The sequence below is a fragment of the Priestia sp. JV24 genome, from assembly GCF_025910025.1.
Taxonomy (GTDB): Bacteria; Bacillota; Bacilli; order Bacillales; family Bacillaceae_H; genus Priestia; species Priestia megaterium.
In genome coordinates this window covers 57,672-115,342 of sequence record NZ_JAPCIN010000011.1, presented here as the reverse complement: position 1 = coordinate 115,342, position 57,671 = coordinate 57,672, and the positions used below count along the sequence as shown (strand labels likewise).

The window sequence follows — 57,671 nt, the reverse complement described above, 5'->3', positions numbered from 1 at the left end:
ACGGTCATGTTTTAGCCGAAACGATTGACGAATGTATTGATCTGCTAAGGTCATTCGATGTTGAACATTTGTCACTCGATCACGATTTACTCAGCAAGACACGGAATGGATTAATGCTCGTGCATTTTATGGTAAAGCATCATTTATATGCCGATCGAATTACGATTCACTCCGCTAATCATTTAGGCAGCAAAGCAATGTACAACTGCTTTAAGGATGCTCAAAAAGAGCATAAAATGCCAAACAACATTAAAATTCTAAGATGCCCTCTGCCTCTTCGATGATATCTGCACCCTCACACATTCATTTCAACAGAATCTGTCCGGATTCAATTCTCACAGACTTCCTGTTTCTATAAAATGAAGAACGATACTGCTTGTTCGATACGTATAGATGTGAATACGCTTTAAGCAGTTTATATTATATAGAAGAAAACCGCTCTAAAATACCGTTATGTTAGCTTTAAAAGCAGACTATATGGTACAAAGAGCGGTTTTTTGCTATTTAGACAGTTTAGCAGAATCCAAGTCAGCTGAGAGAGCAGCCGGCTGTTTTTTAACTTCTTTTAGCTGTCTAGCGTTCACGAACCAGTAAATGCTTCCTACAAACAATCCTCCCCCTACGATGTTTCCGAGCGTAACAGGAATTAAATTATGAAATAGTCCAGCAGCCGAAATCGCATCAGGATGCGGAAGCAATAAAGCTAGGCCAAGAAACGTCATATTTGCCACGCTGTGCTCGTATCCTGATGCAACAAATGCAAACAGCATCCCAAAAATGAGCATGATCTTTGCCGCATCGCTTTTAGTGCGCGCAGCCGTCCAAATTGCCAGGCAAACAAGCCAGTTGCAAAGAATGCCGCGAAAAAATAATTCACTGACCGGCAAATTCATTTTTTTAGCTGCCAGCGTCATAAGTAAATGGTTCGGTTCAATTCCTTTAAACAAACCGGTTCCGGTAATTAACAAACAAAGCCCAAACGCACCTATCGCATTTCCGATAAAACACCACGTCCAGTTTTTGAACGTATCTTTCCATGTGGTGACTCCCGATAGCGTACTGACTGTATAAACCATATGATTTCCCGTAAACAATTCAGCTCCTGCAAATACGACAAGCAGGAGAGCAACAGCAAAAGATAATCCCATCACAAGAGAAACGACTGGTAAAGAAGCAGAAGCTAAAGGCGCTCCTACCGATAGAGCTAATATAACGCCAAGTCCTACGTAAGCACCCGCTAGCACAGCTAACAGCAAATAACTCGGCAAATGATCATTCACAAGCTTCGTTTTTTCACGGGCTAACTCATTCATTGACTGCAGTGAATTCTTAAGCAAAAGCGTTTCCTCCTTTTATTCGTCTTAGACGCATACTTTTTCTTCTGTTTTTTCCAAAAACCAAGAAAGAGCAGAAGCTTGCTTCACCACTTCACCAATCACAATCATCGCGGGGTTGCTGACTTGCTGCTCCGCAGCCGTGTCTACGATTGTGCCAAGCATGCCTGTAACCGTGCGCTGATAAACCGTCGTGCCTTGTTCAATAAGAGCGACCGGCGTATCCGCGCTTTTTCCCGCGTCTAAAAGCTGACGGCAAATATACGGCAAGTTTTTAACGCCCATATAAATCGCAAGCGTATCAACTCCTTTTGCTAAATGCTCCCAGCAAATACTTTCCGGCTTGCCGCTTAAACAGTGTCCCGTCACAACGGCAAACGAACGGCTCAGCTCACGATGCGTCACAGGAATTCCAGCATAAGCAGGTGCCGCGATGCCCGCTGTAATACCCGGAACGATTTCAAATGGTATTCTATGCTGAGCGAGCACTTCTGCTTCTTCCCCGCCTCTTCCGAAAATAAACGGATCTCCGCCTTTTAACCGCACGACGGTGTTTCCTTTTCTTGCGTAGCATACAAGCAAATCATGAATATCATCTTGAGAAACGCAGTGATCACCAGGCTTTTTCCCGCAGTAGACGAGTTCGGCTCCTTCTTTTGCATACTGAAGAAGAACAGGGTTCACTAGTCGGTCATATAAAATAACGTCTGCTTTTTCTAAACATTTTGCTGCTTTTATCGTTAGCAAATCTGGATCTCCTGGTCCGGCTCCTACAATGTACACTTTTCCTTGTCTCATCTTCTGCTTCGCTCCTTTGAGTATGTCCCCTTGAATTTTTGTGGCGCGTTGAAAATCAACGCGCCTCGTTACTTATTCTTCAATTAAAAGATACAGCAAATCTCCTTCAACAGACGCTTCGTACGTGTCTACACAGCCGCTGTCTGGCTCTTGTACGTTACCGTCATGCAGGCAAATTTTCCAGTCGTGCATCGGACAGAACACCGAGTCGCCGCTCACGATTCCTTCACTTAGCACCCCGCCTTTATGCGGACAGCGATTTTCAATTGCTCGTATTTTTCCGCTTGATAGCTTAAACACCGCAATTTCTTTTCCGTTTACTTTTACTGTTTTACCCAGGCTTACCGGAAAATCATGAATAGACCCCACGCATACTTTTGTAATGTTTTTATTCACCATCTTTATTTCCCCCCAGCATTATGATGTGACAACTGTTTCGAACAGCTCTTTTTTCGTCTTTTTGCTTTCGACGATTTCTTTCCAAGGATCACGGTACGTAGATAACGCTTCGTCCATACGCATATTCAGCTCTCTTCTCGTCTGGGCGTCATCAAGCACTGATTGAATGTGCGAAAGTCCCATGCGCTCAATCCATGCAGAGGTACGTTCTAAATAATTAGCCGTTTCTCGGTAATACTGCAAATACGCTCCTGTGATGTCCATCAATTCTTCGTCTGTTTTTACTTTATACAACAAATCTCCGCCGCGAAGATGCGTACCTCCATTTCCGCCCACGTAAATTTCCCAGCCGCCGTCAATTCCAATAAAGCCAATATCTTTAATACCTGACTCAGCACAGCTTCTCGGACAAGCAGATACAGCCATTTTCACTTTATGAGGCGTCCATAGTCCTTCAAATTTTTTCTCAAGCGCAATTCCAACGCCCATTGAATCCTGCGTTCCAAAACGGCAAAACTGTTCGCCGACGCATGTTTTCACCGTTCGCAGCGACTTACCGTACGCGTAGCCAGAAGGCATATCTAACTCTTCCCATACGCTAGGCAAATCTTCTTTTTTAACACCAAACAAGTCAAGACGCTGACCACCCGTCACTTTTACGAGGGGAATTTCATATTTATCAACAACATCTGCAATTTTTCGTAAATCTTCTGCATTTGTGACGCCTCCGTACATACGAGGAACAACAGAATACGTGCCGTCTTTTTGAATATTCGCGTGCATGCGTTCATTCACAAATCGTGATTCGCGTTCATCAACGTATCCGGTTGGATTCACCATACCTAAATAATAATTCAGCGCCGGACGGCATTTCGAACAGCCTTCTTCATTATTCCACCCAAGTACATTCATAACTTCACGCGTATGCGAAAGACCTTTTGCTTTAATTTCTTCGACAACTTCATCTCGTGACAAAGTCGTACAGCCGCAAATCGCTTCTTTTTGAGCTGCCGCGTCAAAGTCAGCGCCAAGAGTATGCTGAAGCACTTCCGCTACAAGCGGTTTACATCCTCCGCAAGAGCGAGAGGCACTTGTACAAGCTTTGATTTCATCAACCGATGAGCATCCTTGTTTTTGGATAGCTTCCACAATCGTACCTTTTGTTACGCCGTTACAGCCGCAAATAATATCATCGGCGCTCATGCTTGCTACTAAGCTTTCACCCGCGTTACCGCCAGATGGCTGTAAAATTGACACTTTTGCGACATCCGATACGTCTTCTTGCTTTTGTATCATTGAAAACAGTCGATTTCCGTCGCTGCTGTCTCCAAAAAGAACGGCTCCTACGATTTGATTGCTTCGCAAAACAAGCTTTTTATAAATGCCGTCTTGTTCATCGAACACTTTGATCGCTTTTTTCTCTTCATCTTCCGTGAAGTCGCCTGCCGAAAACACTTCAACACCTGATACTTTTAACTGCGTGGATAAAACCGACCCTTCATAAGGCACTTTTTCTGCCCCGCAAATCGCTTTTGCTAATGCTTTTCCTTGTTCATACAAAGGTGCTACTAATCCGTATACCATTCCTCTATGCTCTGCACATTCTCCAACAGCGTAGATATTTGGGATGTCCGTTTGCATATAGTCATTTACAACAATTCCTCGATTTACGTTAAGTCCCGCTTCTTTTGCAAGCTGAACATTTGGCTTAATTCCAACGGCCATCACGACTAAATCAGCTTCTAAAAACGTACCGTCTTTAAAAGATAATCCTTCAACTCGCTCATCGCCGACGATTTCCGCCGTTTGTTTTTCAAGCAAAAACTTCATGCCTTGTTTTTCTAATTCGTTTTGAAGCAATTTGCCCGCTGTTGGATCAAGCTGACGTTCCATTAAATACGGAGCTAAATGAATGACGGATACGTCCATTCCTAGATTTAACAGTCCGCGCGCCGCTTCTAATCCAAGCAGTCCGCCTCCAATAACCGCTGCTTTTTTATACTGCTGAGATGCCTGCAGCATTTCATCCGTGTCTTTTATATCTCGAAAAGCCGTAACTCCTTTTTTATCAGAGCCTGGAATTGGAAGAATAAAAGGAAGAGACCCCGTTGCTAAAATCAACTCATCATACGATTCTACTCTGCCGCTGTTTGTCGCTACTTCTTTTTTCACTGAATCGATACTAGTAACCGTTTCGCCCGTATATAATGTAATATTGTTTTCTTGATACCAGTTCCAATCGTTTAGCGTAATGTCTTCAACATTCGTATCTCCTTGCAGCACTTTTGATAGTAAAATACGATTATAGTTCGGATGCGGCTCGCTTCCGAAAATCGTAATTTCAAACGCTTTGTTTGAAACCTTCAATACTTCTTCAATTGCTCGAACTCCAGCCATTCCATTTCCAATCAATACGAGTTTCTTTTTTTGCATCTTCCATTCCTCCCCTGGCGTCTATACCTGCTTGTTTCAAAGATATATTTTCTATGCATCTTTAAAGATACATTTAAGATATATGAATTTTCTGAATCGTTCAACTTATGTGTTAGATTATCTAACACAGTTACGGTATGTATGCGATTCCATTGCTTTAGCGGCAAGCAAAAAAAAATAAGTGCTCTAATTATGTTTTAATTTGAATCATCCTTTATATTTTATTTTGTGATGTTTTTCACAACATTAATTTAGCAAGAATAAATAACCTGAGCTATGATAAAAATCACTCCTATTAAAAATGAGCGATAGTTTGATCGTCTTGTTCTAAAGACTTTGGTTAGTATCTATCATCTATCTTTTCATCAATATGTAAATTGATTATTGCCTGTATCGCAGACCAAGCAATTCTAAATGTTTATACGTCAAAAATAACAATCCCAAAAAATTCTTTATAAAGAATTTTTTAGATAAACTGTTCTTTATAGTATTTACTATCACTCCTATATTCTTTATAATGAAAATACATAACCTTTATAAAGAACAGAACGGAGAATTAAAATGCCACTCGTAAACATTAAAAAACTTTGGACTCCTTTAGAAATCTTTGGCTTTAAGCTTTATAAGTGTAGAGATACAAAAAGCTACTACTATAAAACGAGGAAAAGTCATAATCTAATAAAATTATAAAAGACAAGCCCTATTCCTTTTTAAATAGGGCTTGTCTTTTTATTCTCCTGTAAACCAATTCACAACGTACTCTCCCCACACTTCATTTCCTTTTTTCGTTAAATTACCGCTGTCTTTATTTATATATTCTCCTAAATGAAAGGGCCAAATGAGCGAGTGATTCATATAATATACCCAGTTTGCTTCAGATACTCCCCTGATCGCTTCTACCCCTTCTTCATAGGACTCCGTTTGTGAAATGTAAGGCTGTGAAGGCTGAATCATAAGGGTTTTTTTCAAGTCTTTAAGCTGATGAATCAGCTTGTCTGTATTTTCAAGCGTCTCATCTAGCGTAAGATGCTGATAATCATTTTTAAGAGGTGCTTCAAACAGAATAATGTTTGGCTGAAGTTGATCAATTTGATCGGCAATATGTGAGGATAAAAGCTCATCAGTTGTCCCGTTACCATATGAAAGTGTTTTAACCGTAAATACATCGCTTCCATATGTAGCTGCTAGCTCTTTTTTTAACTGCTGTGGCCACCCTGCTTCCTTCGCGGATGTGGCAATTACAAGAGTCAGAGGTTTTTTATTTGCAATAGATGACTCTATTTGCTTTGTGATAAAGTCCGGAAGATTTTTTGTATGAGCAGATACATCGGAAAACTGTTTTTCTTTATGTACAACAGCAGTTTTTACTTCACTTGCCTGCGCTTCCGTTTGCTCCTGCCAGTGCTGCGTCCCCGCATACATCACTGCACCGCACAAAATAGCCGCCGCCACATTTACCCCAACCATCGCCTTCATTCAATCTCCCCTTTACAAGTTCTTCTTACAATCTCAGCAGCTTGCTTTCATAAAGAAGAACTCAAAATTAGTAGCTCCTGCGAATATACCCTCAAAGGCTCATCTGTATAGGTCTAGCAACTCTACCATCACTGCTCTTCCGTGATGGTAGAGTTGCTACATCGATAATAGATATATAAATAGTATAGATTAGTAGAATTTGGAATGGGGGACCTTTCGTACGTAAAATCTCTACAAATACGTATATACTTCGCATATTTCCTAGCGAAACGTGAAGTTTCCGGGGAAATTACGTCACGTTTCTTAAAAAGAAAACATAATGTACGCTCATTCGCACATATAATCTTCCCCTTGTACAGTAGAGATACCGGCGGAATACAGCAAAAACGCGTTTTTGAAAAAGGAAGGCTACATGCAAAAAAGCTCGTTTGATCAAATCGCTTCATCTTTTCATCCATTAATTGTGTCGATGATTAAAAAATTTCATATTTACAAAGACTACGACGAATATTATCAAATTGCGTTGATTGGTTTATGGAGAGCGTATCAAAAATTTGATGAAAACAAAGGCTCTTTTTCCGCTTATGCCTACACAACCGTGCGCGGTACGATCCTATCTCATTTAAAAGGCACCATTTTATACGAAGAACGTGAAACACCTGCTGAGCAGAACCTGCTTTCATTGAACGAAGATCCCGCTCTTCCCGTTCCGCTAGAAAGTGAAATCATCAAACAGCATATCGAACATTTAACAGGAAGAGAAAAAATCTATGTACTCGAACATCTGCTAGAAGGCTACTCGTATAAAGATATTGCCTACAAATACGGAGTCTCCACGGGAGCCGTTAAAAACTGGGGAAAAGCAGCTCGCAAAAAGCTAAAAGCCTCGCTTCTTCAAGAGTAAGAAAAGGAGGAAGCTTATGATAAGCTTCCTCCTTCCGTTCATATGTGTAGTCCAAACGATTGTTCATATGTAGGACAAGTTTATTCGATAAATCGAACGATTATGCCAAGACAACCGGACTTTCTAAACAGTAATTGCGAATAACAGCCGCTCTGGCCAGTTTTTTTTCTAAACTGTAATAAGAAAGCTTAACTGGAATGAACGTTCCATCTTTGAAGTGAATTAGCATGGAGGTTGGATCAACTGTAGCAAGCGTGTGTGAAGTATGAACATGAGAGGCAAAAATCCAAGCGCAGCTATAGTCATTTGGCGAAGATGTGGGAAACGCAATGATGGCTTGTGAACGATTAATAACAAGCGGCGTAAGCTGTTTGTACGGAAACATTTTTCGAACGGCGGCAATCGATCCCTTAAACGTACTTAATTCTCGAATGCACGCTTCTTCTAATAATTGCTTACACGTCTTGCTTAGCATGTATTCTCCTGCTTCATCCAGCACCTTTGTGCAGTGAATAGGATCGTTCACTGGAATCAATGCTTTTGTCGTCAAACCAATTTGATATTTTTCATCATTTGTCATACATCTACCCCCTTTGCTACTTTATAACTATTCTATACTATCGAAAAGAGGAAAATCTAGTCTTTTTTTCTCATTATTTTAAATATTTTGAATATATTTTATATCCAAAGAAAAAAGCGCTGAAGCCAGCGCTTTTCTTTTAAATAAAAATGTCTAAAATAAGAACCATTGCAAACGCCGCAAATGATAGAATCGTTTCCATCACTGTCCATGTTTTTAACGTTTGAGCCACTGACATGTTGAAGAATTCTTTGATTAACCAGAAGCCAGAATCATTTACGTGCGATAGCATCACCGAACCTGCGCCTGTTGCTAGTACCAATAGCTCTGGACTTACGTTTGGCATCGTTGCTGCAATGGGTGCGACAATACCTGCTGCTGTTGTCATTGCTACTGTTGCTGAACCAACTGCTGCACGAATTAACCCGGCAATCACAAACGCTAGTACGATAGGAGAAAGATGTGCATCTTGAGCAAATCCTGCAATCGCGTCACCCACACCGCTTGCTGTTAAAATTTTATTAAAACCGCCGCCTGCACCGATGATTAAAATGATCGAAGCAACGGGTCCAAGACATTCGTTTGTGAATTTTAATAAATCATCTTTGTTGTACCCTCTTGCAAAACCGAACGAATAAAAAGCAAACACTAGCGAAATTAACAGCGCTACGATTGGACTTCCAATAAAGTTTGTTACGTAGCGAATCGTACTTGTTTCTGGATAAACAAACCCAGTGATCGTTGCTAAAAGCATTAATAGTACCGGAAGTAGGATCGTGAATAACGTAATCCCGAAGCCAGGAAGATCTTTATGCTTCGACTCTGTGAACTGCTCCATAATTTCACCAGTTGGCTCTACGTGAACACGGCGTGAAATGAACGATCCGTAAATCGGGCCCGCCACAGCTGCAGCTGGAAATGCCACAACTAATGAATACAAAATCGTTTTACCTAAATCTGCTTTAAAGATATCCACCGCTAGCATCGCTGCCGGATGCGGAGGCACTAAACTGTGAACAACTGCTAAGCCGGCAATTAATGATAAACCAATTTTAATAAGTGACGTACCCGTATGCTTGGCAATTACAAACACAAGTGGAATTAATAGTACAACACCAACTTGGAAAAAGACCGGGATACCGCAAATAACGGCTACCACCATCATTGCCCAGTGTACGTTCTTTTCACCGAATACGTTAATTAACGTGCGGGCAATACGCTCGGCTCCGCCTGACTCTGCCATCATTTTACCTAACATCGTTCCAAGACCAAGAACAATCGCGATAAATCCTAAGACGCTCGCTACTCCTTCTTGGAACGCCGTTACGATATCAGGCAGCTTCATACCTGAAATAAGACCCATAAACAAAGCCGCGACAATCAGCGCTACGAACGGATTTGTTTTAAATTTAGCAATTAAAAAGATAAGTCCAACAATCGATACAATCGCATACAGCAAAAGACTTGCTTCATGACTTAATCCGAATACTGAATTCATATGTTCATCCCCTTAGTGTGACCATTTTTCATGTACGTACATCCAAATAATGTATACGCTTTCAAATATTTTCTAAAGTGAACGCACCTCGTACGTTCACTTCTTTCTATTTACTTAGTAATTCAACCGTTTCTCGAAGCGTTGTTTTTGCTCCAACATTCCCAGGGAAAATGATGTACGCAATGCCCGGAAACTTGCTTTCCTCTCCCGTTACCCATACCGGAATGCCCGGCTTGATTTGTCCAGCAACCGTCGCACGCTTTACTGATAAGCCGTTTACGCCAATGTCACTTGACGTAATGCCGCCTTTTGCAACGATAAAGTTTGGACGAACGTTCAAGCGGCGAACAATGCTTGTAACCGCATCTGAAATTTCCACCGATAATTTAAGCTCTTCTTCTTTTTTGCCTTCGCCAAGATCTAAGCGCTCGCGTCTTGTATACACAGCTACCGTTTGACCTTTAGAAATAAGCTTCTCTGCTTCATTGATAATACGGTTCACTTCTGCTTCAAACTTTTTAGGTTCTAAGACAAGATGACAATCAAATTCAATAAATTCAATGAAGCTGCATTTCTTCAATTCTTCTAACTGCTCTGTTGTTTTTTTAACATGCGAACCAACCATAATTAATCCGCCGTTTGACGACTTTTCTTTAATGAGCTCTTCTTTTGTTAAAAGGTCTTTGTCGCTCACGCCGCCCATCACTTTTGTCAGAGCCGCAGCGCTTCGATACATAAAGTGCTTTCCAAGCTTCATCGCGCGAAGAAGTGCAATCGTCACAACTTTCACGTCCACATAATCTACTGCGTTCACGATCACTTTGTTAAAGTCTTTCACTTCCATTAACTGATTTGTGATCGTCACTAAATCAAGTGCACGAATGCTTCCGAGCGAAATATACGTCGTATGACTTGCTTTGAATTTCCCTTCTGACTTTTCTTCTACCCACTCGCCTAAATGAGATTTACTGTAGCCAAACGTACGGTCTTTTGCAAACTCGGTTTCTCCTGCCGGCACCAAGTAGTCTTCATCCTGCACGTAGTGAATGTTATCAATGGTGAATCGTCCGCCTTCTTTAAAGAAAGGAAAAATCACTTCGCCGTCAAGCACTTGATTGGAATGCTGTTCAACCGTTTTCTTTAACACTTCTGTTTCTAACGGATAATGACCGCGAAGAGTTGAATCACCTCTGCTGATAACTAAAAACTCTTTATTTACTTCAGCCGCTACCTCTGTAATAACAGCGGCAATGTCCGCGTGGGCTTTTTCCGTTTCAGAAGCGGTGAATCCGCGTGAATTTGTTAGAATAAAAAACATGGAGTTTTCTTCTAAAAATCCTTGCTTAATGCTGTCTTTGCTCCAATCTGTGTAGACGGAAATACCGTTAACCGTTTGAACGCCCGTTGGATCATCATCTAGCACAATGATTTTTTGATTAAACGTCAGCAGCTCTTCGTCGAGCATTTTTTGTACAAGTGCCTCATCGACCGCTGGAATGTCTTTAAACACGTCGCTTACAAGACGTTTTTCATCTTGTTTAATCATGCTTCCACCTTCTTTTTCACTTCAACGTTTGCTAATTTTTCATAGTACTGCACAATTCCGCCGTGATCATCGCTTGCTTTTCCGTCTACTTTTAACGCATGGAAAATTTCCACAAGCTGACTTGAAAGCGGAAGCGGTACGCCAATGTCATGAGCCGTTTCCATCACGTTTGTCATATCTTTTAAGTTAATATCAATGCGTCCGCCTGCTACAAAGTTACGGTCTAAAATCAGCGGTACTTTTGCATCTAATACAGCGCTTCCTGCTAATCCGCCGCGAATCGCTTGATACATTTTTTCAACGTCAATGCCTGCTTTGGCTGCTAGTACAAGCGCTTCAGACATCGCTGCAATATTTAAATTTACAATCACTTGGTTCGCAAGCTTCGCCGTTACGCCGCTTCCGTTTTCTCCAACAAGCGTTATTTCTGCTCCCATCGCATGAAGAATAGGTGAAACGCTTTCAAAGATATGTTCATTTCCTCCGACCATAATCGCAAGCGTACCATCAATTGCTTTTGGCTCTCCGCCGCTAACCGGAGCGTCTAGCATGTGAATTCCTTTTTGTGCGAGCTCAGCGGCAATTTCTTTTGATGCTACCGGTGAAATGGAGCTCATATCAATGATAACGCTTCCTTTTTTTGCGCTATGAATTAACCCTTCTTCTCCAAGCACTACGCTTTTTACATGATGTGAAGCCGGAAGCATCGTGATCATCACGTCGCTGTTCACCGCAACTTCAGCAAGGCTTTCTGCTCCAAATCCTCCTGCTGTCTTCACTTCTTCTACTGCTGCTTTATTAATATCGTAAACCGTTACCTCAAAACCTGCTTTTAATAAATTGAGCGTCATCGGTTTTCCCATAATTCCAAGTCCAATAAATCCAACGCGTTTTGTCATTTTCGTTTCCTCCCCTTGTTGTATACGTTTTCAAATACGTTTTAAAAAATAATGTATACGTTAAAATATTTTTTGTATACATTTCTGATAATTTTGTATACACTCATCATATTCGCATTCTATTTATTTGTCTAGCCTTTTTTTAAATGAAATTTATTTCCAAAAGCGAAACTTTCCGTCCCACCTTTTCACAAGTTATAGTATGATTTGGGTATACGCGTACAAAATGATAAAAACTAAAGAGAGAAAGAGACGGGATTTCCTCGTGTCGAATGCTAGAGGTGAAGTAGAGTATGTTAAGAAATCAAGGTTCTCGTTCGTCTCATCACCCTTCTTATGAGATGATTCGAGATAAAATTTTAAACGGTGAGCTTGAAGGCGGTACAAAAATCGTCGAAGAAAAATTAGCGAGCGAGCTTGGATTCAGCCGAACGCCGATTCGTGATTCCATTAGACGCTTAGAATATGAAGGACTGATTGTTCGAAAAAAAGTCGTGTCGCCGACAGAAAAAGATCTACGCAACTTGTTTGAAGTGCGAATGCTGCTAGAAGGCTCAGCTTCTAAAGCCGCGGCAACTTTTTTATCTGACAACGAATTAGAAGAATTAAAGGAATGCGTAGACATCGGAAGAAACGGCTCGTTTGAAGACATTATGAGCGCAAATGAACGTTTCCACGCCATTATTGTGAACGCAAGCAACAATGACGTCATGATTAATATCATCGACCGCATGCAGTCGATCATTTACTTATTCCGTCACACTGTGGTGTTTTACAACCGCCCGTTTTTAATCGACGAACACGAAGACATTTATAACGCTATTAAAGAACGTAATGCTGAAAAAGCAGAAGCGTTAATGCAAGAGCACCTTCAAAAAGACTTAGAGTTTTGCCTGCACTTGCTTCAGCGAAGACAATAAAAAAGCTGCCAATCGGCAGCTTTTTATACGTACATCTTTTCTTTTACAGAAATATCAGCTAACTGTCCGCTGCTGTTGTTGAACACCACGTGTTTCTTTGAAAACTTCGTTGGCGAATCAATACCGGCTGCTGCGGCTAAATTAAACAATCCTTCACGAAGTGACAGCACGTAGTTGCACACCCGGTATGATTTTTCTTCAATAATAAGCGCTTTTTGCCGCTTAGGATCTGTTGTGGCTACACCGACTGGGCACTGATTGTTGTGACAAACCTCCGCTTGAATACAGCCAACAGAAAACATAAAGCCTCTGGCAATATTTACGCAGTCGGCACCCAGTGATAAAGCCGTCGCAATTTTATCAGCCGTTAACAGCTTGCCCGATGCAAAAAGCTTCACTTCATCACGAACACCATACTTTTTAAGCAGTTCATCCACAAAAGGAAGGCCTGAAAACAGCGGTACGCCCGCTCCGTCCGCTAATTCTTGAAACGATGCGCCCGTTCCGCCTTCTGCTCCGTCGATTGTAATAAAATCAGGTCCGCTTCCCGTCTCTTTCATATAGGCCGCCATTTCTTCAAGGTCATTTGTGTTTCCAACAACCATTTTAATACCTACTGGCTTGCCTCCCACATCTCGAAGTTTTTCAATAAACTGAAACATTTCAGGATACGATGCAAACTCTTTAAAACGGTTTGGACTGTCTACCGATTCTCCTGGCTTCAAGTTGCGGATTTCAGCGATTTCTTCCGTTACTTTTGAACCGTCCACATGACCGCCTCGCGTTTTAGCTCCTTGGGCGAGCTTGATTTCAAACGCTTTGATTTGCTTCATTTCGCTTTTCTTTTTAAATTCTTCCCATGAAAATTCGCCTTCTTTTGTCCGAACGCCATAGAGTCCTGGACCAATTTGAAAAATAATATCGACGTTTCCTTTTAAATGATAAGGTGACAGTCCGCCTTCTCCCGTGTTCATCCACGTGCCGCCTGCTCGTCCTAATCCTAGTGATAAAGCGGTAATCGCGTGGTCACCAAGCGCTCCAAAGCTCATGGCTGATTGACCGATTAATCCTTTTACAACAAACGGATTTTTGCATGAAGGCCCTATAACGACCGCATCTTCATCTCGCAAATAAAACGGATCCGCTTCTTTTTCTTCTCGGTGCTCTCTTCGGCTGAATAAGTTATCGGCGTCCATTTTATATACTTTTGTTTTAATTTTTTGCGTATTATCCGCTTTCATTTCATCGCGCTGCTTTGGAAACACCGCGTTTCGAATATAATAGCCCGGTTCGCTAAAATCACGCTCTGAGCCAAACCCCATCATTCGGTTGAGGTATTTACCTGACTTAACGGTTTGCTCGTATTGATTTCTAGAAAACGGCTTGCCTTCGTTATTATTTAAAAATAAATACTGACGCAGTTCAGGCCCCATTTTCTCAAAAATATAGCGCATTTTCCCAAGCAGCGGATAGTTTCTCAAAACCGAATGCTCTTGTTGTTTTTCATCTTTCATCCAAAGAATAATAGCCATAATAACCGGAACTACAATCACAAGCATCATGACCGCACCAAAAATAAGTAAAATGATTTCAAACACTCCCATGATATCCCTCCTAAAAAGACTCTCCTGTAAGGAGAGTCACTGATTAAAGCATTCTGCTTAGCCCTTTACGAAGCGGCGGCATTTCAAGCTCATGTTCTTTAAAGAACTTTTTCATGATGTGCTTCGAATAACTGGCAGCTTGTCCGAATGAAATTTTGCCTGGAAGCGGCGGTTCATCCGCAATAACAACATCAATCACAACAGGAACATTCGCAAGCGCTGCTTTTTCAAACGCTGTTTCGAGCTCCTCGTATTTTTCAACGCGGTAGCCAATTCCTCCGCATGATTCAGCAAACTTCGCAAAGTTCATTTCACCAAGCTGGGTTTGATAATCCAAGTGACCTTGAAGCGCTTGTTCATATTTAATCATCCCGATTTCACTGTTATTAAGGACGACTACAACGATTGGCAGCTTGTACTTCACAGCCGTCACAAAGTCTTGCATAACCATCGTAAAGCCTCCGTCACCGCATACGGCTACTGATTGTTTTTCAGGATGAGCAAGCTTTCCAGCAATGGCTGCCGGAAGTCCGCAGCCCATCGTTGCCAGCCAGCTGGAAACCACAAATTTTTGATTCGTTATGCGGAAATGTCTTGCCATCCATACCGTCACGTTCCCAACATCAACAGATACAATCGCATCATCCTCAACGATTTTTTGCAGCTTAGGAATGACTTGCTGCGGCTTGATTGGCGTACTCACTTCATTTTCTTCTTTTTCTACGTGCTTCCACCAGTTTTCCATATTAACTTGACACTCTTCTAAGAAACGGCGGTTTTCTTGATAATCTAAATTATGCGTAAGCTGTGACAGCGTCGTTTTAGAGTCACCGACTAATCCGATTGATACAGGATAGCGTCTACCAATTTGTGTGGCATCCGAGTCCAGCTGGATTGCTTCGGCTCCATCTGGTAAAAACTCACGGTATGGATACGAAGTTCCAATCATAATCAGCAAATCGGTTTCTTCCATCGCTTCATACGCAGGCTTCGTCCCGAGCTGCCCGAGCTGCCCTAGATTATAAGGATGACGGTCAGGCAGTATTCCTTTAGCGGGAAGCGTAAAAATAACCGGAGCCGCAATTTTTTCCGCAAACTGTGCCAATTCAAGCTTTGCGTGCTTTGCACCTGTTCCTGCTAAAATAACCGGTTTTTTTGCATATTTAATAGCTAGAAGCGCTTTAGCTACATCTTCTGGATCACTGTGAGAAATGGATTTTGATACATTCGCAACTGGCGTTTTTTCATCAATTTTAATCGTTGAAGACGGAATATCATCTGGAATGACTAACACCGCGACGCCTTTTTTCGCATAAGCCGTTCGAATGGCTTGCTGAAGCAAATGCGGAAATGATTCAGGTGAATCTACGCGGTGATTAAACACCGACACATCGTCAAAAACACGTTCTAAATTCACTTCTTGAAACGATTCATTACCAAGCTTCGCACGAGGCACTTGTCCAGCTAGCACTAACACCGGTGCACCGTCTGCTTTCGCATCATATAAGCCGTTTAACAAATGAATCGCACCCGGTCCCCCAATTGACAGACACACACCGATTTCCCCTGTAATTTTAGCGTAAGAAGATGCCGCAAGTGCGCCTACTTCCTCGTGACGGACTTGAATAAATTCAATTTCATCTTTTTCACTGCGCAGATTGTCCATAAAATGATTGATGGAATCTCCTGGCATACCGAAAATGTGATCAATCTTCCATTCTTTTAATACCGACATAGCTGCTTTGCCAGCTGTAGTTTTTATCATATTCAGCCTTCCTTTCTTTAACGTTGTTTCTATTCCATACCACAATGAAAGAAAGACAAAACAAGGGACTTTCCCGTTTTTATGGAAAAGTCCCTTGTTTTCAGCTAAATAATTTAAATAAACTAAATTTTTTCATCGGCTCAGGGTCTAATTGATGCACCGGACGACCGTCGATAATGGCTTCCGCATTTTCAATAAAAAAATAAAGTTCTGAAGCACCGTACATATCGGAAATATAATCATACGCTTTTGAAAGTGAATAGTCGTGGTAATTGCGAGCATGAACGCCAGAGGCAATCACGTGGGCTAAGCGGTATTTAATAAGGGTAAATGCCGCTTTTCTTTCTTTTTTTCCGTTTAAACCAAGAATACTAGCTGCGCTTAGCTGAACAAGTACGCCTTTTTTAACAAGCTCATACAAACGCTCAGGTTGATCTCGGAAAATCGGATGACATTCTGGTGAACGTAGAATAGGCACGACGCCTTTTGTTAGAAGATCAGACAGTATCTTTTCAAAATAAGGTGAGATATCATAGTCAGGCAGTGAAAGAAACAAATATTTATCGGTGTGATTAAGTGTAAGAAGCTGATTTCGCTCATAGTTTCGCAGAAGCTGAGGCGATAAAGGGACAAGCTGACCTGGTAATACTTGAAGAGGAATATATGAATTTGTAAGCCATTCATTAGCTGCATTCACATAGAGAAATAAATGGTGTTTCATAAACTCTTGATCACTATCATAAAGAGGCGTCGCCACAACCGATTGAACGCCTTGATCCGCTAAGGAGCGTGCCATCTTCAAAAAGCCGTCTACTTCCTCAGGTCCGCTATCGATATTAGGCAATATGTACGTATGAATATCAATCACTTTATTTCCCTCCCTGCGTTTTGTATAGCTCTATTCTACGACGATTTCTCGTGTGAAACTATGTATTCTTCTCGACATTTACCACCACGAACCCCGGAAAACCGCGTACTTTCCTGTCGTCTACTCAACTAACAATATTTTACTATTAATCTTTGTGAAAACGCAAACAAAATTTGTAAAATAACGCCAAATAATGATGATAAAAGAAGGGATGGAAATAGGTCTTTATATGCAAATACCCTGATTAAACAGAAGTTAATCAGGGTACAAAGGGAAAAGTTAAAAGATTCCTAGAAATTTTGTTTTTTTGATGCGCTCAGGCTCTTGTTTATAGACAGCCTTCCCGCTCGCAATAGCCTCAGCATTTTCCATGAAATGATAAAGCTTGCTGTTGCCGTATTTTTTAGAAACGGCTGAATAGGCTTTTTGCAGGCCGTACTGCTGGTAATTTTCACGATTCACGCCAGATGCAATAACGTGTGCTAATCCGTGATCAATGAACTGATAAGCTGCTTTTTTAGCTTTACTGCCGTTGCCTCCCAGCACACTTTGTGCAGACAGCTGAACGACTGCTCCATTTTTTACGAGCTTGTACAAATGCGCGGGATTCTCTACAAATAATGAATGACGTTCAGGCTCATTTAAAACAGGCACGATTCCTTTTAACTGAAGCTCGTATGCAATATTTTCTAACACTTCAATTTCCACATCTTGCGGAATTTCTAAAAACATATATTTTTCATTTTCATTTATTGTCATCATATAATACTCTTCGTTTGATAAAATCATCTGGGTAGAGGCAACTATTTTCTGACCTGGTAAAACTCTTAACGAAATAGAAGATTTTCTTAACCATTCATTTGCAAGATCAACACTTTCTCTATAGCTGGAATCTTTTCCATCATAAAGCGGTGCTGCTACGACTTCCGTTACTCCTTGTTTCACTAATACATTTGCCATTTCTAAAAACTCTTCTACACTCTTGGGACCACTGTTCACATTGGGCAAGATATTGGTATATATATCTATCATTTTTTTCTCCTCTTTCTATGCCTCAGATCATGGATAGTATTCCATGAGTTATATTATATCATAGACCCCTACCGACTTTTCTATATAAAGGAAAATTGCTTCTTATGTTAAATTTTATGTCCTACAAGCTCCCATTTTGTCTTGAAATGCATTTTATAAGTATTTTTCTTTTAAAAGAACAAGCCTAACCGAATGGTTAGGCTTGTTCTTACTGGCTAGACTTAGAATTTGTAAAATAGTGTTCTAAATACTGTGCCCACAGCTGTTCTCCCTTGTCATTAGGCTGACCAGGCGCTTGAGTTAAATACGCTGAAATCTTTTCTGACTGATAGTCTGGCCATGCTTTCCAGTGATTGATATATTCATAGCCATTTTCTTTTGCAAAATCTTCTAGCGCCTTGGCATCAGATGGGTAATTATTTGCTTTATAAACAGGAGCTGACGGCTGAAGAATCGTAATCAGCTGTTCATTTTGGCGTTTTAAGTAAGTTAGGATAATATCCACATTGTCTAGCGTATTCTCAATACCTACTACGCCGTTATCATTTAAAAGAAACGGTTCAAACAGCAAAACATCCGGACTTGCCTTGGCAATTTCTTTATATGTATCGCTTTTGATGAATTGTAAGGTTGTCATATTCTTATATTCACGGACTTCAACCTGGATTAAGGAAGAACCATATGTATCTTCAATTTTTTTCTTCAACAGCTCGGCCCAAGTAGCTTTTACTTCTTCTTGCGGTGCTGATCCAACAATAACTAGCTTCAACGGCGTTTTGGTTTGCTTAGCTTTTTGAATTTTATTTTGAATAGATTCTGGAAGGTTCTGAGCGTTCTCTTTCCAATTAGTTTCTGCATTACTTGCATCACTGGAAGCTTCAACTTTGGTTGGTCTGGAAACCGATTGTTCTGACACTTTGTTGTTCCAATACAATTTCCCTGTTGAAATTGCGGCAATAAAAACGATGACTGCTAGAATATTAACCCAAATTTTCATATATTGTCTCCCTTACTATATCTTTCTTTTTTGTTCTTATTATAATATAATTTGTAAGTAAGTGCAGGAAAATGATTAAATTTGTCATTTTTTCAGTAATTTTGATGCAGAAATTTTTTTCAAGATAAGAATAATGACTTACATAGGTACTTCATTTATTTTATCAATATATTAAGCAAAGGAAGAGACAATGAATATGGAAGAATCTCAAACTCGCAAGCGTAAAAGGAAAAAGCCGAAGAAAAAAAGAGCATTTAAAATTATTATGGGTATTATTGTATTATTAATCCTTGGTGTAGGTGCTTACGCCTACAGTGTTTGGCATTCTGTCGAAAAAACGTTCACGCAAACTCATGAGCCTTTAAAACGTGATGTATCGGAGAAAAGATCTGAGAAAGTTTCATTCAGTGACAAAGATCCTATTTCAATATTACTTTTAGGAGTGGATCAGCGTGCAGGAGACCGCGGGCGTTCTGACTCATTAATTTTAATGACGGTGAACCCAAAAGATCAATCGATGAAGATGGTCAGCATTCCTCGTGATACGCGCACAGAGATTGTTGGAAAAGGAACGACTGACAAAATCAATCACGCCTATGCATTCGGCGGTGTCGATATGGCTGTCAATACAGTTGAAAAGTTCTTAGATGTACCGGTTGACTACTATGTACAAGTTAATATGGAAAGCTTTAAAGACATTGTTGACGCAGTTGGAGGCGTGACGGTGAATAATGACTTGGATTTTAATTATGATGGATACAGCTTTAAAAAAGGAAAGCTTACGCTAGACGGAAAAGAAGCTCTTGCTTACTCTCGTATGCGTAAAGAAGATCCTCGCGGAGATTTTGGACGTCAACTGCGCCAGCGTCAAATTATTGAAGGTGTTATTGAAGAAGGAGCAAGCGTTCAATCACTAGCAAACTACGGCAATATCTTAGACGCCATTGGAACAAATGTTAGAACAAACCTTACATTCGACGATATGAAGCAAATTCAATCAAACTATAAAAATGCTCGTCATAACGTAGAGCAGCTACAAGTAGACGGTCAAGGTGAAAAAATTAACGGCATTTACTACTATGCAGTTTCAGATGCAACGCGTCAAGAATTGTCAACTAAGTTAAAAGATCATTTAAATGTAAAATAAAAATAAAGCCGTCTTTCTGAGGAAAGACGGCTTTATTTTATTTATCTTCTGCTTTATCTCGTTCTACAAAAGATATAATCTTAATTTTGTTCGTTTTTAAATTTGTATATACCTTAATGTAATAATTCTTGGATTGATAGAAATACAGACCTTCTTTGTCATTAATAAACAACGGTTTCTTCTTTAGTAATGATAAGATATCTTCTGTATCTTCATCTACATTTCTTAACGATACTTCGGTGATCATATTATTTAGTGCTACATATTGAACAGATCCGTAATTTAGTAAAGTTCCATCATTTGATTCATACTGATTTGTTAAAGATAAAGCTTGATTTCCCATTAAGTTTTGCTGAGTTTCACTTAATGGACTTAGCAGCTTACTTATACTGATATTATATTTTGATCGTACAAGCGAGTCCAGCGAATCAATATTTTTATTTGTTAACCCTGATTGCTGTTCAGTATACGGTGTTAAAAGAGCTGAACTAACCCAGCCTTCCTTGCCTTGTCCTGCATTCAATTTTACCCATTTTATATCTTCAGCAGGATCTTTTTTCTCTTGGAGAACTTGATATATTTCTCCAAACGACAGAACCGCTTTTTGGTTACTCTCTAAATCTGGATCTTCCCTGACAAAAGCAGTTTTTGTATTAATGACTACTTTCCCAGCTTGTTGTTTCTTTTGAGCCGTGCCGCTGGCAGAAGACTGTGTTTTACTCTCTGTCTGTTTCGCTGCGTGGCTGGCACTTTGTGCTGCATAAACAGCGTATCCCGCACTTCCTAATAGAATAACGGCTGCTGCTGGCAACAATACTTTTTTAGCAAAGTTTTTTTTGCCAGAGACACTCTTCCGCTTAGTTCCTATTCTTTTTGAACGCGATAGACTAAGTGATTCAGCAGCTTTTTCTTTCGAATGTTCACCTGTGTCTTCTGAAACTGAGGTGCCGTTGTTTAATAATCCGTGTGAAAATTCATTTAGCTGTTTTTCACGGAACTGTTCCCGCTCTTCTTTAGACATCTTATTATATTCTTTTAAAAACTGACCGTATTGATCCGCTACTTCGTTAATGTCCCCATACTCTTTTACATGTCCGTAATGGATCCAAAGAGCCTTTGTACAAAAACTTTTCACCTGAGATAATGAGTGACTGATAAAGAAAATGGTTTTGCCGTTTTCCTTAAATTCATTCATTTTTTCTAAGCATTTATTTGTAAACGTTTGGTCTCCAACAGACAGCGCTTCGTCAATAACAAGGATATCCGGATCAATATTAACCGATATAGCAAAACCTAAGCGGGATTTCATACCGCTTGAATAGGTTTTGACAGGCTGATTAATAAATTTTCCAATATCAGCAAACTCTATAACTTTTGGCGTAATCTCTTGAATTTGCTTTTTGGTTAGCCCCATCATTAATCCTTTAAGTTCAATGTTTTCTAGGCCTGTTAACTTGTTGTTTAACCCTGCACCGATAGCAATTAGCGATGCACTGCCTTTAATATCAACCGTTCCTTCATTTGGCATTGTAACGCCTGCAATTAAATTAGATAAGGTACTTTTTCCCGATCCGTTTAATCCTATAACGCCTACGATTTCCCCTTCATCTACGGTAAAGGAGATATTATTTAGCGCATAGTGATACTCTCCTTTGCCGCGATTCCAGAACAAATCTTTTACTTTCTCTATTTGCTTATTATACATTTTGTACTTTTTTGTTACTTGCTGAAACTTTACTTTATAACTCATATACCTGATTCACCTTTTATAAATAGTCAACAAACTGCTTTCTGAATTTTACATGAATCGCCGAACCTAATATAAGCAACAAGAGAATGACACTCCAAAATATAATCGTATACGGAGAGTGAATAAAATTCCAGCTGCCTTTTAGCAGAGATTCACGATAACCATCTACAATATAATAAAAAGGGTTCATCGCAAAAATCTCTTTTAGCAACTGCGGCGTGTTGTCACTCGGCAGCCATAAAATAGGAGTTACATAAAACAACATACGTGTAGCTGTCTGAATAAGCAAGTGAATATCTCTTACCATTGTAGATAAAGTAGATGTTACGAACGATAAAGAAAGCAAAAAGCAAAATGACGACAGCATAAAATACAATAGACTAATAATATTTATGTGGTGGATACCTTGAGACGTAATCACAATAATCGTTAGCATAGCTACAAGTATTAAGTGCGTGTAAAGCTGTGCAACCACTACATATGTAGGTATGACACTCAGAGGAAAATTCATTTTCGAAACTGAATTTAACCTCGCATAGACTGAGTTAGAGCCTTGAAGAATGGCAGCACTAATAAAAAACCAAGGGATTAAGCCACAAATTAACCAAACAAAGAAAGGGATTCCGTCAACATCTTGACCTCCGCGTACTCCTAGACCGAACACAACCCAGTAAACCCCGATTTGAAATAAAGGATTTAAAATAATCCAAAGTCCACCTAATAGGTTGTCCGCATACGATTTTTTCAACTCGTAAGCTGATAGTCTACCAATCATGTAGAGATTTTGAATTTGTTCTTGTATTACGATTTTAATTGATTTCATATCATAATTCCTTTTGTACAATTTATTGAGAAATACACTTTACTTCTCAATGATTAAGCCTGCTCTAAATCTTGATAAATTGTTGCAAAGACATTTTCTGCTTCAAGATAGTTCTTTACAACAATACGATGTAATTTCTTTAAAAACTGCTGATAATAGTTCATTTCAAAATGAACGTGGAAGACTCCCCAAGGGTGACCTTCATAAGACATATACTTCTCTTGTGTTAAATCGATTGCATCTACTTGATAATTTTCTTGAATATAACAATCCAGAAGTTCCCAATATTGATTTAATGCCTGAACATTGACAGAAGAAGCTATGGTTTTAACCTGGCCTTCATTGTCATAATAAGAATCTGTAAAGCGCGCTTTATGAAGAACTACTTTGCAAGTAGGCAATTCTGCTTGAAGAAAAGCAAATAGGTCGTTAACCGCTTTTTTCCAAATTTCCATATATTCATCCTGGTTGTTTTGCAGGGTAATCGCATCATGATTTTTTAATTCCTTGAAATAACTAGTTTTAGCTAACTTCCAGTAATTATTAGTTAAAAAACTATCCGTCACACGAAGGCATCCAAAGAAGATGTCTCCAAACAAATCAATGATTAAATAATCAGGCTGCTGCTTTTTTAAATCCTCTAAAAACTGCTTCTGAAAATCAGTTTTAACATTCCATGTGTCCCAATCATTTAAGTTATCAATTTTGTCCTTTGGAAACGCTAAAGGAGGAGCCATTAAACTGATAATAGAAGATTGATTTTGCAAAGAAACACACTCGTAATTTTTTTTGTAGTCAGGATTAAATTTGCTGTTAAAATTATCACGTGTAACACATGAACCCAATACTGCTACTTTTACTGTGTCATTCTTTTTTCTTTCAATCCACATGGCTACATAAGGTTCGCTGCTGTTTAGCTGAATAGTATATAATTCATTATTTAACTGCGCAGGGTTGTCCACATGTACATTCGTTGCCACTACCGTATCGTTCATGATGTACTGCATAGAGACGTCTTCTTTAGATATAGTCTTATACAAGTGTACACTATTTTGAAGAGGTATACGAAATACAATTGTATTTAAATTCGGCCTGCTCTCAATGGCATATCTTTTTCCGCTTATAGTCGCATAGCAATCCTGTGGAAGAACCGTTGCCTTCATTTCAACAGTAAGAATCAAATCTGATTTTTCTAAAGAGCATTCAATGACTTTTGCCGCAAAGTCTGTTTTAGTGTAAATAGCCACTGTTTTTTTATTTGTGCTATACGGTTTGATCCAATGAGTGCCCCATACTTTTTCGTTCATATATTTGATTTTAGTTACATCAAAGTCGGCTAGACTCAACTCGTATAATTGCTCTTCTGCTTTAACAGCAACATCTATAATCTCTTCTACAGATACTGAATTTCCTTTTAAGTGCTTTAAATCATTCAAGTTAATAATGACTGAATCATCCAGCGAAATTTGCTGCGAATGGGTTATGCTTTTGTTTTTATGTTTAGCACGTCTCGTTAGCAAGAGTTCAGCTGATTTTGACTTGAGTTCTTTCGGAATGTTCAAGGCTATTTCTATGATAGCACTATCTCTATATTTAATGTTTTCTACTAGTAACTTCATGACCCACCTATAATTAAGTATGACTTCTCTTCATATAAAAAGAACTTCTTATATGAAGAAAATGCAACATAACTATTGCATTTTCTTCATCATGATTAGGACTTTTTCTTTTATAAATCATTAAGATGTTTTTTGCTTAATAACGTTATAAATACGCTGACAATTATTTTGGTCTTTGTATTTAAAAATCCGCTGTGAATTTTTAAGATATTGCTTGTTTGCTTTAAAATCGTTGTTTACCACTGATCCGATAGCTGACATTAATTGATTTTCATTTGAAACAATCATTCCCAGATGGTTGTATTGGATTTCTTTCACTTGTGTATGGTGGTTATTGTGCGGATCAAACTGATACATAATAACCGGTTTATCCATATACAAGAAATCGCTTGATACCGAAGAATAATCCGTAATTAACAGCGAACTTTCTTTTAAGAGCTCTGAAACAGTAGCCGTACTTTTTACTAAAAACTCGATGTTCGGATGATCAATGACAAACTGATCCATAAATTTTTGCATTTGACTGTGAATGTAAAACTTCACAGGAATGTTATGACGTTCAATCATTTCTAAAAATTCTTGATTGGTAATGAGATTTTTGTAAGCTTTATAATAATCCGATTTTAAGAAGCTATTTTTATTAATTTTGAACAAATGTCTTCTCCATGTTGGCATGATTAAAATTTGTTTTTTGACATCCAGTTCGTGAAGATTATCAAAACGAGCTAAACCTGTTACAGCAACTTCATTCTCGCTGTAGCCCAGCGTGTTTTGAATAATTTTCTTTTCATATTCAGAGCTCGAAATAATAAGGTTTTGATTGTATCTCTCTTTATGTAAATAAGGAGAGATATTATGAATAATAACACCATGCTGTAAGCAGATATTGTATTTTTTAGCCAGCTGCTTTTTGAATAACTTTTTAAATGTTTCTTTCGGCCTTGGATATGAACACTCCTCAAACGTCCATGCGCTAATGTAAGTGCTAGCAACCAACATATATAGCTGATGCTTAAAAGAAGAGTGATGAATGACATTTCCATGTTTCTTTACTTTTTCAAGGTGAGGTGAATCCTCATTAATAATATAATAGACTTTTTGATTTGGGTAATGTTCTCGGCAGTACTTAAAGAAAAAATAACCATTGTCTTCTGCTTGATCTTCACGTTCTCCTACAAGCCATACTTTACGGTTAAATAACGATGCCTTAACCAGACTAGCGGCAGCTAGTAAAACCCCTTTGTATAGAGATTGTTTTAAACTGCGAAGCATGCTGCTGGCTTTTCTAAAAGGCTTTGTTACTTTCCATGAAAGAGACTCTTCTAAGCTGTACGGGTTCTTTTTAAAATACTGCTTATATTTATTTGTTTGCTCATACCAATGACGCTTACTTCTTAGTAATTTAATATATTCAGTAGCTTCTTCGTCTAAGTTCTTATCGAGCATCTTAAAAATCGGAATATAGCCGTCTATACCGCAGCTTTTGATTTCTTGAGGGCTAAATAAAGCTAACAGACTTCTTAACTCATTATAAGCAATCGTTTGCTTTTCTTCTGTTAAGTTATTCGTAAACGTATTTTTATCAATTAAATAAAGCATATGCGTTAAAAGTTGAAATTTAATGGCTTCGTTTAATTCCTTAGGTGCCTGCATTTGCAACGCCCGGTTAACCTCGCCAATGTGTCCAATCGATGAGCTGATATAATCTTCGTCAAAAGTAAACCCATTTTTATATTTTAATTTACTGATGTAGTTAAAAGAAAGCTCTTTTGTATAGACAAGAAAATGAAAAGCTTCAACCGCTGTACTTGTGACAGATTTAGATACCAACTGCGGATGTTGAAGCAGCGTATCTTTTTTTATTAATTTTAAAGACGTTAACGCATTAAATCCTCTTTTTATAACATCAGCTGATGCATCCATAGTTGTTTTCACCGTTGAATCTGCATTAGCTGATACAAAATCCAGTCCTTTTTTTTCTGCTGTATTGTATAGCTCACTATACAAATGAGGTGAAATACTATAATTAAAATCAAAGAAGCTGATATACTTTCCTTTTAAAGAAGCAAAGTTTACCTCGCTTTCTTTTTGTACATGTATGTTGGCCTCCTGAGACAATTTAGAAAGCTCAATTACTTCCTGAGACGTTTTTTCAACGGCTTGATCAAGAATCATCAATTCAATGTTTTCAAACCCAATCGTTTGTTCTCTTAATCTATTAAGAGTATCAATAAAATTAGTAAGATTACTTTCCTGCAAGAGTGCTACTATGCTGACTTTCATTTACATATCTCCTCTTAATTAGTTGTTTCAATTTAAAGTTACGGCTGCGTAAGATTTTTGTCATTTTCCATGAATAGCTTTTTCTGATTTTAGCGTGTTTTTTGTATTCTGCCTGTAGCTCAATACCTTGCTTGTACCACCAGCGTCTCGAAACAAGCATTTTATTATACTCTAGCGCTTCATCTATATATCCTTTATCAATTAAGCTGATAAAAGGACCTTCAAGCTTTAAATATTTTTCAATTAACTTTTTATCATACCCTTTAATAACGTCTTTAACTAAGTTAATCAAATAAAGTTTTGTATCCATTTGCAGACGGTTAAAGTCTGGGTCACACAGCTTCCATAATAGAGATCTCAGCGCGTTAATTTGAAAATAGGTGTATTCTTCACTGCCAAGCATCGGTTTTACGAGCTTTGCTGCTTTCACATCATTTTCAACTGTACTCACGATATCTCGCTGCGTTAATGATAAGTTTTTTGCATCATTTCTTGCTCGGTACATATAAATAACCTTCGGGATATAGCTGAATTTAGCTGCTTTAGTGAAAAGCTGCATGTCATAGTATTTGTCTTCGCCGTTTTTCATGCCTTCTACAAATGAAATGTTATGCTTTTTAATAAATGCTGTTTTAACAAGCTTTAAATAAACGGCTGTTTTCACTTGCAAAAAGAAAGGCACGCTTTTTATATCTACATTCAAGTACTGCTTATGTAACAAATAGTTTTTAAATGTAATATGCTCATACTCTCTGCCATCTTCATCATCAAAGCTCACCATTTTCCCCATTACAAAGTCTGATTTATTTTCATTAGCGACTTGATAAAGAGCTTCGTACGCATCATGTGGAATATAATCATCGGGATCTAAAAAGATTAAGTATTCACCAGTTGCTTTTTCAATACCAATATTTCTTGGCTTCCCAGGAGCGCCCGTATTTTCCTCTAAATGAATCGATTTAAAATGAGGGTATTTCTGAGAATATTGATTCATGATCTCAGCTGTGTTATCCGTAGAACAATCATTAACCATAAGGACTTCCAATTTTTCATGGCCAATTGTTTGATTCAACAAGGAGTTTAAGCACTCTTCGATATAACTTTCTACATTGTAGATAGGTAGAATAACTGTAATTAATGGTTTATTCATTCATAATTCCCTCCACTCAATTGTTTGAATAGTAAATTGCTATGAGAATGTTCTTTTACAACATAATTTTGAATTTTATTAGCTTTATGAATAGAATAGTGAGGAAATTGCTTTAATAGCTGAATCACTTCTTTTTCCGTTTCTACTCTTTCTCCAAATAAATCTTTTTTATGATTAATAGGACCTTCATTATAATGCTTTGAATAAAAGTCATCATAATCGAACTGATAGAATAAAACAGGTTTATTCATATAAGCAAAATCGAACGATACAGTCGAATAATCAGTAAGCAGCATACTGTGACTTCTTAATAAATTTTGAACAGTTTCTTCTCCTTGCTTCACGACCGTGATTCTAGGATGGAAAGCAGGAAATTTTCCAATTAACTTCTGCATTTGATAATGCGGAAAGAACGTAACTGTTAAATCTTTTTGTTCAAGAAAACGGTGAAATCCTTCGTTTTCAAGCAGAGACAAATAGCGTCTCCAGTAATCAGATGCAAACAGCTGCTGCTCTGTTTTAATCCAGCTTCTCCATGTTGGCATGATGAGAATTTCTTTACCTGTGCTTGTATCTTCAAGTGCGTCCCAGCGTGCAAGCCCCGTCTCAATTACCTCGTTTTCGCTATAACCAAATTCTTTCATTACGTGTTTTTTTTCGAACGGTGAAGAAACAACAAACTGACTATAATTCATTCTATTTTTATGAAGAACATGATTAACCCGGCTAACACCGATTACACCATGCTGAATAAAAATCTTTTCATTTTGCTGCCACTCTGGATAATACTTCATAATTTTTTTATACGATTCCGTATGCATGTTAGGTGTTTCAACGTAGCTGTTAATGGTTTTATGGGATATGAGTAAATAAAACGTGTGCTTCAGACTATTAAAATGAATAATATTTCCTAAATGCTTGATAAATTGATAATCTGGAGATTTCTTATCAATTACATAATAAATATTAACGTTTGGATGATGCTTGCGAATATATTGATACAAATGATAAGAATTATCTTGAGCCGTATCTTTTCGCTCACCAATCAGCCAAATTTGTTTTTTCACATAAAATAAACGAAACATTCTATATAATAGAATTGCTAAAAACGTATGGTAATCCTTAGCCTTCAAAAAGCTTCCATCATATCGAATATCTCTTTTTACTTGAACAGCAAAAGACTTTAATTTCCCTAGCATATTTACTTTTTTTAAGCTAATTTTCATTTGTGAGCGTGTGTTAAATGCTGTTTTGATTTGAATATTGTTCACCACATGGGTTTTCGTACGATTTCGCAGCTGAGCTAGCATCACTTTTATTGGTTCTTCCACTGTTACATCATTTACAGTCAAACGAATATATACCTGCCACTCACCTTGCTCAAGAAAATCCAATACGTTGAGAGAAATCGTTTTAAAGCCAGCGTCTTGGTAATCAATTTGATTATGTGAAAATAAATAACTCACGTCTGTTCGTAAATCCTGCTGCAAAGGAACTGCTTTCTCTTTACCTCGGTATTTAAATAACAAGTCCTTTTGCATTCCTTTAGCAGATAAGCCTTTAATAAACACGTAGCCGCCAAGTGTTAGCTGTCCGTCTTTTAATTCGATCACTTCAATTCGCTGTTCAACTTCTACGTGCTTCACTTCTAAGTACTGCTTATATCTTGGAAATGTTTTAGCTAAAGAGCTGTAAAACAGACCTTCTTCCAAAAAAATCTCGTTTATAAATTCATCTTTACAAAAAGAAAACATTAAGTTCATAAACTCTTCATAATCTCTTTGTACAATCATTTGTGTGAGCAGCTGACTTTTGCTGTCTAAGCTGAATGTTACTTCACGATGAACAAGCGTATCTAAAAAGCTGCTGCTTATATCTAACAGCTCATTCAAATGATCATTCGGCAGCTTAGGACCCTTTGTAAAAAGAGAGTTAAAGAAAAATTCTGCCTGTCTCTTTTCAATTTCGTGAAGCAGAGACCGTTCATTGAGAGTACCGTATAAACTCTTTAATTTTTGCTGTACCATTACTAGCTGTTTGAAAAATGAAAGAGTACTATTTTTTGATAGTGTCATTTCATTGTCATTAACTCGGTAATACAAAACGTCACTATTTTCTACTACCGTTTTACGCGAGCAGTAGAGACTTTTTTGAGCGAATAACAGATCTTCACCAACATGTAAATCTTCATCAAAAGAAATATTATGCTGAATAAGAAGATCTTTTTTAAATAATTTATTGCTTGCTGAAGGCGTGAGATGCAGTTCTTTGTGGGTAGAAATATGCCGTACGGCAGGAAGGCCTTTCGCAAAGACTTTCTTCATATAAGCCAAATGCCAAGTGCGATACTCGTTAAAACATTCAAAGTTTCCTATAGCGGTATCTGCATCTGATTGTACTGCGGCTTTATACAGCCTTTCATAGGCATCAGCGGGTACATAATCATCTGCATCTAAAAAGGCAACATACTCGCCTTGTGCGTAAGATAAGCCTTTGTTTCTGGCCGAACTTACTCCATTATTTTCTTGAGTGAGATAACGAACATGAGGATGTGCTGCAGCATATCGGCTCGAAATGATGCCGCTGTTATCTGTTGACCCATCGTCTACAATGATGATTTCCATTGGCTGCAGAGACTGATTGATAACAGACTCAATACATTGAGAAATATAGGGTTCTTTATTATAGTTTACAATCACGACGGTGACTTTATATTTACTCAAGTTGCTCATTCCTATTCTTGTAAAAATTAGTGATGATGCTGCACACATTTAGAAGGTTAAAATTCTAGCTGACACGTTATGCCAGCTTTTTGTAGATATCAATAAAAATTTCTTTTTCATTATTCCAGTTGTATTTCTCGCGAGCCTGGTAGCAATTAAGGCTCATTCGTTCACGTTCTTCAGGATGATCAAGCAAGTAGTTAACGCCATTGGCAATCGACACTGGATCGTGCGAGTCAACGCATACCCCTACTTCCTCTGTTTCTACTACTTTTTGAATTTCAGGGAAACTGCAGGCGATAACGGGAACCGCACTCATCATATACTCAAATAATTTGTTTGAAGACGCAGAATAATGGTTAAAACAAATGTTATTTAATACTTGGAAACCAAGATACGCATTTTTCGTATAATGCATAAGATCTTCCACCGGCACTTTTGCTAGGAACTTAACACGATCTTCAAGTCCTTGCTCTTTCACCATTTTTTGAAGCTGGGGTTTAATACGACCGTCACCGATGAAGACAAGCACGCCTCGTTTGAACAGCGGTGCTGCTTCTACTAGCTTATCAAGTCCTCTACCAACTTGAACACCGCCTTGATATAAAAGGATTGGTTCAGTAGAAGGAATATTCAGCTTCTCATGAAGATTAACAGATTGACTCAGCTCTGGCTTCACAACAAACGGATAATTATGAACAACCTGCGGATACAGCTTGTACAAGTCTTCTGTATATTTAGCACGCGTATGATTTTCAGCAATCATCACATCCGTAAACTTAATATAAAGTTTTTCCATTATTCCGTAAATAGGACTGTTGTACCCAGTACGGCTTGTTTGCACTTCGTGAGAATCATAGACTAGCTTTTTCCGACGCAAAATTTTTGCACATGTAATGCCTTGAGGAAGCGTATTTAAATCATTCGAATGATAAATATCATATTTCTTTTTTAATCCGTATTTCACCATTTGACTTGCAATGTAGCCCCTAACCATAAACGTTCGAGCTTTTGGCGTCACAAACAGTCCAAGTAGAACTGCTACTAGTAATGTAACTACTGTCAGCTTCCATAATCCTAAGCCAAGTATAACTAAAGCAAGCAGTTGCAAAGGAATACTTTTTTTCAAACGTCGAGCAGCTCCAAGAAGCATTTGTAATAATGGAAACTGGTTGTTGACACGAATAACAGTAAAACCTTCCTTGCGCTCTTCTTTCTTTTTAAGCTGTGGGTTTTTCCGGTCATGGATCGCAATGAGATCCACATTATAGCCGGCTTCTACTAATGAAGAACATTCTCTTAAGACACGGGCATCATTGGTAAAATGATTCCACACAAACATACATACGTTCTTAGACATCTTTATCCTCCGTCGTTACTTTTAAGATATTCATAGTGAAGATTCTATGTAATTATAAAACTTCGGCTTTTTCTCTCGTTTCTACAGGACTCATCTCTTCATATGCAGGTACTCTGTTTTCAATCAGATTGATTAACACATTGATATTTCGTTCCCACAGGAAATGTTTTTGAACGTACTTTCGGCTGTTTACCGCCATTTCACTTCGAAGAGAAGGACGCTGATACAGGTATAAAATATGTGTTAACATTTCTTCTGCATCATGAGAGTTGGCTACAATTCCTGCTTCTGTTGTTTCAATGATGGTTTTAGCATAACCTGATACGGCTCCAACAATAGGAAGACTGCACGTCATATAATCAATAATTTTCCCAGGCAATACCGTTTCAAATACTTCCTTGCCGTTAAGAGTAACAATTCCAATATGATGAGTTGAAATTGTCTTTAAACATTCTTTACGGGTAGAAGGCTTCATAAAATTCACGTTAGAAAGATTATGTTCTTTTGCAAACTTCACAAATTCCCGCTTTTTAAATCCGTAGCCCATCACCGTGAGCTGAATATCATACTCATTTAGTTCTTTCGCTAATTCCATTAAGATTGTGACATCTTGAGCCAAGCCGATGTTTCCTGCATACATGACTTTGAACGGCCCGTCACCTGATTCAATCGGAGAGATTTCTTCTTGTCGAGCGGCATTTGGCATAAAAGAGATTTTCTTTAGAGGAATATGATAATTACCGATGATAAAATCTTTGAAGCGCTGACTATTTACGATAATTTTATCGGCTTTTATATACAGCAGCTTCTCTAACCTGCTGAAGATATAAATAATAAAACGATAATTAAAAACCCCGACTCCCTTTAGTGATTCCGGCCACAAATCCCTTATATCGAGAATCATTTTTGTCCGGTACCGATACTTGGCTACTAACCCCACTACCGCAATAAAAATAGGAGGTGACGTCACAAAAATAACATCATATTTTTTACGGTCAAATAAAATAAATAAAATCATTCGAAACGCAATTTCTAAGTAGTACCATAAGCGGTTAATAATGCTTCTAGAGTATTTGCGATTGGCTACTTTTACTCGTGTAACATCATTTTCTTCATCTAATGAATCATCGTCCCAAAACTGTTCATCGCTATAGATCTTCTTATTTGGATACGTTGGTTCAGTTGTCAAAACATTTACATCATAATCATTTTCTTTTAAGAGCTTATATACGTTTTTCATCCGGTTTCCGGCGCTTCCGATTTCCGGATAAAAATGTTGAGAAATCACAAGTACTTTTTTTGTCATTAAGCTTCACCCCAATACTACTTAACCGGTAACCTACTCAAATAAGCTACCGGCAGGTTTCTCTGTTTAAGCTTTGATTTGCTGCTCTTTTAACAGCTGCTCCATAAATACAAGAAGATCTTTACGCAAATCTTCGTGCTGAAGAGCAAACTCCAGTGATGTTTGGATAAAGCCTAATTTTTCTCCTACGTCATAACGTTTGCCTTCAAAATCATACGCAAACACGCGCTGAATTTCATTTAGCTTTTGAATCGCATCGGTTAATTGAATTTCCCCGCCCGCTCCAATTTCTTGCTCTTCTAAAAATTTAAAAATCTCAGGAGTGAATACGTAACGGCCCATAATCGCTAAGTTTGAAGGTGCTGTACCTGCTGCTGGCTTTTCAACAAATGACTCTACTTGGTAGCGGCGGCCTTTATTTGAAGAAGGATCTACGATACCATAGCGATGCGTTTCATTTTCAGGAACAGTCTGAACACCAATAACTGAAGATAGCGTTTGCTCATACTCATTCATTAATTGACGCAGACAAGGTGTTTCGGCCTGTACAATATCGTCTCCTAAAAGAACAGCGAACGGCTCGTTGCCAATAAAGTTACGTGCACACCATACTGCATGTCCTAATCCTTTTGGTTCTTTTTGGCGAATATAATGAATTTCCACATTTGAAGACTGACGAACTTTCTCCAGCAGCTCAAATTTTCCTTTTTCAGCTAAATTTTGCTCTAGCTCAGGAGCGTTGTCAAAGTGATCTTCAATCGCACGCTTACCTTTACCCGTTACGATAATAATATCTTCAATGCCTGATTCAATTGCTTCTTCAATAATATATTGAATAGTAGGCTTGTCTACAATCGGAAGCATTTCCTTTGGCATTGCTTTTGTTGCAGGTAAAAAACGTGTTCCTAATCCTGCTGCTGGAATAATCGCTTTTCTTACTTTTTGCATGTTATGTTCTCCTTTATTATGTAGTTGTGTCTGTACGAGCTTTTTCGCTAAAAACCGCGTACACTGCCCGTATTTTGACTTCATTAGATAAATTTTGCACTAAAAAACAAAAAAGAACGATAAGCTGGTTGGCGCCTATAAATTCGCCCAGACTAGCTATCTTTTCTCTTTCAAAACGTTCTTTTTTCTATACATATAGTAATATACCTTTTTCCTCAGTACGTCAATACGCATGCTAAAACGTAAAATAACGCATTATACTATGTCAGACCTTCTGACATAACTGTTTTCAGCATAATTTCATTCATCTTATCAAGTAATAAGTTTGTATGCATATAGGAAAAAGGTGGCTAATTAAAATCTTACTCATATATCAAGCTTCTTTTTATATGTCTTAAGACCTAACAAAAGCAATATTCATATTAGCACATTACAGTAAGTATTTCTATGTCTTTTTTTGTCGAAATTTCTACCTCAGTAAATGTAACACTCTCTTTCCTTATATAAATTGCTAAGGGAAAATTAGGAACAGAGCACCTTCCAAGCCAAAAAAGAAGCTTTTCAGAACCTAAAAAGAGCCTAAAAAACAGCAAACAAAAATAAGGCGCCGAAACCGCTTTGGTTTCGACGCCTTATCAAAAAGCCTGCCTGTTATTTAAGAAAATAGGTTAATTACTTCCATAATAGTAGTAATAATTTCCTTCTTCCATTTTACGATTATTCAAAACTGCTCCAAGCAATTTTGACTTTGCCTGCGTTAGCAATTCTTTTGCTTTTAACGCTGCATCTTTTTCCGTTTTCGAACTGCTTACAATTAAAAGAGAAGCGTCTACTTGATTGGCTAAAATTTGAGCATCCGCTACCGCTAAAATCGGCGGTGTATCAAAAATAACCATGTCAAACCGCTCCTTCATCTCAGCAAGCACCTCTCCCATTTGCTTAGAAGCAAGAAGCTCAGAAGGATTTGGAGGGATTGGACCGCTCGTTAAGACGTAAAGATTCGGCACTTCCGTACTTTGAACCGCTTGTCCAAGCTGTGATTGTTTCGTTAACACATTAGTAAGACCCGTATGATTTTCAAGACGGAACGTGTAATGTGCTGTCGGCTTTCGTAAATCTCCGTCGATAAGCAGCACGTTCAAGCCTTGCTGAGCATAAACAGTAGCTAGGTTAGCAGCTGTTGTGGACTTTCCTTCAGAAGGTCCGCTCGAAGTCAGTAAAAGAGATTTAATCTCTTCGTCCGTTCCTGAAAACTGAATGTTCGTACGAATCGTGCGGTACTGCTCAGCTACCGGATCTTTCGGACTGTTATGAGCCAGCAGACGTCTTTTTAACGTCAGCATTTTATCATTTCTTTGCTCTTTCTTTTTACGAGCCAAATGTCTCACCTCTTTGCGGTACGCGAGCAGTTAAATCCGGACGCTGTACGTTGGTTGCTTTTGGTACATCTTTAATCGTTGTAATAACTCCCATAACCGGCAGTTCTAAAATATTTTCAATATCCTGCTCTGTTTTTAACGTATTATCTAAGTATTCCAGTAAGAACGATAGACCCACACCTACCATCAAACCAACAACGATAGCAATTACAACGTTCATAAGAGGCTGAGGCTTAACTGGACTGGCACTTTCACCGAGCGTTGCTTTTGAAAGCACGCTTACATTGTCCACATTCATAATTTTAGGCACTTCTTTCTTAAAGACAGAAGCCGTTGTGTTTGCAATATCAGTCGCACGCTTCGCATTTGTATCTTGTACGACAATTTGCGCTACTTGAGAGTCTTGGGCATTTGTAACTTGTAATTGCTTACTTAACTCTTCTGCTGTGCTCTCAAGCTTTAATTCTTTAATGACTTTTTCTAAAATAGCCGGACTTTTAATAATGTCATTGTACGTGTTAATAAGCTGCACGTTCGTTTGAACGGTTTGATTATTATATAACTGCTGATCATTTTTTGCTTGATTGACTAAAATCTGGGTTTTCGATTCATACACAGGCGTTAGCACAAAAAAGCTAATTACGGCACTTACAGTTGCTGCGATAATGGTAATCAGTACAATAAGCCAAAGACGCTTACGAAGCACTGCAAACAACTCTCGCAAACTAATAGTCTCTTCCATAGTTGACCTCCGAACTTAGTAACTTCTAAAAATTCAATCTACTGTTCATTATAATTGACAAAAGCTTGATTTACTATATTCTTTTGTAAATTAAATGAAAGCTTTACATTTCTTAGTTTCACTTTCAGTCTTTATATCGACAAAGCTATCGATTTATTTACTCTTTTTACGACCAACTGCTCAATTTCTCTTAGATATTTTTCATTTTGAATTAATGATTCTTTATTCACTCCAAAATAGAAAAGTGCTTTTCACTCTGTTCCGCATGGACGAATGGCGAACCAGGCGCTGTCTTCAATATGACATTTTAATACATTGATAAAAGAAAATGTAATAGAACTAATCGTATCTTCTTTTAACTCAGTGGCAAGTACATTAAATATTAGCCATTTGTCTAGCTGTGCTTTCCATTTTACGATGTTGACTTCCTTTATAATTCGGGTGAGACGAAATAATCTGAAGCGTTCCTTTTATCTTAAATGAATCTAAATCATGAGGCAGAATAAAATGATCGCCTTTTTGCAAAGCGTATTCTCCGTCTTCCGTGCAAAGCGTTCCTTGTCCTTCAATGACACTGGCTAACAGAAAATGTGCATCTTGCATCAGTTCCATTTCCGTCTGCACATCCCATTTATAGACCGTAAAATAATCTTCTTCTACGAACGTAATGATTGATCCTCCGCTCATTTTTATAAACGCAGGCTCCACTTTTGATGTGATGTGAGGAACAGTCGTTACTTCAATTGCTTTTTCCAAGTGCAGCTCACGCAGTTTTCCATTATTATCACAACGACTGTAATCATAGACGCGATAGGTTGTGTCTGAGCTTTGCTGCGTTTCAAGTACAAGCGTTCCTTTACAAAGCGCATGAATGGTGCCGCTTGGCACATAAAAAAAGTCACCAGGCTTGATTTTTACACGCTGTAATAAATCATTCCAGTGACCTTCATCGACCATGTTTATAAATTCTTCTTTACTTTGTGCACGATGTCCAAAAATCATGGTGGCATCTTCTTCGCAATCTAGAATATACCAGCATTCTGTCTTACCGAGCTCGCCATTTTCAAATTCATTTGCATATTCATCATCCGGATGCACTTGAATAGATAAATCTTCGTTTGCATCCAAAATTTTAGTTAATAGCGGGAATTTTTGACTATCAAAATGCCCAAACATCTCTGGATGCTCATCCCAAAGCTCACCTAGCGTTTTGCCGGTATAATCTCCTTCTCGCACGATACTCGGACCATTCGGATGAGCTGAAATGGCCCAACACTCGCCCGTTTGAGCAGAAGGTATATTATATCCGTACTGCTTTTTTAATTCGCTGCCACCCCAGATTCGCTCTTGAAAAAGAGGTGCTAAAAAAATAGGTGCTTTTTTCATCGTTTTGAATGAACCCCTTACGTACTTTTTATTTTTTTATTTATTTCTTCGGCGATATGTAACGCTTCATTTTTATAATGATTAATATGCTGCCGTCTGCATGTCTCAATAAGCAAAGGAGTCACTACTAAGCTTTCTAACTCCTTCCACTCTATCAGGTCGCATAGCTGATGATGAACTAAATAATCAATCGTATGACGGTCTTCTTTCATGCTGCTGCGATTTGTAATCAACAGCGGCACACCAGCGCAAACCGCTTCGCTAATCGTCCCCCAGCCTGCTTTTGTTAAAACAAGATCAGCTGCCGCTACATAGTGCTGCGTTTCTGTTTCATCTTGAGGAATTTTATAAACATTGGGATGAGTAACATCAACATTCGATGAAACGATAAACTTGCAGTTTGGACTTTGCCAAATTGGCAAGTCGGACAACGTTCCAATATCTACTTTCATCCCCAGACCGAAGTAGATGATGGGACTCTCACCCGCAGGATCAATCTCTCTACGAATACGCTGTACTTCAGTATCGTTTATTTCTCTTGAATAAAAACCAAAGCTTTGATTTTCTTTGATACCCCAATGTGGCTCATCACTGCACGCTAGCGAAAACTGATACGTCATCTGTTCATAACGTTTTTCTAAAAATTCCAGCGATAGCTCTCCAATTAACCCTTCGTATGCTGTAAACCAAGTGAAATTTGATATTCCTAAAGAAGGCAAGTTTAATAGATAGGCACCTGCGATTCCTAACGGAGAAATATCCGAAATCACAAATGAAACATTGGCTACTTTCATAAATCGCTTTTCATACATAAGCTTTGTATGAAAGCTTGAGACGTAAGAAGCAACTTTATGGTTTAACAAATCAGCGTCTGGTTCTAGAGAATTTTCTTTTAGCACGTAACCAACATCCGTTAAAATCTCTCGAAACCTCACACGACGTTCATATTTAAAAGATTGTCTAAGAAACTCAATCGCAAATGAATGACAAATAATAATTTCTATTCCTTCATTCTGCTTTAACAATTCACGAATAATGGCCGTGCTTCTAGTCGCATGACCATATCCGTAGTCTGAAATATAATAAGCAATTGTTTTCAACCAGAAGCACCTTCCCATTAGTTACATAAAAAAATAGAAGCTTTGACTTTGTCTAAGCTTCTATCTTTTATAAAATCACCTGCGGTCTTGACGATTGGAATTGCTTGATCACATCATTCCAGTCATAAATAAGGCGAATCGTATCTTCATTTGAAATCACTTTTCCCGTTTGGACTTCAATAAATTCAAGATCAGTTAACGCATGAATTCCGTGCTTTTTACCGGCAGGCAAATGAATAATATCCCCTGCTTTTACGCGACGAATGTAATCATCAAGCGCAAGCTCTCCTTCTCCGCGTACAATCGTCCATACTTCATCACGTAAATTATGATAATGATACGTCGAGTTCTTTCCTTTTGAAATATGAATACGTTTTGTCACCATTTCAGTTTCTTCGTCGTACTTCGCATAATCTAGCACACGTGACCAGCCCCACAGACGTTCTTCATACATTGGAGGGTAGTTCCAATCCCCAATAATTTCTTTAATCTTAGGACTAGATGCTTTATCTGCAACTAAAATCCCGTCTGGACTAGCCGCAACAACTACATCTTTCACCCCTAACACCGTAACTGGAATATCTAACTCATTTACTAAATGCGTATTAGCTGAGTCATCCGTTAATACACCTTTTCCAATTTGAGATGTCGCCATTTCTTCCGTTAACGTATTCCACGTACCAAGATCTTTCCAATAACCATCATAGGGAAGAGCCACAATATGACTCGCCTTCTCTACCACCTCATAATCAAAACTAATTTTAGGCAGCGTTGTATATTCTTTGTGCAATGTTTCAAATTGAAGCGGAAGGTTTTTTTCTTGTAAAATCTGAAGCAAATAACCTAAGCGGAACGCAAAAACGCCGCAGTTCCAAAGCGCACGTTGATTAATTAATCCAATAGCTGCTTCTTCACTCGGCTTTTCTGTAAAACAATCCACTGTAAAATAACTGTCCCCTTGTACTTTTCCTTCCGGCACGATATATCCATATTTAGATGAAGGATACGTAGGTGTCACACCCATTAACGCTAAATCAGCTTTTGAATCACGAAGCACACTTTCTAAATCTTTTACCCGTTCAAAGAAACTGTCTTCCACATAAGGGTCAACCGGTAGTACGACAACGATTTCATCTTCAGATGCTTGCTCTTCACTATGAAGATAAGAAGCAGCTAAAGCAATAGCCGGAAACGTATCACGACGTTCAGGTTCAATAATTAACGGAATATCCGTTCCGACCTGCCCCCGAATCATGTCACGTTGAAGCTTAGACGTAGCTATGACTGTTGATTCATTTAACCCGACCGCTTCAATCTGATTCCAGACGCGCTGAACCATTGATTCTTTCTGCCCGTCTCGCCCTTCTAATACCTTTAAAAACTGCTTGGAACGCGTATCATTTGATAACGGCCATAGACGCTTACCAGATCCACCGGATAACAATACAAGTTTCATTTATTTCCCTCCAATAAAAAAAGACCTGCTTCTTTGCAGCTCTTGCGCGTAGTTTATTTTAAATTAAGCTCATCTCATAACTTACATCATTAGATTAATGAAACTTCTAAGTTATGGATCGTTTCTCTTCCAATAGAGTCATACACCATAGCTGCATCTTTTACACATTCCAAGTCGTAACAGTTTCGACCGTCAATAACAATTGGATTTTTCATTAGTTTGCTGTAGTTTGATAAATCAAAGTGCTTTACCTGATCCCACTCTGTAAAGATAAAGCAAACATCTGCATCTTTCAGCGTTTCTTCAATTGAATAACAATACGTCACATCTTCTGGATGTACTTTCTTAAAGTTATCAATACCAATTGGATCCCAAGCCTTAACATTCGCTCCATCTTCTAACATAAGCGGAATATTTACAAGCGTAGGTGCTTCTCTCAAATCATCCGTTCCTGGTTTGAACGTTAGACCGAGCACAGCTACATTCAGCCCTTTTAAACTGTCAAAATACTTGCGAGATTTTTTAATGAGTTTAAGCTTTTGATTCTCATTTACATCAATCGCGGCTTTTACTGTCTTTAACTCATAATCATGAAAATTTGCAAGCCAGTGCAATGCTTTGGTATCTTTCGGGAAACAAGATCCCCCATAGCCAATCCCTGCATTTAAGAATTTGTTACCAATGCGACCGTCATATCCCATGCCAAGTGCCACGTCTTCAATATCTGCACCAATAATCTCACACAAATTCGCAATCTCATTGATAAAGGAAATTTTTAACGCTAAGAAGTCATTCGAGGCATACTTAATCATTTCAGCACTTTTTCGATTCGTTACAACAATAGGAGCATCAAAGTTTTTATATACTTCTCTTAATGTCTCACCAGCAGCCTCTTCTTCTACTCCAATTACAATTCGAGAAGTATGCAGGGTATCCCTCACAGCCGTTCCCTGAGACAAAAATTCTGGGTTCGAAGCAACATATACATTCACATCATGTTTTAACTGAGATTTAATTAAGCTTTCAATTTTATCGTTTGTACCAATTGGCACTGTCGATTTAACTACTACTACACAGTCTTTTTCAATGCTAGAAGCGATTTGCTCCGCTACTCCATACACGTAACTCAAATTTGCTGAACCATCGGGTTTTTCTGGCGTTCCAACACCTATAAAAATAACGTCTGCATCTTTATAAGCTACTTGGTAGTCAGTTGTAAAATGCAAATGTTCCATATTATTATTCATTAGTTCTTCAAGCCCTGGTTCATAAATAGGCGAAATTCCAGATTCCATTAATACTACTTTTTTATCATCTATGTCTACACACGTAACAGCATGCCCATTTTCTGCAAGGCAAACTCCAGTGACTAAGCCAACGTATCCTGTTCCAGCTACTGCTATTTTCATTATTTTTCCTCCTTGTTATAAATGAAAGTAAAACTATAATAGTTTCACTTTCATACCATTAGAAAAATCTTATATTCTATTCATATATTTTTTATATTTAAATAAATTTTAAAAACAAATATTCTACTCATTTTCCCATTAACAATTTGAATTTTTGTCTGTGTTCGGCAACCTTATTATTTAATTCAAGTGAATAATAGACCTCTTTTTTCATAAATACATAAACTATAGGCAATAAAAATATATTATATTCTATTCTATAAAACGAGGATTCCATTAAACCAACAATGAAATAAGTGCTTAGACATGACACAAGAGCGTATTCTTTCTTCTTTAATAATTGGTAATTTAGCTTCATAATTAATATAAATAAAATAGTCGTAATAAGTAATCCGAATCGAAGTAGTAATCTCATATATCCATTATCTAAAACTTTAGTAGAAATACCTAATTGTGAAGCTCTAGTAGTGGATATTAATTCTATAGGTTGTCCAAATAGACTTATTCCATATTCATTATAAAAATTATTCATACTCGCAACTCGTCCTGTAGATATATCATTAAGTGCTACCATGAAAGGATCGAAAATTGAATAGTTAATCGCAAGATATATTGAAAGAACAAATGCACTAGGTAACACTAAAAATAGAGATGTACTCAAAAATAATGATCCAAAATTCACCTTTTTACATATACGAGTAAGCAAATTAAAAATTAGTAATCCTGATATTCCAATTATGCTCGTCAATGAATTAGTAGTGAAATACAAGATATATAAAATCAAGATTATGGATATATATTCTAATATTTTCAATTTATAAAACCTTAAATAAAACCACTGAAAACATAAACTCATAATAATAAGGCTTAGTGTATTTGGGTGATTAAAGCCTAATGAGGTTCTCCAAATCCCTCTATTGCTATATGTAACATTACTATCAATAACTCCTGCTAGAGATAATAAGATTATTAAAGCACATGCTATACTTCTAACTCTTATATCTACTTTAATAATTTTATGAAATGATATATTTTTCAGGGAAAAGGCAAAGATGAAAACTGTTATTAAATCTAAAATTCCATTATTTGATTTAAATACTACTATTAAAACACATACCAGTATCGCCACCCACAAAACCATTCTTTTAATCATTTTTTTCTTTAGAATATCCCTTATTATTAAGAACAGTAGTATTAATAAGCATCCCCGTTGAATCAGTGTTCCAGCAGTATTTAATAACTTTATATTTGCAAATTGACTACAGGATATAGTTATAAAAGAAAAAATGTACAAAGAATATATTGTTAATAAGACGCTATTTATTCTTATTCTCATGTGTTTCTCCTCAAAAGGTTTAAAAATTCTAACGTTTTTTGAACTCTAATAATTGTTGTTTTATCTTCTTACGCTTCCAGAAAGAAATAACTAGTATGCATAATATTATCCCATATCGTAAGATGGATTGATTATAAAAGAAATTAATCAATATTGAAAATAAGACTAAAAACAAAGATGAAATAATCAGAAATTTTTTCTCGATAAGATAAGGAAAAACATGGTTATTTTTCTGTATTTTTGCTGCAAACATAAAATGAAGAAAACTCATAAAAATATAACTAGCCAAGGTTGTGTACCCCGCTGCTAAGTATCCAAACTCAGGAATAAAGTATAAGTTTAAAGCAATATTGAGAATAGCTCCAGAAACTGAAGCTACTAATACTAGTTTTGTCTTCTCAAAATAAAATTCTATAAGACAAACTATATTATACATAAACATAAAATACACACTTGCAGCAACTGGTGGAATTATATATACAGCCTGGTAATATTCTTTTGATGCAAGTACCTTAATTGCTTCTGGTGCAAATAATATTAAGGCTAAGATTATTAAAAGCATTAAGGATAAAATTCCATTAATTTTTCTTGCTACTCCATTATAATTTTTCTTTTTTATCAAATCATACATCCAGGGAGTAATAGATCCAATTAAGGCACTGTTAAATATAGTTAATAACATACCTGCAGAATATGCCACTCCGTATATTCCTGCCTCAGTGCTTCCATAAAATTTATCAATCATAATTCTATCTGTCTGATTTAACACAGATTGGGACAAGTAATGAGGAATAAGTGGAATGTTAAAAGATAATGCAAACATCCATATTTCCTTATTGTAGAATTGCTTTCCTTTAAAGGAATTTCGGGCATATATGGTTCCACAAACTAGAATTATAACAAGAACACTAGCAGATAATTTTGCTTCAGCTTTATAGATTTCTGTATTAAGTACCGCTATTACACTTAATAATGCATTAAACACCGTCAATAAAGTTGTAACAATAACTAATTTTATATATTTATACTCAAACCTTTGTCTTGCTGACCAAAATCCTAAAGCAGGATAAATTAGCATTTCGAAAAACATAATTATCATTAAAAATGTTGATAACCCAACATTTGCATTAATTATATCTTTAAAAATGAAATAAACTCCAATTAGCGTTAAAGCTACTGTAGTAGATAAACCCTGAATTGAAGACGTAAACTGATCTCTACTGCTTTCATATTTAACCAACCCTTTATTAAATACACCGTAGGAAAGATTTAATGTAAAGAAAATTGTTAAGAGACTACTCCAAGCATTATATACATTGACTATTCCATATTGCTCTGTCGTTAAAATCCTTGTAAAGATAGGCGTAGTAATAAGTGCAATTCCTTTTTGGAAAACGTTACAAAAAACAAACCATAACGAGGCTTTTGCCTGTATTGGAAGCTTCTTATATGTTTCTAATATTTTAATCACTGATATTCTCCGTTTTTAATATAATTTACAAACTCATTTCTATAAATTTTCATAGAACTCCATTATTTCACGAGAGTTAATACTGGAATTGAACTTTTCTAAAGCATACCGCTCTGCATTTCCGCTCATTTTTTCTCTAAGCTCATAATTCTCTCCTAAAGTATTAATAGCCCTCTCTAATTCTTTATCGTTATTATAAAGAATCCCTGTCTCGTTATTACATATTAACTCATTGACTCCACCAATGTTAGAACCTATAGCAGGCTTCCTCATAGCTGCTGCTTCTATTATTGCACGTGCAAAATGCGGTTCGGTAAAAGGGCAAATTAACACGTCGGATGAAGCAATCACCTCAGGTACATCACTTCTAAACGGCACTAAGTAGCAGTTTGGAGTTTCTTTAACTAACTCCCTTACTTTTTGTATATACTTAGAAGTATCATCGCTTTTGTCTCCTACAAAAACAAACTTATAATTTGATTTAACTTTCGTAGAATCTCGACACAGGTTTATCAGTTCTAAGGCACCATTACATTCTACAATTCGTGCAAGAAACAAAAAAACGATGTCCCCCGTATCTAAATTTAACTCTTTTCTTAAGCACTCAGATTTCACGTTTGAATTGTAAATATCAATATTCACAAAATTGTAAACCACTTTATTTTTTGCTTCCTTAACACGCATATTTTCCAAATCATAATCATCAATCGAAATAAATCCATCTACATACTTATTATTAAAATAACGTAAGATCTGTCCGAAATGATTGTCCAATAATGGTTCACGAATATGACAGATTACTTTACAAGTAGGATTTACTATCTTAGACGCATATGCGAATAAAAAAAGACAAGAAGAATTCAAATGAATCATATCTGGCTTTATTTCTTCAAGGTATTTTTGCATCTTTTTTAATGAAGGCAAAGCGTGGCGCAAATTGTTAATAAATAGCTTTGTATTCATCCCTGATACTACACTTCCGTGAAATGGATGTAAGGATTCATCAAAAATCACATCTGCTCCCGCTGCTTTAAAAAACTCAATATTTCTTTTATCTTTGATACATAAAACAATTGGTAAATATTTAGTTCTATCAAGTTTTTCAATAAGAAATGCAAGACTTCTAGGTGCTCCACCCATACTAGTACCATGGTGTACATATAATATCTTCTTCATTTTCTCACCTTTTTTAATAATTAGGATTCTTTTCGGAAATTTCACAATATATTTTTTTGACTCAATAATCTTTTAAATAACCATTCCCTCACAGATACTTCTCGCTTAAAATTGTCTAGTTAGTACCATAATCTTTGTAATAAAATTATTAAAAAACCTAAATTTTTCTCCTTACAGTTATAAAAATAATAAAATACTGGTTGCTCTTAGTAATTCGTATCTTTAATTATCAAGTTTCACGAATAAATTTTGCTGGATTTCCAGCCCATATCTCGTTAGAAGGAATATTTTTTGTAACTACAGAACCTGCCCCAATTATACTATTTTCTCCAACTATAACACCCTTAAGAATAACAGTATGCGCTCCAACAAAAGCGCCCTTTTTTATAAGAATCGGACTTGTTTTCGTGTCAGAGTTTTCGTTTTCAACCCTTTTCTCGGCTTGTAATGGATGAAAATCTGTATCAAATATCTTGCAATTCCCTCCTATTAGAACATTATCTTCTATTGTTACTGAATTAGCTGCTATAATTGCCGAATTAGATATTCCACAGCCATTTCCTATATTAATTTTACCAGGCCCAATAGTACGAATTATAGTTCTTGTATTACCTCCAATTACATTAAAATGCTTTCCCGAATTAATTCGTACGTTATCTCCTAATTTAATGCTATTCTTTCCCGAGAAGTATATTCTGCCCTTAAAAACACAGTATTTACCAATTTTAACTCTTTGGTCTTTGATAAGGAAAAAATTATATATGCGACTAATATACAAACTAATTTTTCTAGATATTTTAAAAACAAACATAATTACTTCGCCCTATTCTTTTAAACTTTATAACACTATTGTTGCGATAGTACTATTTTATATTTCATTTAGTTAATAATATCTTTAAAAAGTTATATTTTTATATAACTTGCACATTTTGACCAAGAGAAATCTTTTGTTAAGTAGGCTTTGTCTTCATCTAGTTGGTTATACATTATTTTATGCCTTTCTAAATAAACACTTATATCCTTTAAGCCTTTACAAATTTTATGTGCCTTCATATTTTCAAGAATTGTATTAGGACCTGGAGCTGAAATTGCGATTACAGAACTCTTATAATATATTGCCTCCATAATTGCCATACCAAAAATTTCATCACTTCGAAGATTAATAAAGTAATCTGCTATGTAATGAATTTGCCACATATCCTCATATTTTACTTGTGAAATTAATACGACTTTTTCTTCAAGTTTGTTAATGATAATTTTTTCCTTGAGCTTATTTTTCAATACTCCATCACCAACAATTAGCAGTTTTTTATTTGAGGATTTCATTTCTTTAAAAATATCAATAAGCTCTAGGGGACATTTTTCTGGCTGTAATCTTGCGACAAATGATATTATTTCGTCTTTTGCAGAAAATCCCCATTTTTCACGTAATTTAACTCGATCATATTCTTCAAAATCTACCTTTAAAGATGAAAAATCTAATCCCACTGGCGCAACCACACATTCTTGAACCCCCATAGACATAAGTTCTTGCTTAGCATGATCTGTCTTAGTTACTACCTTAACCTTTTTATATACCTTTAATGTAGTGAGTTTAAAGACTTGATCCATTATTTTTGACTTTATATTTCTTTGAAAACTATGAGCTATACCTACATAGGGGATAAATTTGATATTATTCTTCTTACAGTAACGATACAGTCTCGGTATTATTAATTGAGTATCTGAAAAAGCAAAAACCACATCTGTATCTTTATCAATAACTGATGTTTTAAATAAACCGTGAGGTCCAATCGATCTAGTAGGAATATATTTAACTTTTATACCTTCAAAGGCTTCTTCCGTTAATTCCGCATTAAAGCTTAATGGTACACATTTGTATACTATTACTTCATGCCCATTTTTAGCAATTTCTTTTCCAAGCCCAATTTCTTGTGAATGATAAAAACCTTTTCGACCAAAATTACCTATAATGGGTACAACAATTGCAATTTTCATCTTTAGCTCTTCCTTATTCTATAAGTTAATGAAGAAGAAACAATCCCAATATATGGCTTAATCCAGTAATAAAACCATAGCTTTGGAAACCATTTCTTCAAAAAGATTTTATGACTGTAGGGCGGCTGACCTGTTGGCTTATTTTTCAAAAGAAACCTCTTGTTTATAGATAACGACGTGTCTTTCCAAGAGCCTATTATACTGTTTCTGTCACACTTCCCAACAAATTCTGATGCCACATAAGGCTGACCCCCAGCACGAATTAATCTATATCCATAATCAAAGTCTCCAAATCCATGTTCGTATCTCTCATCAATATTGCCTATTAAAGCAGCTGTCTCAGATGGAATTAATAAACAATTTCCATTAACACAATCACATTTTTGAATATGACCATTTGGTGTTAGCAAGGTTCTTTTATATGGATTTATTTCACTATGATTAATCGCTCCGCCGTAACTCAGTTCGTTCCTGTCCTTATATCTAACTCCGCCACAAATAAGAACGTATTTTTGTTTTTCTCTAGCCCTATCATAATCTTTTAAAATCTCTGAAAGAAACCCTGTAAAAAATTCAACATCATTATTAACCCATAAATAGAAATCATAAGAAGTGTGTTTCAAAGCTTCTCCGTATGCTAAATGCATTCCTTTATTCCAAAATAGATTCCCAGAACCCTCTAATACAACAAACTTGTTATTTATATATATTTCCTGATAATGTTTAAAAAGCTCATGGGTTCCGTCATTACTACCATCATCAGTTACGTAGAAGTCAATGCTTAGGTCCATCTGGTCCATTTCTTTTAAAATAGAAGAAATACACTTTTCTGTTTGTTCTTTTCTATTGAATACTGTCATAACAACAGCCACAGAAATACTTTTATTCATTTTTTCACCACACAATCCTATTACTAGTTATTTCTCAATAAAGTCTATTACTAGCTTATTAATCTTACCGTTATTAGAGACAAATTTTTGAGGCGTGAATAAATCTAACTCTTTAATACATTTTGCTAATTCTTCTTTATTTTCCGCACATAGTACATAATTATTCTTTATAAATAAATTCGCTAATTCTAGCTGATGGTCATCATAGTGTTCATCATATTTAGCCATCCTTGGAAACACAATAACTTTTTTGTTTCTCTTTAAACATGCCGTGACGGTTCCAGTTCCTGCATGTGTAATAATTAAATCTGATTCATCAATAAGTTTTTTAAATTCCTCATCTGCAATCATATCAAAAGATTTGAAATGTCTAGGAATATAGTTATCAAACCCTGATTGGGCAATTAATTGACTTCCATCTAAAACATTTTCCTCACAAAGTTCATCTATGATATGAAATAACCTTGTAAATTTCTTCTCCACCATGGAGCCAATTGTAACCAGTGTTTTCAATAGATTGATCCTCCATAAACAGCCTCAGGATAATGTTTTTCCAATTCTTCCCATTGTATAATAAATAAATCTGCAAATTTATAAATTAGCTGTCCTGTCTTATTAGGGGTATTAATTCGAGCGAAACTTTCTATGTAAATTACTTTTCTCTTAAATATTTTCCCTATTAAACACATAGGAATAGCAACTGCTGCTCCAGTTGTAATAATAACATCGGGCCTTTCTTTTAAAAAAATTCCAAACTGTTCAATCATCATCTTAGCCATTCTTACACATGAAACAAACTTATTTGTACGAATCAAATCACTAACTATATATTTTTTCTGCTGCATAGCTTCAGTCGCTTTTGTACGGGTAACTACATAAAAATAATCGTAACGAGCAGTTATTTCTTTTAGTTGTTTAATTTGTTCTAAATGTCCACCAGAAGATGATATTAGACATACCTTCTTTGTCTTCTGTTTCACTCATATCACTTTCCCATTCCTATTATATATTTTTTCAAAATGTTATGTTTGTGGACTTCTATAAAGGTACTTAATAGAATTAATTAAGAGAATTAAATTTCTTTGATATATTTATTTATAGAAACATCTTTAGTTAAATTTCCAACTAAGTATTCTCTCCCACGTTCACTCATTTCAGTTAATTTATTACTCCCTTTCTCATCAAGGAATTTCTGAATAAGTTTCTCAACCTCATTATAATTTCCTGGCTCAGTTACATACCCACACTGCGTTTCTTCTATAATTAATCGTGCTTCTGATCCTTTCTCAAGGGCACCCAATATTGGTTTTCCAGCAGCAATAATTCCGTATAATTTACTCGGAACTGATACACCTTTGATTCCTTTAGCATTTAAGCACCAGTGAACATCACCAGCATTTAAACTATAAATTAAATCTGATTTATCTTGGTAGGGAATGAAAATTACATTTTGAAGGTTATTTTTCTCTTTGTATTGAACTAAGTTTTCTCGAATAGTTCCTTCTCCTACAAAAGCAAAAATTACATCTTCTCTATCCTTAAACTTTTCTATAACATTCATCAAGTTTTCAAGGTCATAATAAAGTCCCAAGTTACCTGAATACATAATAATAAACTTATCTTGCAAACCATACTTCTCTTTAAAAGTCACTACTTTTTCATGACCTGGTGGTAAAGGATAAATTTCTTTCTCATCAATCCAGTTATTGATAAACGTATGATTAGGTACTTTTCTTCCTTTAAATCTGCCTTTTAGTGTTTCAACCATATCCCGTCCAACAACAATTACCTTATCAGCTTGTCTACAACTGAACTTATCAAACATCATCATAGCTTTTAGTACCAGCTTGTTTTTACTATATCCAACAGCCATTGTCTGTTCGGGGTTGAAGTCTTGGATATTGTAAATATATTTAGCTCGCTTCATCCATTTACCCCAAACGCCAAGTAGGCCTCCTAAAATAGGTGGCTGAGAAATAGAATATACATAGTCCATTTTTCCAACTTTAAAGGTAGCAATCATAGCTCCAATAAAATAGGAAAGAATATTTTTAACTCTGCTTAGTTTATTGCTCTTAGAAAATTCCGGTACACGGATACGAATAACCTTTACGCCGTTAACTTCTTCTTTGTAAAACATTTTCTTTTTATATTCGTCAGCAACTTTTCCTGTATAAGATGGAACTACACAGACTATTGTTATATCAAATTCGTGGATCATTCCTTCTGCTAACTCTCTTAAGATTTGACCTGTGGAAGCTACATCTGGAATATAATAATGCGCGTATATTAATAGTTTTTTCTTATCAGTTTTCACCTTTTCGACCATAGAATATCTCTTTCCTATCTGCATGAGGCTACACTTACTTATCTTAACAAAAACCTTGTTTTACCAGCCTCTAATATATTATTTATAAATTATCGTTGCTAAGATACTTTACAATGTTAAAAAGAGCACTTCTCTCTGTTTCTATGTAATGCGTACATTAAAACAGAAAGAAGTTGGCTCCTCTTAACAGTCTTATATTAAATTTAATGAATCATTGATTCTAAGTGAAAAATCAATCAAACATCACCTTAATCTTCTCTTCACTCTCAACCTTCTTCATATCCGCTTCAACCATAATACGAACCAACTCTTCAAATGAAGTCTTAGTTGGATTCCAGTTTAATAGCGTCTTCGCTTTAGTCGGATCTCCTAATAATTGATCCACTTCTGCAGGACGGAAGAACTTAGGATCAATTTCTACAATCACTTCACCCGTTGCTTTGTTTGTTCCTTTTTCTTCTAAGCCTTCACCACTCCACTCAATTTCAATGCCTGTGTGTTTAAATGCAAGCTGTACAAATTCACGTACTGAGTGCATTTCACCAGTAGCAATAACAAAATCTTCCGGCTTATCGTGTTGAAGAATTAACCACATGCATTCTACATAGTCTTTTGCGTAACCCCAGTCACGTAAAGAATCTAAGTTTCCTAGCGTTAATTTTTGTTGTTTACCTTGTGCGATACGTGAAGCAGCAAGGGTGATTTTACGCGTTACAAACGTTTCACCTCGACGCTCTGACTCATGGTTAAATAAAATACCGTTTACAGCAAACATATTATAAGATTCACGGTAGTTCTTTGTAATCCAGAAGCCGTAAATTTTCGCTACACCGTATGGAGAACGCGGGTAGAAAGGCGTTGTTTCTTTTTGCGGCACTTCTTGTACTTTCCCGTACAGTTCAGAAGTAGAAGCTTGGTACACACGCGTTTTATCTGTTAACCCTAAAATACGTACAGCTTCAAGAATGTTTAACGTACCTTTTGCATCAACGTCTAATGTATATCCAGGCATATCAAAAGATACGCGTACATGTGACTGTGCTGCTAGGTTGTAAATTTCATCTGGCTGAATGTCACCAATAATACGTGTCACATTTAGTGCATCCGTTACATCACCATAGTGAAGGTGAAAATTTGAGTTATTTAATAATGCGCTCGCTGCTTCTTCTGTTAAAAGATCTTCTAGACGCTCTTGGTTATAAGAAGAGCTGCGGCGGATTAGTCCGTGCACCTCATAGCCTTTTTCTAGTAAAAGTTCTGCTAAATATGATCCGTCTTGTCCTGTTACACCTGTAATTAATGCTGTTTTCATCGTATCCTCCATATATATCAACTGTTATTTTATGATTTAGTTTAATGCAAAGTTTTTACTTATTTTGCTGCAGCTAGTTCGTTATCTAGGAACCATTGATACGCTTTTTGAAGACCGTCTTCTAAAGCTGTTTCTGCTTTCCAGCCAAGACCATTCAGTTTTGTTACGTCTACTAGTTTACGAGGCGTTCCGTCTGGTTTTGATGTATCAAATTGAATGTCCCCTTCATAACCGACAACTGCTTTTACCTTTTCCCCAAGCTCTTTAATTGTAATATCTTCCCCCACACCAATATTAACGATTTCATTTCCTTCGTATGTATTCATTAAGAACACGCACGCATCTGCTAAGTCGTCTGAGTATAGAAACTCACGTTTTGGTGTGCCTGTTCCCCACATTTCAACAAACGGCGCATTGCTTTCTTTAGCTTCGTGAAACTTGCGAAGCAGTGCCGGAAGAACGTGTGATGTATGAAGATCAAAGTTGTCATTTGGACCGTAAAGGTTCGTTGGCATTGCTGAGATGTATTTTGTACCATATTGACGATTATAAGATTCACACATTTTAATACCGGCAATTTTAGCAATGGCATACGGTTCGTTTGTTGGTTCAAGCGCACCTGTTAGTAAATATTCTTCCTTTAATGGCTGAGGCGCTAGCTTTGGATAAATACATGTGCTTCCGAGAAATAATAGTTTCTCTATATCATTTCGATATGCTGCATCAATAATATTTGATTGAATTAATAAGTTATCGTGAATAAACTCTGCAGGATATTCATTGTTTGCCACAATACCGCCTACTTTAGCCGCTGCTAAGAACACAAACTCTGGCTTTTCTTTTGCAAAAAATGCGTCGACTTGCGGTTTGTCTCGTAAATCTAGCTCAGCACTTGTGCGATATACTAAATTGTTATAGCCTTTTTCCTGTAATTTTCGTACGATAGCTGAACCAACAAGTCCTCTGTGGCCAGCTACATAAATTTTTGAATTTTTGTTCATTTTAAGACACCAGCTTTCCTTTGGTTAATAAGCATTTTTTGAACCAAACAGCAATAGAACCGTTCGGCATATAATCGTAATATCCGTCTTTAAAGACCGTGTTGTCATATACGTTAAATCTAATTCAACCATTTCTTCAAAACCAACGTTGCTTCTTCCGCTGACTTGCCATAACCCTGTACAGCCAGGCGTTACGAGCAAACGCTGTTTTTGATATTCGGTATATTCATTGACTTCTCTTACAAGCGGCGGCCGTGGACCCACTAGACTCATATCACCTTTTAACACGTTTAATAACTGAGGAAGTTCGTCAATACTTGTTTTACGAATAAATCTTCCTATTTTAGTTACTCGCGGGTCGTTTTTCATTTTAAACATGGCACCCGTTGCTTCATTTTGCTGAAGTAATTCAGCTAGCTTAGCTTCTGCATCTGATACCATGGAACGAAACTTGTACATGTTAAATTCTTTGCCATTCTTACCTACACGCTTCTGTGAAAAGAAAATCGAACCTTTGGGATCTTCTATTTTAATTAATAGACCAATCACAATAAAAACAATTAATAGTACAAGCAGTCCTGCCAATGCTCCGATTACATCGATACATCTTTTCGAAAAAAGGTATCCTTTTTTATTGTTAGGATTTACTTTTTTCTCTACTGGGGGTGCTTGGACAGCAGCTTCTGTTTTTGGTTCAGCAATCACTGGCAACTTCATTCACCCCTTCTAATCACTCAACAGTTACTTTATTGTTCGCTTCTTTTTTCACTAGATTCTCCATAATCTCTAATAAACTTTCTTTTAACTCTGGGTGCTGCAATGCAAATTCAATCGTTGTCTCAATAAACCCTAGCTTCTCTCCAACATCATAACGTTTGCCTTCAAAATCATACGCAAATACACGCTGAATTTCGTTTAATTTTTGAATAGCATCCGTTAATTGAATTTCACCGCCGGCTCCTACTTCTTGTTCTTCTAAAAATTTAAAGATTTCAGGAGTAAATACGTAGCGTCCCATGATTGCTAGATTAGAAGGTGCCGTACCTGCCGCTGGCTTTTCAACAAAAGTATTTACTTGATGACGGCGTCCGTCGTTTGAAACCGGATCAACAATTCCGTATCGGTGCGTTTGGTTATCAGGCACCGTTTGAACGCCGATTACTGAAGATAACGTTTGTTCGTATTCATTCATCAGCTGACGAAGACATGGTGTTTCCGCTTGTACAATGTCATCACCAAGCAGCACAGCAAAAGGTTCGTCACCAATAAATTTACGTGCACACCATACCGCATGCCCTAACCCTTTTGGTTCTTTTTGACGAATGTAATGAATTTCTACGTTAGATGACTGCTGTACTTTTTCTAAAATATCAAACTTCTCTTTTGAAACTAGGTTATTTTCCAGCTCAGGTGCAAAGTCGAAATGATCTTCAATCGCTCTTTTGCCTTTACCTGTGACGATAATAATGTCTTCGATTCCTGAAGCAATCGCTTCTTCAACGATGTATTGAATCGTTGGCTTATCAACAATTGGAAGCATTTCTTTTGGCATTGCTTTTGTAGCTGGGAGGAAGCGTGTTCCGAGTCCAGCTGCTGGAATAATTGCTTTTTTTACTTTTTTCATCAATTCATCATCCCTCATTCTCTCTTTTTATTTACTGATTTAGGTATGTACGAGATGTAAATACTTATGGAAACGCTGTACATATACAGCTCTTTCATAAGTATTTACACAATTAAATTTTGGGCATCTAACCCGTCCTCACACCATACTCTTGACAACAATCGTGTCTAAGGTGTTTAAGCACCCACAGTACAGCCGAGTATCTCCTTTGATAGTGGTTAGGAGATATCACCATTTTTTAATATTTGTAACTTTTATTGAATATTAATCCACCCTCACTAAAAAAAGAAGAAAGCTGTCAGGAATTCTGTCTTTTAAAAGATCCCTAAAAACTTTTTCTTCTTCACTTGCTGGGGCGTATCTTGAAAACAAACGTAGCCTTTTATAACAGCTTCTGCATTTTCATGAAACATGTATAACGTGTCAATTCCATATTCAGATGAAATCAACTCGCTTGCTTCTTGCATGTAGAAGTTTCTTCCAGATAGATTGTGTGCATCAGAAGCAATCATATGAGTTAAGTTTGCTTGGATTAAATCCATAGAAAATTTTTTAATTTTTTTACCGAATCTTCCTGTTAAGCTGGATGCTGTAACTTGAGTGAGAACTCCTTTGTTCACCAGGTTGTACAAAATATCTGGATCTTCTATAAGCCGGCTGTTTCGCTCAGGATGAACGATGATAGGTGTTAGCCCTTCCGACTGGATATTGTAGACTAATTTTTCTGTAAATTTTGGCACTTGGCTGGATGGCAGTTCTAAAAACAGGTATTTATCTGTTTGATTTAAAGTGAGTATCTTACCATCTTGATAGTCTTTAATAATTTCTCCATATATACGAGACTCTTGACCTGGTAATATCGTAAGAGGGATATTTTCTTGATGCAGATGAATGTTTAATCGTTCCACTCGCTGTATGATTTCATTTTTTTCATTTATGTATTGGCCATTTTGGTGGTGAGGAGTTGCAACAATGGTATGAATCCCTTCACTTACTGCTTGCTTTGCCATTTGTAAGCTGTCTTCTATGGTTTTAGCACCGTCGTCAATACCGTGCAAAATATGACAGTGAAGATCAATCATTTTTTATAACCTCCTTCCCCTCCAAATAAGCTATATGAACTAGTTTATACTTATGAAATACTACCATAGGCATATTAACCCTTCAACGTCTTATTTTGTCGAAAATTATCAAATGGCTCATTTTATTCTTATTATGACGTTTTTTGTATCTGAAATAGTCTTTTCTTATCATGATAAACGTTATAACTGTATACTATTTTTTTATAATAATTAGATCTATTTTCATTTAAAAGAATTTTATTCCAATTAACTCTACAAAACCTATTTTATCAGTGAAACCCTTACATTTATTGAGCCTAGAGAATTATTTATTTTTAAATTTCTGATAAAAATAAGAATTTTTGTTTGTTATATTGAAAACGCAACCATTCCTTTGGTTATTGCTTTTTCATTGAAAATAAACTCGAAAAATGGTCAGTTTAACCTATTCAGTAAGTGGTTAATAAGACCTAATAAAGTCATATACTCTAACTAATTCCTTGCATTTTTCACCATCTTTTTTTATCATTAAGTGAAAATTTTGTAGAGAAAAGAGTTTTTTTATGATTTTAAAACGGGTGTTATTAGTTCTTTTGCTATTATCTATTTCAAAGTTCTCCCACACTCCCCATTTAGAAGTGACGGATCCTTCCAGCTGGACAAATCCGTCCGCTTGGGATCACAATGCTACGCTTTGGTCTGTACTGCACCCTGGCAGCGAATTTTTCACAGCCTACAGCTACGGTTTTAACGTTGAGTTCATTGTGCGAAAAATTGCCCACCTTTCTTTTTTCGGCATGCTAGGCTTACTTTTTTACTGGAATTTAAAAAAGCAGAGCTATCGTTACATAAAAGCATGGCTGTGTGTAGCTGCGTTTGCATTTATAGATGAAGTGCATCAGGCGTTTATTATCGGCCGAGATGGTCGGATTATAGATGTAGCTGTTGATTCACTAGGTGCAGCCATTGCTTTATATTTGTTATATCGGGCAAGAAGAACGAATGTAAGAGTACCAAAGTAAAAAAAGCATGCCGCTGGCATGCTTTTTTTATGCTAAAAATCTCGTATTCTTTTATTTTACGGTCACTTTCGTATACGTACTGTAGCCTCCTTGCCCTTTCACTAACACGTGCAGAAGTGTCCCGGATTTTTGCTTTGGCACGGTGATAGAAAAGTTTCCTGCATTATCCGTTTTTCCCGTCGCAATGATATCTGGCCACACTTTTACATAGATAGTCGAGTTTGGCTCTGCACTTCCTGTAAGTTCCGTATCCTGGCTTGAAACAGCGTTAACTTTTGCTGCTGCCGGAGCCTGGTCCGTTTGCACAAATAGTTTTGTATAAGTACTATAGCCGCCTTGGCCTTTTACTAATACGTGAAGCTGTTTGCCCGCCGGCTGCTTTGGAATTGTAATCGAAAAGTTTCCTGCATTATCCGTTTTTCCTGTTGCAATCGTATCCGGCCATACTTTTACGTAAATAGTCGAATTTGGCTCCGCTGTTCCCGTTAGGTTTGTATCGCCTTCATTTAACTCATTTACTTTTGCTGCTTCAGGGGCTGTATCAGACTGGACATAAATTTTTGTGTACGTACTGTAGCCGCCTTGACCTTTGACCAGTATGTGAAGCATTGTTCCCGCTTGTTGTTCTGGCACGTCGAATGAAAAATTCCCTGCAGCGTCTGCTTTTCCTGTCGCAATTGTATTCGGCCATACTTTTACGTAGATAGTCGAATTAGGTTCAGCTGTTCCTGATATTTTGCTATCGCCAGCCTTGATTGGATCTACTTGAGCTGGATCTGGAATAGTGACTCTAGGGTATTTGTCCTCATAGTGAGAG

At 37.0% G+C, this 57,671-nt stretch carries 49 protein-coding genes (2 of these 49 cut by a window edge); 5 read left to right on the top strand and 44 right to left on the bottom strand.

Annotation, left to right across the window (positions count from 1 at the left end; translation table 11 throughout):
- Positions 1-284, top strand: partial view of a cyclic-phosphate processing receiver domain-containing protein gene (locus OK414_RS05675; protein WP_034653683.1) — the 3' portion only. It extends 43 nt beyond the left edge of the window; only the last 284 of its 327 coding nucleotides appear in the window; its start codon lies off the left edge, out of view; it ends in the stop codon at positions 282-284.
- Between the two features lie 216 nt (positions 285-500).
- Here OK414_RS05675 and OK414_RS05670 read toward each other — a convergent pair whose 3' ends face one another.
- The 5 genes from OK414_RS05670 to OK414_RS05650 all read right to left on the bottom strand — a co-directional run bounded on the left by OK414_RS05670 (position 501) and on the right by OK414_RS05650 (position 6,440).
- Complete coding sequence (locus OK414_RS05670) at positions 501-1,337, bottom strand: formate/nitrite transporter family protein (protein ID WP_263045455.1); 837 nt, start codon at positions 1,335-1,337, stop codon at positions 501-503.
- A 24-nt stretch (positions 1,338-1,361) separates the two neighbouring features.
- Positions 1,362-2,132, bottom strand: a complete 771-nt coding sequence (gene cobA, locus OK414_RS05665; protein ID WP_263045456.1) for a uroporphyrinogen-III C-methyltransferase — start codon at positions 2,130-2,132, stop codon at positions 1,362-1,364.
- A gap of 72 nt (positions 2,133-2,204) precedes the next feature.
- Positions 2,205-2,531, bottom strand: coding sequence for a nitrite reductase small subunit NirD (gene nirD, locus OK414_RS05660; RefSeq protein ID WP_013055862.1), 327 nt, complete (start codon positions 2,529-2,531; stop codon positions 2,205-2,207).
- An 18-nt stretch (positions 2,532-2,549) separates the two neighbouring features.
- Entirely contained in the window at positions 2,550-4,964 is a 2,415-nt protein-coding gene (nirB, locus tag OK414_RS05655; protein WP_263045457.1) for a nitrite reductase large subunit NirB, read from the bottom strand.
- A gap of 729 nt (positions 4,965-5,693) precedes the next feature.
- Positions 5,694-6,440 carry an SGNH/GDSL hydrolase family protein gene (locus tag OK414_RS05650; RefSeq protein WP_205662469.1) on the bottom strand — a complete coding sequence of 249 codons (747 nt, stop codon included), beginning with the start codon at positions 6,438-6,440 and terminating at the stop codon, positions 5,694-5,696.
- Between the two features lie 412 nt (positions 6,441-6,852).
- Here OK414_RS05650 and OK414_RS05645 point away from each other — a divergent pair, with 412 nt between their 5' ends.
- Complete coding sequence (locus tag OK414_RS05645) at positions 6,853-7,344, top strand: sigma-70 family RNA polymerase sigma factor (RefSeq protein WP_013082134.1); 492 nt, start codon at positions 6,853-6,855, stop codon at positions 7,342-7,344.
- A gap of 100 nt (positions 7,345-7,444) precedes the next feature.
- On the opposite strand, the gene OK414_RS05640 is transcribed toward OK414_RS05645, so the two are convergent.
- From OK414_RS05640 to garR, 4 genes are all read right to left on the bottom strand, one after another.
- Positions 7,445-7,924: a competence protein ComK gene (locus OK414_RS05640; protein ID WP_263045458.1), complete on the bottom strand. Its 480-nt coding sequence runs from the start codon at positions 7,922-7,924 to the stop codon at positions 7,445-7,447.
- Between the two features lie 139 nt (positions 7,925-8,063).
- A complete protein-coding gene (locus tag OK414_RS05635; protein WP_057238872.1) occupies positions 8,064-9,422 on the bottom strand; it encodes a gluconate:H+ symporter in 1,359 nt (452 codons plus the stop codon).
- A 106-nt stretch (positions 9,423-9,528) separates the two neighbouring features.
- Positions 9,529-10,968 (bottom strand): four-carbon acid sugar kinase family protein, encoded by a 1,440-nt coding sequence (locus OK414_RS05630; RefSeq protein WP_263045459.1) that lies wholly within the window; start codon positions 10,966-10,968, stop codon positions 9,529-9,531.
- Positions 10,965-11,867, bottom strand: coding sequence for a 2-hydroxy-3-oxopropionate reductase (gene garR / locus OK414_RS05625; RefSeq protein WP_095379803.1), 903 nt, complete (start codon positions 11,865-11,867; stop codon positions 10,965-10,967). Before garR ends, OK414_RS05630 begins: the two co-directional genes overlap by 4 nt.
- A gap of 293 nt (positions 11,868-12,160) precedes the next feature.
- On the opposite strand from garR, the gene OK414_RS05620 reads away from it, so the two are divergent.
- On the top strand, positions 12,161-12,787 hold the full coding sequence (locus OK414_RS05620; RefSeq protein ID WP_095379802.1) for a GntR family transcriptional regulator: 627 nt from the start codon (positions 12,161-12,163) through the stop codon (positions 12,785-12,787).
- 23 nt (positions 12,788-12,810) lie between these two features.
- Here OK414_RS05620 and OK414_RS05615 read toward each other — a convergent pair whose 3' ends face one another.
- The 5 genes from OK414_RS05615 to OK414_RS05595 all read right to left on the bottom strand — a co-directional run bounded on the left by OK414_RS05615 (position 12,811) and on the right by OK414_RS05595 (position 19,053).
- Positions 12,811-14,391, bottom strand: coding sequence for an FMN-binding glutamate synthase family protein (locus OK414_RS05615; protein ID WP_263045460.1), 1,581 nt, complete (start codon positions 14,389-14,391; stop codon positions 12,811-12,813).
- A gap of 43 nt (positions 14,392-14,434) precedes the next feature.
- Entirely contained in the window at positions 14,435-16,156 is a 1,722-nt protein-coding gene (locus tag OK414_RS05610; RefSeq protein ID WP_263045461.1) for a pyruvate oxidase, read from the bottom strand.
- Positions 16,157-16,256: 100 nt separating this feature from the next.
- Entirely contained in the window at positions 16,257-17,024 is a 768-nt protein-coding gene (locus OK414_RS05605) for a tyrosine-protein phosphatase (protein WP_263045462.1), read from the bottom strand.
- Positions 17,025-17,303: 279 nt separating this feature from the next.
- On the bottom strand, positions 17,304-18,056 hold the full coding sequence (locus tag OK414_RS05600) for a tyrosine-protein phosphatase (RefSeq protein WP_263045463.1): 753 nt from the start codon (positions 18,054-18,056) through the stop codon (positions 17,304-17,306).
- Positions 18,057-18,264: 208 nt separating this feature from the next.
- Positions 18,265-19,053 carry an SGNH/GDSL hydrolase family protein gene (locus OK414_RS05595; protein WP_263045464.1) on the bottom strand — a complete coding sequence of 263 codons (789 nt, stop codon included), beginning with the start codon at positions 19,051-19,053 and terminating at the stop codon, positions 18,265-18,267.
- Between the two features lie 196 nt (positions 19,054-19,249).
- Between OK414_RS05595 and OK414_RS05590 the strand changes: the two genes are divergently transcribed.
- On the top strand, positions 19,250-20,200 hold the full coding sequence (locus OK414_RS05590) for a LytR family transcriptional regulator (RefSeq protein WP_263045513.1): 951 nt from the start codon (positions 19,250-19,252) through the stop codon (positions 20,198-20,200).
- A gap of 37 nt (positions 20,201-20,237) precedes the next feature.
- On the opposite strand, the gene tagH is transcribed toward OK414_RS05590, so the two are convergent.
- The 29 genes from tagH to OK414_RS05445 form a co-directional block, all read right to left on the bottom strand.
- Entirely contained in the window at positions 20,238-21,950 is a 1,713-nt protein-coding gene (gene tagH / locus OK414_RS05585; protein ID WP_263045465.1) for a teichoic acids export ABC transporter ATP-binding subunit TagH, read from the bottom strand.
- Positions 21,951-21,966: 16 nt separating this feature from the next.
- A complete protein-coding gene (locus tag OK414_RS05580; RefSeq protein WP_033578303.1) occupies positions 21,967-22,773 on the bottom strand; it encodes an ABC transporter permease in 807 nt (268 codons plus the stop codon).
- 53 nt (positions 22,774-22,826) lie between these two features.
- Positions 22,827-24,392, bottom strand: coding sequence for a DUF6270 domain-containing protein (locus OK414_RS05575; protein WP_263045466.1), 1,566 nt, complete (start codon positions 24,390-24,392; stop codon positions 22,827-22,829).
- Positions 24,393-24,512: 120 nt separating this feature from the next.
- Complete coding sequence (locus tag OK414_RS05570; RefSeq protein WP_263045467.1) at positions 24,513-26,675, bottom strand: CDP-glycerol glycerophosphotransferase family protein; 2,163 nt, start codon at positions 26,673-26,675, stop codon at positions 24,513-24,515.
- Positions 26,638-27,825, bottom strand: coding sequence for a glycosyltransferase family 2 protein (locus OK414_RS05565; protein ID WP_047931230.1), 1,188 nt, complete (start codon positions 27,823-27,825; stop codon positions 26,638-26,640). Before OK414_RS05565 ends, OK414_RS05570 begins: the two co-directional genes overlap by 38 nt.
- Positions 27,822-30,557: a CDP-glycerol glycerophosphotransferase family protein gene (locus OK414_RS05560; protein WP_264363526.1), complete on the bottom strand. Its 2,736-nt coding sequence runs from the start codon at positions 30,555-30,557 to the stop codon at positions 27,822-27,824. Before OK414_RS05560 ends, OK414_RS05565 begins: the two co-directional genes overlap by 4 nt.
- A 67-nt stretch (positions 30,558-30,624) precedes the next feature.
- Positions 30,625-31,908 carry a glycosyltransferase gene (locus OK414_RS05555; protein WP_033578299.1) on the bottom strand — a complete coding sequence of 428 codons (1,284 nt, stop codon included), beginning with the start codon at positions 31,906-31,908 and terminating at the stop codon, positions 30,625-30,627.
- A gap of 52 nt (positions 31,909-31,960) precedes the next feature.
- Positions 31,961-33,214 carry a glycosyltransferase family 4 protein gene (locus OK414_RS05550; RefSeq protein WP_263045469.1) on the bottom strand — a complete coding sequence of 418 codons (1,254 nt, stop codon included), beginning with the start codon at positions 33,212-33,214 and terminating at the stop codon, positions 31,961-31,963.
- A 66-nt stretch (positions 33,215-33,280) separates the two neighbouring features.
- Positions 33,281-34,162, bottom strand: a complete 882-nt coding sequence (galU, locus tag OK414_RS05545; protein ID WP_013055839.1) for a UTP--glucose-1-phosphate uridylyltransferase GalU — start codon at positions 34,160-34,162, stop codon at positions 33,281-33,283.
- A 668-nt stretch (positions 34,163-34,830) separates the two neighbouring features.
- Positions 34,831-35,541: a CpsD/CapB family tyrosine-protein kinase gene (locus OK414_RS05540; protein ID WP_317620588.1), complete on the bottom strand. Its 711-nt coding sequence runs from the start codon at positions 35,539-35,541 to the stop codon at positions 34,831-34,833.
- Entirely contained in the window at positions 35,531-36,283 is a 753-nt protein-coding gene (locus OK414_RS05535) for a YveK family protein (RefSeq protein WP_263045470.1), read from the bottom strand. Before OK414_RS05535 ends, OK414_RS05540 begins: the two co-directional genes overlap by 11 nt.
- 375 nt (positions 36,284-36,658) lie before the next feature.
- The gene (manA, locus tag OK414_RS05530) at positions 36,659-37,669 is read right to left on the bottom strand and encodes a mannose-6-phosphate isomerase, class I (RefSeq protein WP_263045471.1); all 1,011 of its coding nucleotides are present in this window, start codon (positions 37,667-37,669) and stop codon (positions 36,659-36,661) included.
- Between the two features lie 17 nt (positions 37,670-37,686).
- Complete coding sequence (locus OK414_RS05525) at positions 37,687-38,769, bottom strand: glycosyltransferase (protein ID WP_263045472.1); 1,083 nt, start codon at positions 38,767-38,769, stop codon at positions 37,687-37,689.
- Between the two features lie 67 nt (positions 38,770-38,836).
- Entirely contained in the window at positions 38,837-40,225 is a 1,389-nt protein-coding gene (locus OK414_RS05520; protein WP_263045473.1) for a sugar phosphate nucleotidyltransferase, read from the bottom strand.
- An 89-nt stretch (positions 40,226-40,314) separates the two neighbouring features.
- Positions 40,315-41,634 (bottom strand): UDP-glucose dehydrogenase family protein, encoded by a 1,320-nt coding sequence (locus OK414_RS05515; RefSeq protein ID WP_263045474.1) that lies wholly within the window; start codon positions 41,632-41,634, stop codon positions 40,315-40,317.
- A gap of 127 nt (positions 41,635-41,761) precedes the next feature.
- Positions 41,762-42,970, bottom strand: a complete 1,209-nt coding sequence (locus OK414_RS05510) for a hypothetical protein (RefSeq protein ID WP_263045475.1) — start codon at positions 42,968-42,970, stop codon at positions 41,762-41,764.
- 28 nt (positions 42,971-42,998) lie between these two features.
- Positions 42,999-44,441 carry a lipopolysaccharide biosynthesis protein gene (locus OK414_RS05505; RefSeq protein WP_263045476.1) on the bottom strand — a complete coding sequence of 481 codons (1,443 nt, stop codon included), beginning with the start codon at positions 44,439-44,441 and terminating at the stop codon, positions 42,999-43,001.
- A 39-nt stretch (positions 44,442-44,480) separates the two neighbouring features.
- On the bottom strand, positions 44,481-45,617 hold the full coding sequence (locus OK414_RS05500; protein ID WP_263045477.1) for a glycosyltransferase family 4 protein: 1,137 nt from the start codon (positions 45,615-45,617) through the stop codon (positions 44,481-44,483).
- A 229-nt stretch (positions 45,618-45,846) separates the two neighbouring features.
- The gene (locus OK414_RS05495) at positions 45,847-46,428 is read right to left on the bottom strand and encodes an acyltransferase (protein WP_263045478.1); all 582 of its coding nucleotides are present in this window, start codon (positions 46,426-46,428) and stop codon (positions 45,847-45,849) included.
- 92 nt (positions 46,429-46,520) lie between these two features.
- Complete coding sequence (locus OK414_RS05490) at positions 46,521-47,615, bottom strand: glycosyltransferase family 4 protein (RefSeq protein WP_263045479.1); 1,095 nt, start codon at positions 47,613-47,615, stop codon at positions 46,521-46,523.
- 2 nt (positions 47,616-47,617) lie between these two features.
- Positions 47,618-48,505 carry a glycosyltransferase family 2 protein gene (locus OK414_RS05485; RefSeq protein WP_263045480.1) on the bottom strand — a complete coding sequence of 296 codons (888 nt, stop codon included), beginning with the start codon at positions 48,503-48,505 and terminating at the stop codon, positions 47,618-47,620.
- Positions 48,506-48,532: 27 nt separating this feature from the next.
- Positions 48,533-49,018 (bottom strand): PssE/Cps14G family polysaccharide biosynthesis glycosyltransferase, encoded by a 486-nt coding sequence (gene pssE, locus OK414_RS05480; protein ID WP_218012080.1) that lies wholly within the window; start codon positions 49,016-49,018, stop codon positions 48,533-48,535.
- Positions 49,015-49,485, bottom strand: coding sequence for a PssD/Cps14F family polysaccharide biosynthesis glycosyltransferase (gene pssD, locus OK414_RS05475; RefSeq protein ID WP_263045481.1), 471 nt, complete (start codon positions 49,483-49,485; stop codon positions 49,015-49,017). Before pssD ends, pssE begins: the two co-directional genes overlap by 4 nt.
- A 92-nt stretch (positions 49,486-49,577) precedes the next feature.
- Positions 49,578-50,834, bottom strand: coding sequence for a glycosyltransferase family 4 protein (locus OK414_RS05470; protein WP_263045482.1), 1,257 nt, complete (start codon positions 50,832-50,834; stop codon positions 49,578-49,580).
- A gap of 232 nt (positions 50,835-51,066) precedes the next feature.
- Positions 51,067-52,146 carry a GDP-mannose 4,6-dehydratase gene (gmd, locus tag OK414_RS05465; RefSeq protein WP_098791065.1) on the bottom strand — a complete coding sequence of 360 codons (1,080 nt, stop codon included), beginning with the start codon at positions 52,144-52,146 and terminating at the stop codon, positions 51,067-51,069.
- 59 nt (positions 52,147-52,205) lie between these two features.
- A complete protein-coding gene (gene fcl / locus OK414_RS05460) occupies positions 52,206-53,147 on the bottom strand; it encodes a GDP-L-fucose synthase (protein ID WP_263045483.1) in 942 nt (313 codons plus the stop codon).
- A gap of 24 nt (positions 53,148-53,171) precedes the next feature.
- Complete coding sequence (locus tag OK414_RS05455) at positions 53,172-53,864, bottom strand: sugar transferase (RefSeq protein WP_263045484.1); 693 nt, start codon at positions 53,862-53,864, stop codon at positions 53,172-53,174.
- Positions 53,865-53,877: 13 nt separating this feature from the next.
- Entirely contained in the window at positions 53,878-54,771 is an 894-nt protein-coding gene (gene galU, locus OK414_RS05450) for a UTP--glucose-1-phosphate uridylyltransferase GalU (RefSeq protein ID WP_263045485.1), read from the bottom strand.
- Positions 54,772-55,085: 314 nt separating this feature from the next.
- Positions 55,086-55,853, bottom strand: coding sequence for a tyrosine-protein phosphatase (locus OK414_RS05445; RefSeq protein WP_098787751.1), 768 nt, complete (start codon positions 55,851-55,853; stop codon positions 55,086-55,088).
- Positions 55,854-56,395: 542 nt separating this feature from the next.
- On the opposite strand from OK414_RS05445, the gene OK414_RS05440 reads away from it, so the two are divergent.
- Positions 56,396-56,854: a VanZ family protein gene (locus OK414_RS05440; protein WP_080967549.1), complete on the top strand. Its 459-nt coding sequence runs from the start codon at positions 56,396-56,398 to the stop codon at positions 56,852-56,854.
- A gap of 51 nt (positions 56,855-56,905) precedes the next feature.
- On the opposite strand, the gene OK414_RS05435 is transcribed toward OK414_RS05440, so the two are convergent.
- On the bottom strand, positions 56,906-57,671 hold the 3' end of the coding sequence (locus OK414_RS05435) for a SpoIID/LytB domain-containing protein (protein WP_263045486.1). The gene runs 1,280 nt beyond the window's last position; 766 of the gene's 2,046 nt are visible here — the last part of the coding sequence; its start codon lies off the right edge, out of view; its stop codon occupies positions 56,906-56,908.

Bases quoted from the DNA above. Each gene is read 5' to 3' on its own strand.
- cobA (WP_263045456.1), bottom strand. From the start codon at position 2,132: ATGAGACAAGGAAAAGTGTACATTGTAGGAGCCGGACCAGGAGATCCA.
- nirD (WP_013055862.1), bottom strand. From the start codon at position 2,531: ATGGTGAATAAAAACATTACAAAAGTATGCGTGGGGTCTATTCATGAT.
- nirB (WP_263045457.1), bottom strand. From the start codon at position 4,964: ATGCAAAAAAAGAAACTCGTATTGATTGGAAATGGAATGGCTGGAGTT.
- OK414_RS05650 (WP_205662469.1), bottom strand. From the start codon at position 6,440: ATGAAGGCGATGGTTGGGGTAAATGTGGCGGCGGCTATTTTGTGCGGT.
- OK414_RS05645 (WP_013082134.1), top strand. From the start codon at position 6,853: ATGCAAAAAAGCTCGTTTGATCAAATCGCTTCATCTTTTCATCCATTA.
- OK414_RS05640 (WP_263045458.1), bottom strand. From the start codon at position 7,924: ATGACAAATGATGAAAAATATCAAATTGGTTTGACGACAAAAGCATTG.
- OK414_RS05635 (WP_057238872.1), bottom strand. From the start codon at position 9,422: ATGAATTCAGTATTCGGATTAAGTCATGAAGCAAGTCTTTTGCTGTAT.
- OK414_RS05630 (WP_263045459.1), bottom strand. From the start codon at position 10,968: ATGATTAAACAAGATGAAAAACGTCTTGTAAGCGACGTGTTTAAAGAC.
- garR (WP_095379803.1), bottom strand. From the start codon at position 11,867: ATGACAAAACGCGTTGGATTTATTGGACTTGGAATTATGGGAAAACCG.
- OK414_RS05620 (WP_095379802.1), top strand. From the start codon at position 12,161: ATGTTAAGAAATCAAGGTTCTCGTTCGTCTCATCACCCTTCTTATGAG.
- OK414_RS05615 (WP_263045460.1), bottom strand. From the start codon at position 14,391: ATGGGAGTGTTTGAAATCATTTTACTTATTTTTGGTGCGGTCATGATG.
- OK414_RS05610 (WP_263045461.1), bottom strand. From the start codon at position 16,156: ATGATAAAAACTACAGCTGGCAAAGCAGCTATGTCGGTATTAAAAGAA.
- OK414_RS05600 (WP_263045463.1), bottom strand. From the start codon at position 18,056: ATGATAGATATATATACCAATATCTTGCCCAATGTGAACAGTGGTCCC.
- OK414_RS05595 (WP_263045464.1), bottom strand. From the start codon at position 19,053: ATGAAAATTTGGGTTAATATTCTAGCAGTCATCGTTTTTATTGCCGCA.
- OK414_RS05590 (WP_263045513.1), top strand. From the start codon at position 19,250: ATGGAAGAATCTCAAACTCGCAAGCGTAAAAGGAAAAAGCCGAAGAAA.
- tagH (WP_263045465.1), bottom strand. From the start codon at position 21,950: ATGAGTTATAAAGTAAAGTTTCAGCAAGTAACAAAAAAGTACAAAATG.
- OK414_RS05580 (WP_033578303.1), bottom strand. From the start codon at position 22,773: ATGAAATCAATTAAAATCGTAATACAAGAACAAATTCAAAATCTCTAC.
- OK414_RS05575 (WP_263045466.1), bottom strand. From the start codon at position 24,392: ATGAAGTTACTAGTAGAAAACATTAAATATAGAGATAGTGCTATCATA.
- OK414_RS05570 (WP_263045467.1), bottom strand. From the start codon at position 26,675: ATGAAAGTCAGCATAGTAGCACTCTTGCAGGAAAGTAATCTTACTAAT.
- OK414_RS05565 (WP_047931230.1), bottom strand. From the start codon at position 27,825: ATGAATAAACCATTAATTACAGTTATTCTACCTATCTACAATGTAGAA.
- OK414_RS05560 (WP_264363526.1), bottom strand. From the start codon at position 30,557: ATGAGCAACTTGAGTAAATATAAAGTCACCGTCGTGATTGTAAACTAT.
- OK414_RS05555 (WP_033578299.1), bottom strand. From the start codon at position 31,908: ATGTCTAAGAACGTATGTATGTTTGTGTGGAATCATTTTACCAATGAT.
- OK414_RS05550 (WP_263045469.1), bottom strand. From the start codon at position 33,214: ATGACAAAAAAAGTACTTGTGATTTCTCAACATTTTTATCCGGAAATC.
- galU (WP_013055839.1), bottom strand. From the start codon at position 34,162: ATGCAAAAAGTAAGAAAAGCGATTATTCCAGCAGCAGGATTAGGAACA.
- OK414_RS05535 (WP_263045470.1), bottom strand. From the start codon at position 36,283: ATGGAAGAGACTATTAGTTTGCGAGAGTTGTTTGCAGTGCTTCGTAAG.
- manA (WP_263045471.1), bottom strand. From the start codon at position 37,669: ATGAAAAAAGCACCTATTTTTTTAGCACCTCTTTTTCAAGAGCGAATC.
- OK414_RS05520 (WP_263045473.1), bottom strand. From the start codon at position 40,225: ATGAAACTTGTATTGTTATCCGGTGGATCTGGTAAGCGTCTATGGCCG.
- OK414_RS05515 (WP_263045474.1), bottom strand. From the start codon at position 41,634: ATGAAAATAGCAGTAGCTGGAACAGGATACGTTGGCTTAGTCACTGGA.
- OK414_RS05510 (WP_263045475.1), bottom strand. From the start codon at position 42,970: ATGAGAATAAGAATAAATAGCGTCTTATTAACAATATATTCTTTGTAC.
- OK414_RS05500 (WP_263045477.1), bottom strand. From the start codon at position 45,617: ATGAAGAAGATATTATATGTACACCATGGTACTAGTATGGGTGGAGCA.
- OK414_RS05495 (WP_263045478.1), bottom strand. From the start codon at position 46,428: ATGTTTGTTTTTAAAATATCTAGAAAAATTAGTTTGTATATTAGTCGC.
- OK414_RS05490 (WP_263045479.1), bottom strand. From the start codon at position 47,615: ATGAAAATTGCAATTGTTGTACCCATTATAGGTAATTTTGGTCGAAAA.
- OK414_RS05485 (WP_263045480.1), bottom strand. From the start codon at position 48,505: ATGAATAAAAGTATTTCTGTGGCTGTTGTTATGACAGTATTCAATAGA.
- OK414_RS05470 (WP_263045482.1), bottom strand. From the start codon at position 50,834: ATGGTCGAAAAGGTGAAAACTGATAAGAAAAAACTATTAATATACGCG.
- gmd (WP_098791065.1), bottom strand. From the start codon at position 52,146: ATGAAAACAGCATTAATTACAGGTGTAACAGGACAAGACGGATCATAT.
- fcl (WP_263045483.1), bottom strand. From the start codon at position 53,147: ATGAACAAAAATTCAAAAATTTATGTAGCTGGCCACAGAGGACTTGTT.
- OK414_RS05455 (WP_263045484.1), bottom strand. From the start codon at position 53,864: ATGAAGTTGCCAGTGATTGCTGAACCAAAAACAGAAGCTGCTGTCCAA.
- galU (WP_263045485.1), bottom strand. From the start codon at position 54,771: ATGAAAAAAGTAAAAAAAGCAATTATTCCAGCAGCTGGACTCGGAACA.
- OK414_RS05445 (WP_098787751.1), bottom strand. From the start codon at position 55,853: ATGATTGATCTTCACTGTCATATTTTGCACGGTATTGACGACGGTGCT.
- OK414_RS05440 (WP_080967549.1), top strand. From the start codon at position 56,396: ATGATTTTAAAACGGGTGTTATTAGTTCTTTTGCTATTATCTATTTCA.